At 65.3% G+C, this 56354-nt stretch carries 45 protein-coding genes, 1 other RNA gene and 7 pseudogenes (2 of these 53 cut by a window edge); 27 read left to right on the top strand and 26 right to left on the bottom strand.

The genetic code is table 11. The annotated features are described in order from the left end of the window. Together gltX and XBLMG947_RS09565 are read left to right on the top strand one after the other, a co-directional pair. Positions 1-694: the final stretch of a glutamate--tRNA ligase gene (gltX, locus tag XBLMG947_RS09570; RefSeq protein WP_065468074.1), read on the top strand. It extends 710 nt beyond the left edge of the window; 694 of the gene's 1404 nt are visible here — the last part of the coding sequence; its start codon lies beyond the left edge, outside the window; its stop codon occupies positions 692-694. Between the two features lie 13 nt (positions 695-707). Continuing rightward, positions 708-1214 (top strand): transcriptional repressor, encoded by a 507-nt coding sequence (locus tag XBLMG947_RS09565; protein WP_065468072.1) that lies wholly within the window; start codon positions 708-710, stop codon positions 1212-1214. Positions 1215-1526: 312 nt separating this feature from the next. On the opposite strand, the gene XBLMG947_RS09560 is transcribed toward XBLMG947_RS09565, so the two are convergent. Continuing rightward, positions 1527-2168, bottom strand: coding sequence for a TetR/AcrR family transcriptional regulator (locus XBLMG947_RS09560; protein ID WP_065468070.1), 642 nt, complete (start codon positions 2166-2168; stop codon positions 1527-1529). Positions 2169-2279: 111 nt separating this feature from the next. Here XBLMG947_RS09560 and XBLMG947_RS09555 point away from each other — a divergent pair, with 111 nt between their 5' ends. Both XBLMG947_RS09555 and XBLMG947_RS09550 read left to right on the top strand, forming a co-directional pair. Further along, positions 2280-3491 carry an efflux RND transporter periplasmic adaptor subunit gene (locus tag XBLMG947_RS09555; protein ID WP_083992993.1) on the top strand — a complete coding sequence of 404 codons (1212 nt, stop codon included), beginning with the start codon at positions 2280-2282 and terminating at the stop codon, positions 3489-3491. A 16-nt stretch (positions 3492-3507) separates the two neighbouring features. Next, positions 3508-5482, top strand: a pseudogene (locus XBLMG947_RS09550) (efflux RND transporter permease subunit); the annotation flags it as partial. Here XBLMG947_RS09550 and XBLMG947_RS23605 read toward each other — a convergent pair. Continuing rightward, a pseudogene (locus XBLMG947_RS23605) lies at positions 5443-5754 on the bottom strand (AraC family transcriptional regulator); the annotation flags it as partial. The pseudogenes XBLMG947_RS09550 and XBLMG947_RS23605 overlap by 40 nt on opposite strands. Positions 5755-5784: 30 nt before the next feature. Here XBLMG947_RS23605 and XBLMG947_RS09545 point away from each other — a divergent pair. Beyond that, positions 5785-5988, top strand: a complete 204-nt coding sequence (locus XBLMG947_RS09545; protein WP_065468067.1) for a hypothetical protein — start codon at positions 5785-5787, stop codon at positions 5986-5988. 324 nt (positions 5989-6312) lie between these two features. Here XBLMG947_RS09545 and XBLMG947_RS09540 read toward each other — a convergent pair. Continuing rightward, positions 6313-6546, bottom strand: a pseudogene (locus XBLMG947_RS09540) (LysR substrate-binding domain-containing protein); the annotation flags it as partial. Between XBLMG947_RS09540 and XBLMG947_RS21435 the strand changes: the two are divergent. Beyond that, a pseudogene (locus XBLMG947_RS21435) lies at positions 6543-6704 on the top strand (MFS transporter); the annotation flags it as partial. The pseudogenes XBLMG947_RS09540 and XBLMG947_RS21435 sit on opposite strands and share 4 nt — an antisense overlap. Before the next feature lie 148 nt (positions 6705-6852). Further along, a complete protein-coding gene (locus tag XBLMG947_RS09535) occupies positions 6853-7884 on the top strand; it encodes an aldo/keto reductase (protein ID WP_065468065.1) in 1032 nt (343 codons plus the stop codon). 83 nt (positions 7885-7967) lie between these two features. Here XBLMG947_RS09535 and XBLMG947_RS09530 read toward each other — a convergent pair whose 3' ends face one another. The 4 genes from XBLMG947_RS09530 to XBLMG947_RS09515 form a co-directional block, all read right to left on the bottom strand. After that, the gene (locus XBLMG947_RS09530) at positions 7968-8564 is read right to left on the bottom strand and encodes a hypothetical protein (RefSeq protein WP_065468064.1); all 597 of its coding nucleotides are present in this window, start codon (positions 8562-8564) and stop codon (positions 7968-7970) included. Between the two features lies 1 nt (position 8565). After that, on the bottom strand, positions 8566-10389 hold the full coding sequence (locus tag XBLMG947_RS09525; protein WP_065468063.1) for a S8 family serine peptidase: 1824 nt from the start codon (positions 10387-10389) through the stop codon (positions 8566-8568). Positions 10390-10987: 598 nt separating this feature from the next. Then, positions 10988-13369, bottom strand: coding sequence for a TonB-dependent receptor (locus XBLMG947_RS09520; RefSeq protein ID WP_065468062.1), 2382 nt, complete (start codon positions 13367-13369; stop codon positions 10988-10990). Between the two features lie 387 nt (positions 13370-13756). Next, positions 13757-15823: a TonB-dependent receptor gene (locus XBLMG947_RS09515; protein WP_065468061.1), complete on the bottom strand. Its 2067-nt coding sequence runs from the start codon at positions 15821-15823 to the stop codon at positions 13757-13759. A 161-nt stretch (positions 15824-15984) separates the two neighbouring features. Between XBLMG947_RS09515 and XBLMG947_RS09510 the strand changes: the two genes are divergently transcribed. Then, entirely contained in the window at positions 15985-16401 is a 417-nt protein-coding gene (locus XBLMG947_RS09510) for a MerC domain-containing protein (protein WP_065468059.1), read from the top strand. 290 nt (positions 16402-16691) lie between these two features. Then, the gene (locus XBLMG947_RS09505; RefSeq protein ID WP_065468058.1) at positions 16692-16874 is read left to right on the top strand and encodes a 30S ribosomal protein THX; all 183 of its coding nucleotides are present in this window, start codon (positions 16692-16694) and stop codon (positions 16872-16874) included. Positions 16875-17005: 131 nt separating this feature from the next. Here XBLMG947_RS09505 and XBLMG947_RS09500 read toward each other — a convergent pair whose 3' ends face one another. The 5 genes from XBLMG947_RS09500 to XBLMG947_RS09480 form a co-directional block, all read right to left on the bottom strand. Further along, entirely contained in the window at positions 17006-18046 is a 1041-nt protein-coding gene (locus XBLMG947_RS09500) for a zinc-dependent alcohol dehydrogenase family protein (protein WP_065468057.1), read from the bottom strand. Positions 18047-18118: 72 nt separating this feature from the next. Beyond that, the gene (locus XBLMG947_RS09495) at positions 18119-19510 is read right to left on the bottom strand and encodes a chloride channel protein (RefSeq protein WP_065468055.1); all 1392 of its coding nucleotides are present in this window, start codon (positions 19508-19510) and stop codon (positions 18119-18121) included. A gap of 181 nt (positions 19511-19691) precedes the next feature. Next, positions 19692-20996 (bottom strand): alkaline phosphatase family protein, encoded by a 1305-nt coding sequence (locus XBLMG947_RS09490; RefSeq protein WP_065468053.1) that lies wholly within the window; start codon positions 20994-20996, stop codon positions 19692-19694. Positions 20997-21032: 36 nt separating this feature from the next. Continuing rightward, a complete protein-coding gene (locus XBLMG947_RS09485; protein ID WP_065468052.1) occupies positions 21033-21578 on the bottom strand; it encodes a methylated-DNA--[protein]-cysteine S-methyltransferase in 546 nt (181 codons plus the stop codon). Then, the gene (locus XBLMG947_RS09480; protein ID WP_065468051.1) at positions 21575-23038 is read right to left on the bottom strand and encodes an AlkA N-terminal domain-containing protein; all 1464 of its coding nucleotides are present in this window, start codon (positions 23036-23038) and stop codon (positions 21575-21577) included. Before XBLMG947_RS09480 ends, XBLMG947_RS09485 begins: the two co-directional genes overlap by 4 nt. 147 nt (positions 23039-23185) lie before the next feature. Between XBLMG947_RS09480 and XBLMG947_RS09475 the strand changes: the two genes are divergently transcribed. The 4 genes from XBLMG947_RS09475 to XBLMG947_RS09460 all read left to right on the top strand — a co-directional run bounded on the left by XBLMG947_RS09475 (position 23186) and on the right by XBLMG947_RS09460 (position 26165). Next, on the top strand, positions 23186-24445 hold the full coding sequence (locus XBLMG947_RS09475) for a COG3904 family protein (RefSeq protein ID WP_065468163.1): 1260 nt from the start codon (positions 23186-23188) through the stop codon (positions 24443-24445). A 78-nt stretch (positions 24446-24523) separates the two neighbouring features. After that, positions 24524-24778, top strand: a complete 255-nt coding sequence (locus XBLMG947_RS09470) for a hypothetical protein (protein ID WP_065468049.1) — start codon at positions 24524-24526, stop codon at positions 24776-24778. Between the two features lie 414 nt (positions 24779-25192). Next, positions 25193-25738: a DUF4019 domain-containing protein gene (locus XBLMG947_RS09465; RefSeq protein ID WP_065468047.1), complete on the top strand. Its 546-nt coding sequence runs from the start codon at positions 25193-25195 to the stop codon at positions 25736-25738. A gap of 25 nt (positions 25739-25763) precedes the next feature. Continuing rightward, complete coding sequence (locus tag XBLMG947_RS09460) at positions 25764-26165, top strand: MAPEG family protein (RefSeq protein WP_065468045.1); 402 nt, start codon at positions 25764-25766, stop codon at positions 26163-26165. A gap of 26 nt (positions 26166-26191) precedes the next feature. Here the strand turns inward: XBLMG947_RS09460 and XBLMG947_RS09455 are convergent, their stop codons facing one another. From XBLMG947_RS09455 to XBLMG947_RS09440, 4 genes are read right to left on the bottom strand one after another with little or no spacing between them, the layout of a single operon-like run. Continuing rightward, positions 26192-26512, bottom strand: a complete 321-nt coding sequence (locus tag XBLMG947_RS09455; protein WP_065468043.1) for a hypothetical protein — start codon at positions 26510-26512, stop codon at positions 26192-26194. Then, the gene (locus XBLMG947_RS09450) at positions 26509-26751 is read right to left on the bottom strand and encodes an RNA-binding S4 domain-containing protein (RefSeq protein ID WP_065468041.1); all 243 of its coding nucleotides are present in this window, start codon (positions 26749-26751) and stop codon (positions 26509-26511) included. Before XBLMG947_RS09450 ends, XBLMG947_RS09455 begins: the two co-directional genes overlap by 4 nt. A 36-nt stretch (positions 26752-26787) precedes the next feature. Beyond that, the gene (locus XBLMG947_RS09445) at positions 26788-27435 is read right to left on the bottom strand and encodes a hypothetical protein (RefSeq protein WP_065468039.1); all 648 of its coding nucleotides are present in this window, start codon (positions 27433-27435) and stop codon (positions 26788-26790) included. Positions 27436-27464: 29 nt separating this feature from the next. Beyond that, positions 27465-27965, bottom strand: coding sequence for an RNA polymerase sigma factor (locus XBLMG947_RS09440; protein WP_065468037.1), 501 nt, complete (start codon positions 27963-27965; stop codon positions 27465-27467). A 171-nt stretch (positions 27966-28136) separates the two neighbouring features. Here XBLMG947_RS09440 and XBLMG947_RS09435 point away from each other — a divergent pair, with 171 nt between their 5' ends. The 4 genes and pseudogenes from XBLMG947_RS09435 to XBLMG947_RS09420 all read left to right on the top strand — a co-directional run. Then, positions 28137-30059 carry a DEAD/DEAH box helicase gene (locus tag XBLMG947_RS09435; protein ID WP_065468035.1) on the top strand — a complete coding sequence of 641 codons (1923 nt, stop codon included), beginning with the start codon at positions 28137-28139 and terminating at the stop codon, positions 30057-30059. 263 nt (positions 30060-30322) lie between these two features. Next, the gene (locus XBLMG947_RS09430) at positions 30323-32728 is read left to right on the top strand and encodes a putative bifunctional diguanylate cyclase/phosphodiesterase (RefSeq protein ID WP_065468033.1); all 2406 of its coding nucleotides are present in this window, start codon (positions 30323-30325) and stop codon (positions 32726-32728) included. Positions 32729-32866: 138 nt separating this feature from the next. Then, positions 32867-33589: a pseudouridine synthase gene (locus XBLMG947_RS09425; protein ID WP_065468032.1), complete on the top strand. Its 723-nt coding sequence runs from the start codon at positions 32867-32869 to the stop codon at positions 33587-33589. Positions 33590-33803: 214 nt separating this feature from the next. Continuing rightward, positions 33804-34928: pseudogene (locus tag XBLMG947_RS09420) on the top strand (GGDEF domain-containing protein); the annotation flags it as partial. A gap of 86 nt (positions 34929-35014) precedes the next feature. Here the strand turns inward: XBLMG947_RS09420 and XBLMG947_RS09415 are convergent. Then, positions 35015-35962, bottom strand: coding sequence for a DMT family transporter (locus XBLMG947_RS09415; RefSeq protein WP_065468031.1), 948 nt, complete (start codon positions 35960-35962; stop codon positions 35015-35017). A gap of 404 nt (positions 35963-36366) precedes the next feature. Then, entirely contained in the window at positions 36367-37200 is an 834-nt protein-coding gene (locus XBLMG947_RS09410) for a DUF72 domain-containing protein (protein WP_065468161.1), read from the bottom strand. A 455-nt stretch (positions 37201-37655) separates the two neighbouring features. On the opposite strand from XBLMG947_RS09410, the gene rraA reads away from it, so the two are divergent. The 5 genes from rraA (at position 37656) to XBLMG947_RS09385 (ending at position 44249) form a co-directional block, all read left to right on the top strand. Then, the gene (rraA, locus tag XBLMG947_RS09405; protein ID WP_065468029.1) at positions 37656-38168 is read left to right on the top strand and encodes a ribonuclease E activity regulator RraA; all 513 of its coding nucleotides are present in this window, start codon (positions 37656-37658) and stop codon (positions 38166-38168) included. Positions 38169-38178: 10 nt separating this feature from the next. Further along, positions 38179-39771, top strand: a complete 1593-nt coding sequence (locus XBLMG947_RS09400) for a serine hydrolase (protein ID WP_484606922.1) — start codon at positions 38179-38181, stop codon at positions 39769-39771. 196 nt (positions 39772-39967) lie between these two features. After that, positions 39968-41233 (top strand): cation:proton antiporter, encoded by a 1266-nt coding sequence (locus XBLMG947_RS09395; RefSeq protein WP_065468024.1) that lies wholly within the window; start codon positions 39968-39970, stop codon positions 41231-41233. 284 nt (positions 41234-41517) lie between these two features. Further along, a complete protein-coding gene (locus XBLMG947_RS09390; RefSeq protein ID WP_065468022.1) occupies positions 41518-42114 on the top strand; it encodes a plasmid pRiA4b ORF-3 family protein in 597 nt (198 codons plus the stop codon). 302 nt (positions 42115-42416) lie between these two features. After that, complete coding sequence (locus tag XBLMG947_RS09385) at positions 42417-44249, top strand: ABC transporter ATP-binding protein (RefSeq protein ID WP_065468020.1); 1833 nt, start codon at positions 42417-42419, stop codon at positions 44247-44249. Positions 44250-44550: 301 nt separating this feature from the next. Here XBLMG947_RS09385 and XBLMG947_RS09380 read toward each other — a convergent pair whose 3' ends face one another. Next, positions 44551-46359: a DUF885 domain-containing protein gene (locus XBLMG947_RS09380; RefSeq protein WP_065468018.1), complete on the bottom strand. Its 1809-nt coding sequence runs from the start codon at positions 46357-46359 to the stop codon at positions 44551-44553. Between the two features lie 234 nt (positions 46360-46593). On the opposite strand from XBLMG947_RS09380, the gene XBLMG947_RS21425 reads away from it, so the two are divergent. Beyond that, a complete protein-coding gene (locus XBLMG947_RS21425; RefSeq protein WP_181093188.1) occupies positions 46594-46758 on the top strand; it encodes a hypothetical protein in 165 nt (54 codons plus the stop codon). After that, entirely contained in the window at positions 46755-47561 is an 807-nt protein-coding gene (locus tag XBLMG947_RS09375) for a DUF4349 domain-containing protein (protein ID WP_065468017.1), read from the top strand. Before XBLMG947_RS21425 ends, XBLMG947_RS09375 begins: the two co-directional genes overlap by 4 nt. A 176-nt stretch (positions 47562-47737) precedes the next feature. Here the strand turns inward: XBLMG947_RS09375 and XBLMG947_RS09370 are convergent. The 4 genes and pseudogenes from XBLMG947_RS09370 to XBLMG947_RS09355 form a co-directional block, all read right to left on the bottom strand. Then, a non-coding RNA gene (locus XBLMG947_RS09370) (sX9 sRNA) lies at positions 47738-47815 on the bottom strand. Between the two features lie 188 nt (positions 47816-48003). Further along, on the bottom strand, positions 48004-48297 hold the full coding sequence (locus tag XBLMG947_RS09365; RefSeq protein WP_065468016.1) for a hypothetical protein: 294 nt from the start codon (positions 48295-48297) through the stop codon (positions 48004-48006). A gap of 81 nt (positions 48298-48378) precedes the next feature. After that, positions 48379-48723 (bottom strand): DUF2867 domain-containing protein, encoded by a 345-nt coding sequence (locus XBLMG947_RS09360; RefSeq protein ID WP_083992991.1) that lies wholly within the window; start codon positions 48721-48723, stop codon positions 48379-48381. A gap of 56 nt (positions 48724-48779) precedes the next feature. Beyond that, positions 48780-49706: pseudogene (locus tag XBLMG947_RS09355) on the bottom strand (LysR substrate-binding domain-containing protein). Between the two features lie 170 nt (positions 49707-49876). Between XBLMG947_RS09355 and XBLMG947_RS09350 the strand changes: the two are divergent. Beyond that, a pseudogene (locus XBLMG947_RS09350) lies at positions 49877-50765 on the top strand (DMT family transporter). Positions 50766-50804: 39 nt separating this feature from the next. Here XBLMG947_RS09350 and XBLMG947_RS09345 read toward each other — a convergent pair. From XBLMG947_RS09345 to trxA, 3 genes are all read right to left on the bottom strand, one after another. Beyond that, positions 50805-51719 carry a peptidylprolyl isomerase gene (locus tag XBLMG947_RS09345; RefSeq protein ID WP_083992990.1) on the bottom strand — a complete coding sequence of 305 codons (915 nt, stop codon included), beginning with the start codon at positions 51717-51719 and terminating at the stop codon, positions 50805-50807. Positions 51720-51994: 275 nt separating this feature from the next. After that, positions 51995-52444 carry a DUF4442 domain-containing protein gene (locus XBLMG947_RS09340; RefSeq protein WP_065468014.1) on the bottom strand — a complete coding sequence of 150 codons (450 nt, stop codon included), beginning with the start codon at positions 52442-52444 and terminating at the stop codon, positions 51995-51997. A gap of 262 nt (positions 52445-52706) precedes the next feature. Beyond that, positions 52707-53567 (bottom strand): thioredoxin, encoded by an 861-nt coding sequence (trxA, locus tag XBLMG947_RS09335; RefSeq protein ID WP_065468013.1) that lies wholly within the window; start codon positions 53565-53567, stop codon positions 52707-52709. Between the two features lie 205 nt (positions 53568-53772). Here trxA and XBLMG947_RS09330 point away from each other — a divergent pair, with 205 nt between their 5' ends. Then, positions 53773-54384 carry a DUF998 domain-containing protein gene (locus tag XBLMG947_RS09330; protein WP_065468011.1) on the top strand — a complete coding sequence of 204 codons (612 nt, stop codon included), beginning with the start codon at positions 53773-53775 and terminating at the stop codon, positions 54382-54384. A gap of 72 nt (positions 54385-54456) precedes the next feature. Continuing rightward, on the top strand, positions 54457-56354 hold the 5' portion of the coding sequence (gene leuS, locus XBLMG947_RS09325; RefSeq protein ID WP_065468010.1) for a leucine--tRNA ligase. The gene runs 745 nt beyond the window's last position; only the first 1898 of its 2643 coding nucleotides appear in the window; its start codon is at positions 54457-54459; its stop codon lies beyond the right edge, outside the window.

Genomic DNA, 56354 nt, shown 5'->3' with positions numbered 1-56354 from the left:
ACTGTCCAAACGCACCGGCGCGGCCGACGTCATGCAGTACAGGGATGCCGGCTACCTGCCGCACGCGCTGATCAATTATCTGGCGCGTCTGGGCTGGTCGCATGGCGACCAGGAGCTGTTCACGCCGCAGGAATTGCTGGACCTGTTCGACGTCAAGGACGTCAATTCCAAGGCCGCACGCCTGGACATGGCCAAGCTCGGCTGGGTCAACCAGCATTATCTCAAGACCGACGACCCGGCCAGCATCGCCCCGCAGCTGGAATACCAGCTCGCCAAACTCGGCGTGGATCTGGCCGCCGGCCCGGCCGCTGCCGATGTGGTGGTGGCACTGCGCGAGCGCGTGCACACCCTGAAGGAAATGGCCGAAAAGGCCGTGGTCTGGTACCAGCCGCTGGAAACCTACGACGAAGCAGCGGTGATCAAGCACCTGAAATTGGGTGCGGAAGTGCCGCTGGGCAAGGCGCGCGAGATGCTCGCTGCGCTGAACGAATGGAGCGTGGAGAGCGTGTCTGCCGCGTTGCACGATGCCGCCGCCGCGCTGGAGCTGGGCATGGGCAAGGTTGCCCAGCCACTGCGTGTGGCCATCACCGGGACGCAGGTCAGCCCGGACATTTCGCAAACGGTGTACCTGGCCGGACGCGAGGGTGCCTTGAAACGCATCGATGCGGCACTCATCAAGATTGGAGCGGCCTGACGCCGGAGCCTGTATGACCAAGCACACCCACGCACCAGACCACGCCTGCACCGCACCGCATCACCACGTCGACGACGCCAACGGTTTCGTGCGCGCGGTGGAGCGTGCCTGCAGCGAACGTGGCCTGCGCCTGACACCGATCCGCGCCAACGTGCTGCGGCTGATCGCCGACGCCGGTAAGCCGGTCAAGGCCTACGAACTGCTGGACTGGGTGCGCGAAGGCAAGGGCGTGGGCGCCGACGCCCCGCCCACGGTGTACCGCGCCCTGGATTTCCTGATGGCCAACGGGTTCGTGCACAAGCTCGAATCGGTCAATGCGTTCGTGGCCTGCCACCACCCCAATAGCGCCCAGCACTCGGTGCCGTTCCTGATCTGCGACCGCTGCCACAGCGCGGTGGAGCTGGAAGATCGCGACGTCGTGTCGCAACTCGAAGCCCGCGCCAAGGCACTCGGTTTCCAGCCGCAGGCGCAGACGCTGGAAGTGCATGGCTTGTGCGCGAAGTGCGCGGTGGTGGAGTAACCCGCCGCGCGGCCGTGCGCAGAGCGCGGCCTGCTCTCTGCGCTCGCGGCGCACTGCCCGGGTGCGCAGTACGTGTGCGGTTGCACCGTGCCGTCGCGTTGTCGCAGCGTGATCGCATCGCCGCCCGGCATGTGTCCCTACGCTGCCTGCAGAGCGCAGCAGCGCTGCGTGATTTCGCAATGCGGTTGCAGTCGCGCCAGCGGTGCGGCGACGCCGCCTTGGACGGCTGAGCGGACTGCATGCTCAGCGCCCGCATGCTGCGCACTGCCTATCGCAGGTACGCACTGCTCTGCAGCAACGCGGCACCGTGCATTACGCCGCTGTCCCTGCCTTGTCGCCATACGCCGCCATAAACATCTCCACCGCACGTCGCGTCGCATCGCGCAGGTACGCGGGCGTGGGGTCTTTGAGTGCGCCGAACAGGCAGGGCATCAGCGTTTCGGCTTCCAGCAAGGCGGCGAACTGGTCGGCGGCAAGTAGCGTGTCGTCGCAGTGGAGCAGGCCGCAGTCCACCTGTGCCTGCAGGTATTCGGCGAAGCGCTGCATGCCTTCCTGTTGGCCGGCGCTGAAGAACAGCGCGCCGACGGGTGATCTGCCTGAGACCCCGATGATGGTCTGCCAGCTGGTGATGTTGGCCGGGGCGCACAAGAACGTGAGCACGTCCTCGCCGAAGCGCTGCAATGCCTCATCGACGAGGCCGCTGCGCTGCGAAAGCGCATGCAGCAACGGGTCGAAATAGCGGTCCGACATATCTTTGGCGAAGGCCACAAACAGCTCTTCCTTGGACGGGAAGTAGCCGTACAGCGTGCGTTTGGAGCCGCCCACGCGGGCGGCGATCTGCGACATCGAGGCGCCTTCGAAGCCCAGTTCCAGGAACACCTCGCTGGCCGCCTGGACGATGGCCTCGCGCTTTTCTTCGGTTCTGACCCGCATCAGGTTTTCCCACCGATTCATAAGTATACCGACTGGGCAGAAATGCTTGACGGCCACGGTTGAGCTTATTGAGATACCGAACCGTACCGTTTAGATTTAACCGTCATTCCCTCCCGTCGGAGATTTACCCGTGTGTCCTCATGCTCGTTTCGCCTGTCGTTGCTTGTTGTCGCCATTGCCGCCACCGCGCTGCTCAGCGCCTGCGGCAGCCCGCTGGGAGGCCCACCATCGCAGGAAGGCATCCCGGAAATGGGCGTGCTGACCGTCAAGCAGCAATCGATGACGCTGACCACTGAATTGCCGGGGCGAACGGTTCCGTACCTGATCGCCGAAATTCACCCGCAAGTGGGTGGCCTGATTCAATCGCGCCAGTTCACCGAAGGTGGCGAGGTCGAGGCCGGCCAGACCCTGTACCAGATCGATCCGGCCCAATACCGCGCCAGCTATGCCAGCGCACAGGCCACCCTGGCCAAGGCCCAGGCGATGCTGCGCACCGCGCAGCTCAAGGCCGAGCGCTACACCGAGTTGGCGCAGATCAAGGCGATCAGCCAGCAGGAAGGCGACGACACCGATGCCGCGCTAGGCAAGGCCAAGGCCGACGTGGCGGCCGGCAAGGCCAGCGTGGAGACCGCGCGCATCAACCTGGCATTCGCCCGGCTGGATGCACCGATTTCCGGCCGCATCGGCCGTTCCAGCGTGACCCCGGGCGCGTTGGTGACCGCCAACCAGGCCAACGCGCTGACCACCATCCAGCAGTTGGACCCGATCTACATCGACGTCACCCAGCCCAGCAGTGCGGTGCTGCGCTTGCGGCAGGCGATGGCACGCGGCGATCTGGAACAGGCCGGCGACGGCGCGGCAAAAGTGTCGCTGCTGCTGGAGGATGGCAGTGCCTATCCGCTGCAAGGGCAGCTGGCGTTCTCCGACGTGACCGTCGACCAGAACACCGGCTCGATCACCCTGCGCGCCGTCGTCCCCAACCCGAATGCCGAGCTGTTGCCGGGCATCTACGTGCGCGCGGTGCTGCAGGAAGGCGTCAAGGAACAGGGCGTGCTGGTGCCGCAACAGGCGGTGTCGCGTAACGGCGCCGGCAAGCCCACCGCGTATGTCGTCGGTGCCGATCACAAGTTGCAGCTGCGCGTGCTGGAAACCGACCGCGCGGTGGGCAACCAGTGGCTGGTGCGCAGCGGGCTGAAGCCCGGCGAGCAGTTGGTGGTCGAAGGCGCGTCGCGCGCGCGCGATGGCCTCGTGGTGAAGACCGTGCCGTGGCAGCCCAAGGCCACGCCCGCCGCCGGCAATGCTGCCGGTCCTTCCGCCCCGACCGCACCGCGTGCGGCCAACTGAGGCGGGATCACACGTCATGGCACGTTTCTTTATCGATCGTCCGATCTTCGCCTGGGTGTTGGCCATCATCGTGATGCTGGCCGGCATCCTGTCCGTCGCCACCTTGCCGATTGCGCAATATCCCAGCATCGCACCGCCGGCTGTCGCCATCACTGCCAACTACCCGGGCGCCTCGGCGCAGACGCTGGAAGACACCGTCACCCAGGTCATCGAGCAGAAGATGAAGGGGCTGGATCACCTCAGCTACATGGCCTCCACCAGCGAATCCAGCGGTGCGGTGACCATTACCCTGACGTTCGAAAACGGCACCGACCCGGACACCGCGCAGGTGCAGGTGCAGAACAAGTTGTCGCTGGCCACGCCGTTGTTGCCGCAGGAAGTGCAGCAGCAGGGCGTCACGGTGACCAAATCGGCCACCAACTCCCTCAACGTGCTGGCCTTTACCTCCGAAGACGGCAGCATGAGCGATTCGGACCTGTCCGATTACGTGGCTGCCAACGTGCAGGAAACCATCAGGCGCGTCGAAGGCGTGGGCGACACCACCTTGTTCGGTTCGCAGTACGCGATGCGGGTGTGGATGGACCCCAACAAGCTGAGCAATTTCGGGCTCACCCCGGTGGACGTGCGCACCGCGATCCAGTTTCCGCCGGCCAGCTGGGTGCCTTGCCGGCGGTGGCCAACCAGCAGCTCAACGCCACCATCACCGCGCAGACACGGCTGAAGACCGCACAGGAATTCGAAAATATCCTGCTGCGCACGCAGGCCGATGGCTCGCAGGTGCGGCTGGGCGATGTGGCGCGGATCGAACTGGGCAGCGAAAGCTACAACACGGTGGGCCGCTACCACGGCAAGCCGGCGGCCGGTCTGGCGATCAAGCTGGCCACCGGTGCGAATGCGCTGGATACGGTACGCGCGATCGATAAAAGTCTGGACGAACAGGAAAAGTTTTCCCGCCCGGCATGAAGGTGCAAAAGCCGTACGACACCACGCCGTTCGTGCGCATCTCCATCGAGCAGGTGGCGCACACGCTGGTGGAAGCGGTAGTGCTGGTGTTCTTGGTGATGTACCTGTTCCTGCAGAACTTCCGCGCCACCTTGATCCCGACCATTGCGGTGCCGGTGGTGTTGCCGGGCACCTTCGGCGTGCTTGCGGCGTTTGGTTTCACCATCAATACCTTGACCATGTTCGCGATGGTGCTGGCGATCGGCCTGCTGGTGGACGATGCGATCGTGGTGGTGGAAAACGTCGAACGCGTGATGGGCGAGGAGCAGTTGTCGCCCAAGGACGCCACGCGTACATCGATGGACCAGATCTCCGGTGCGCTGGTCGGCGTGGCGCTGGTGCTTGCGGCGGTGTTCGTGCCGATGGCGTTCTTCAGCGGTTCCACCGGTGTGATCTACCGACAGTTCTCGATCACGATCGTCTCTGCGATGACCTTATCGGTGCTGGTGGCGATGATCCTCACCTCGGCCTTGTGCGCCACCTTGCTCAAGCCGGTGCACCAGGGCCACGATCTGGCGACCACCGGGTTCTTCGGTTGGTTCAACCGCCTGTTCGATCGCGGCAATACCGGCTACCAGGGCGTGGTTCGGCACATGCTGGGCAAGGGCTGGCGCTACATGCTCGCCTATGCTGTGCTGCTGGCGCTGGTAGTTGTGGGTTTCATGAAGTTGCCGGTGGGCTTCCTGCCGGACGAAGACCAGGGCACCTTGTTCATGCTGGTGCAGTTGCCGCCCGGTGCCACCGATGCACGGACCAGCGATGTGCTCAAACAGGTGGAGCATCACTTCCTGGTCGATCAGAAGGCGTCTGTGGCCGGCATCTTTGCCGTCACCGGCTTCAGTTTTGCCGGTAGCGGCCAGAATACCGGCATGGCATTCGTCACGTTGCGCCCGTGGGACGAGCGTACCGGCAAGGGCCAGAGCGTCACCGAGGTGGCGGCCAAGGCAAGCACGTTTTTCGCCGGCATCCGCGATGCCCGGGTGTTCGCAATCTGCGTGGCATGCATGCCCTCCCCGGGGGCATGACGCCGCAATAGCGTGCTCAACTCGGTCAGCGAAGACATGCGGAAACCCGTCGACGATGCAATGCGGCCCAGCCGCGATGGCACCGATCGTACAAGAGTGCGGGTGGTGTCGGCGGCAAGGCATGCGGCGCAGCCTGTGAGGTCGCGTCCGCTGGAAAAGCGCGCCTGCGGTTGCAGCTGGCCCTGCGCGGGCATTGCGTCGGCACTGATAGACCACTCACGTGCCGGCCGTATCATGTGTTCGGTCTCCTGCACCGTTGTCATGCCATGCCCGCAAAACGTTCCAGCGTCCCCACGCCGACCAGTCCCGCCGAATGGAAGCGGCTAGAAAACGCTGCCGCCGCAGAGCTGGACCGGCGCACCGCACAGGCGCATCTGCAGATCCTTGGCCTGCTGCGTACGCATGGGCCGCTGTTGAGCGATGCGCAGCGCCGCAGCCTGCACAAGCGCCTGCTGCGCGGCGGGCGTTGATCGACGCAAGCACTGATCAGCGCGGTTGCCCGGGAGCAGCGGGTCACACCTGCCGACGTGGTGCCGCAGCGGCGAGGCAGCTGATGCAGGGGGAGCCATGCGCGGCATCATGCCAAGAGCTGCGCGTTGTGCACTGCCATCGAATGCGCGCAGTGGGCGCGCGCCACGCAGCTTGCGCGTCGTCGATGCCGTCGTTCCGGTCGCCAGTCACAGGTCGCAGACCTCGCCGCGGGCCGTGTCGCACGACCGGCACGCGCGTTGCGCGGCTGCGCAATCGTCGCGTGAACTGCCAACCCCGGCTTGCGCAGCTCCCGCACGCGGGCGCTACGTCGGCACTTCCCACGGTGGCTGTTCGCCCAGCCGCTCCAGCAGGAACTCCACAAACGCACGCACCCGCGGCGGTTGCAGCTGGCGCGCCGGCATCACTGCGCTGATATGCGAGGTGGGTGGCGGGTAGTCGCGCATCACTTCGACCAGCCGGCCGCTGCGCAGTTCGTCGGCGATGTGCCAGTACGAATGCACCGCGATGCCCTGGCCGGCGACCACGGCGTCGCGCATGGCTGGGGGGCGTGGTGATCGCCACGCAGGCCGGCCTTGTCGCAACGCCGTGGGTGGCCGCGGTGTTGAGTGCCATCGGGCTGGGGATCGCGCTGTGGAGCGTGCACTTGCAACGCCGCCGCACTGCTGCGCCATCGGTCTGCGCGCAGATGGGGTGAGCTCATCGCGCGCTGGTCATGGCCGCGGTGGCGCCGTGCGCGCCAGGCCGATCTCGATACGCCGCATCGCTGCTGGCCAATACAGATGCGCGAGCGGTCAGCGATGACGCGGCGCATCCCTTTATCCAACATTGCAAGGAGTCATTCGATGGAAACCCGTCTACTCGGCCGTTCCGGTTTCAAGGTGCCCGTGCTCGGCCTGGGCGCCGGCACATTCGGCGGGAAAGGGCCATTATTCTCTGCCTGGGGCGACACCGATGTGGCGCAGGCGCGCCGCATGATCGCGTTATGCCTCGATGCAGGGCTCAACCTGTTCGACACCGCCGATGTGTATTCCGACGGCGCATCCGAAGACATCCTCGGCCAGGCGCTGCAAGGCCGCCGCGATCAGGTGATCATCTCGACCAAGACCGGCCTGCGCCTGGGCGATGGCCCCAACGACGCCGGCGCGTCGCGTTTCCGTTTGCTGCGTGCGGTGGACGCATCGTTGCGCCGCTTGCGCACCGACTACATCGATCTACTGCAGCTGCACGCCTTCGATGCGCTGACGCCGATGGAAGAAACCTTGTCCACGCTCGACGGGTTGGTGCGCGCGGGCAAGGTGCGCTATCTGGGCGCTTCCAATTACGCCGGATGGCAGCTGATGAAATCGCAGGCGGTGGCCGATGCGCACGGCTGGAATCGCTTTGTCGCCAACCAGACCTATTACTCGCTGGCCGGGCGCGACTACGAGTGGGAACTGATGCCGCTGGGCATTGACCAGGGCATTGGTGCGGTGGTGTGGAGCCCACTCGGTTGGGGACGGCTGACCGGCAAGCTGCGGCGCGGTCAGCCGTTGCCGCAACACAGCCGTCTGCATGCCACTGCCGCGGCCGGCCTCGCGATCGAGGATGCGCGCTTGTTCGCCATCGTCGATGCGCTCGATGCCATCGCCGCAGAGACCGGCCGCAGCGTCCCGCAGATCGCCATCAACTGGCTGTTGCAGCGGCCCACCGTGAGCACGGTGCTGATCGGCGCACGCGATGAAGTGCAGTTGCGCGAAAACCTCGGTGCGGTGGGCTGGTCGTTGACCGAAGACCAGCGTACCCGCCTGGATCAGGCCAGCGCAGTGGAGCCACCGTACCCCTATTACCCCTATTGGCGCGGTCAGTTTGCAGAGCGTAGCCCGCTGCCGGTGTAGGGCCGGCTGCGCCATCGCTGCATGCGACATCCTCACCGCAGCAGCGTGGCACGCATCCCTGCCGAGGTTTTAGTGTGGCCGCCTCACAACGGCCGCGCCGCCCGCTGAATCACTTCCGGCTTGATCGCTCCCACCCCGTTGCTGCCTTGCAGCTGTCGGCAATTGTCCAATGCCGTGCTCACCGAGTCGTAGCCGATCATCGCGCTGCCATCGATGGCAGAGGCATAGATCAACCTGCCGCCTGTGCGCGTGGCCAGTGCACGTGCGATGACGGGGGTGGTGTCGAACAATTTGATCGAAGCGCCAAGCAATGCCAGCTGGCCGCTGCGCGTTTCCAGTGCCGCAACCACGGTCGCCGGCGGTTCGCTGCCCATGGTGCGCGCGACCGAGTTCGCGGCGCGCGCGTTGTCGAGGTAGATCGCGTAACGATCGATGCGGGCAACTGGCGCATTCGCGCTGGTCTGCGTGCCTTGTAGCGATTGCAGGGTGGCAGCGCTGCGCGTGGCGTCGACTTGCCGTACCAGCGCACCTGGAATCAGCCGGAAATTGGCATGGCCTACCGCAATGGTTTGTCCGGTCGCGGCAGCACGCAGGCGTGCGCTATCGAACACCTGTGCCGATGCGGGTGCGGAAAGGCTGGCTGCAGCGACGCACAGCAGCGTGATCAGAGAGGTTTTCATGTCAGTGGCCCACCACGCGCATTTCGAATTCCTGTAGTTGTTCCTTGCCGTTGTCGGCGAGCATGTCGTCCACCTCCAATGTCCAGCGACCGGCTGCCGGCTCGTCCAGGAAAGCATTGCTTGAGGTCAGGAAGACAACGAAGCCCTCGTCACTCTGATCGAGCGTGGAAAACGGCGTCATCAGTGTGCTGCGGGTGCCGCTGGGCGAGACCAGCACTGCGCGCAGGTTGCGGGGGTCCTTGTGCGTCCCGGCGAAGTACAGCTGTACGCCTTCCACCTTGAAAGACTGCTTGATGTCGATCGCCAATCGCGCCGGAGACCCGATACCGCCAATGGTGCTGCTTTTTCCATCATAGACGGTCCATTCGGTGTCCTGCATTGCAGGCAGCGGAGTGAAATGCACAGCGCGCTCCACCGCAGCGGCGGCATCCACCAGACCGAATCCGTACCAGTTGCTGAAACGGTGACCGGCCGCATTGGTGATCCAGGCAGGCTCGATCAAGGCGTTCTTGTAGTACACCTTGGCTTGATTGGGATCGACCTGCACCGCGGTCGTGGCCAGGATGTATTTGACATCGCGCAGCGTCAGTTGCGGGTTGGCGCTCAGCATCAGCGCTGCGACGCCTGCAACCGTTGGTGAGGCCGCGGAGGTGCCATTCATCCGTGCGCTGTAGTTGCACGATGCATCAATGGTGGAGTGGCTGGTATCCAGCGCGTTCTGCGGCGCGCGTGTGCGATCGCGATTGTTGCCCGAAGCGCATCCGCTCAGATCGGTGGTGACGAGCGCCGGTGAGAAGAAGGGCTGCGGGCCTTGCGCAGCGAGCAATGCAGTCTTCGGGCTGAAGGTCTCAGGATGCGGGTCGAAGCGGCGCTGAAAGCCAAACTCCCCACCGAGTCCGGACACCCACAAGGCGGATCCTGGCGATGAGTAGCTTGCACGCACCCCATTGGCGTTCACTGCACCCACCACGATCATGGGGGTCAGGCTGTTGAGGTTGTCGACATTGGCACTGCCGCAGGCGACGCCAAGCTGCCGGGTCTGGTCGCTGCAGCGATCGATCAGCTTGCCCTGTGCATCCACATCGACCAGCGTCTTGAAATCATTGCCAGCTGCCTTGACGTAGATACCGCCCTTGCCGCCACGCTGGGCACGCATCAGTTTTTCCAGGGAACGTTGCTCGTCGACATCGCTGAATTGATAGGCCGCCGCCTGGACACCGAAGCTGTTATTGAACACATCCATCGCACGGGCCTCGGGCCCATCGCCCCAGGAGTAACGGATGTCGACGTACTGCTTGCTCCCGTCGCTCTCGGAAAGTGCGTTGAAGCCAGCCAACGTCGCCTCGGGTGCAACACCGCGTCCACCCAATCCATTCCATCCACGCGCCGCGATGATGCCGGCGACGGCAGTGCCGTGGTCGGTATCGATTGCATCCGCCGGCGGCGTCGGATCGTTGGAGCCATTTAAGAAGTTATGCGAGCCGCCGGCGACGATGTTGTCGACGAGATCCTCATGCGCGATCTCAAGCCCATCATCGACGACCGCCACCTTGACTCCGGCTCCGCGGATGCCGACCGCGTGCAGCATGTCCACATCCAGGTCGACGCCTGGCTGCGGACGTTGGTCGCCGAACACCGGCTGGCCTTGATTGAGCAGATGCCATTGGTAGCGGAACAGCGGGTCGCTGGCGTCCTTTGTGCTGGATGTCGTTTTAATCGGCGCATCAGCACCGGTTGCTGCAGCATTGGCTGCCAGCGAGGAGAGACCAAGCGCCAGCAAACAAGCGCAATGCAGCGGCATTCGTCGCAGGGTAGGCAGTGTCATGGAATGGTTTCTGTAGTGGGGCAGGGAAGATAGGAAGGGTTTGGCCATGTCGGTCGGCGCACCGCTCTGTTTGTCTCGCGAAAGCTAAAAACGCTCCATTGATGGAATGCATGCGGTCAGGTCGTGACTCGATTCCCCTGTGCATGTCGATGCAGCCGATGTTGGCGACGCGTCGACAGCGCCACTACCTAGAGTAAAGGGCGGGAAATCATTGCCTGCAAGGGCGGCAATCGGTGGTATCTGCGTGATGCGTCGCGCAATTTACGACCTGTTTGTCGAGTTGCGTCTTACACGCGAAATTTCGCGTGCAAAAATTCCCGCGAAATTTTGAAAGAGAGATGGTGTCGATCGGAATAAGCTATCGAAATGCGCAGTCCTGCATCGTATCGGGTGCCGCTTTCAAGAGCGCTAGCGCTTCAGTGCTTGCACCGCCTGGTGCGTGTGGCGAAGGCGCTCGCGTTGCCGTCAGGCAGCGTTTCGCAATGCCGGGCGACGGTCATTGCATCCGTCGGCGCGACAATGCGGTGAAGCAGCGCGCGCCGTGTGCGGGCATCCGCGCAGCAATCTCTGCTGCTGCGCGGGTCGGTGGAAGGCCGATCTACCAGCGGTAGGCCACCGACATCTGGTACTGCCGCCCGGCAATCGGCCGGCCCATGAAGACCCCGCCGGTGGCCGCGCCGGGCACGCGCACGTTGCCCTCGGTGAGGCCCAGCGTGTCGGTGACGTTGCTGCCGCTGGCGGTGATTTCCCAATGTTCGTCCACATGCAGGTTGGCGCCGATATCCAGCATGTCGTACGCGGGCAGGCGCTGGCTGTTGGCCAGATCCGCGAAGCGATCACCGATGGACGAGTAGGTGGCAAATACCTTGAGATCGCCGAACGGCAGCATCCAGTAATAACTGGGCGTGATGCGGAACTGGCGCTTGGGTTGGCGCATCACCTGGTTGCCGGTGAATTCGCGATAGTTGCGGTACTTCGCATCCAGCCACACCCCGGTACCCGCCAGTTCGAAACCACCGAATGGACGGATCGCCCCTTCCACTTCCAGACCGCGCGCGCGCGAGTCGCCCACCGCGGTGAAGTTCTGGCCATTGGCCAGAAACGCCTGAAAGGGTGAGTTCTTGAAGGTGTTGTAGAACGCGGTGAGATACACATCGTATGCATTGGTGCCGGACTTCAGGCCCAGCTCGTATTGATCCACGTCCTGTACCCGGGTTTGCCCATCGCGCAGGTTGTCGAAGCCGGGAAACTTCACCCCGGAGTTGACCCGCGCAAACAGGCTGTTGTTCTGATCGAGCGTGAAGTTCAAGCCGGCCGTCCACGAAAACGCCTCATCGTCCTGATCGATGCGCCGCGTGGTCGCCAGTGCCAGTGAGGTGGCGTTGTCGTACAGCGTGGTCGGGGTGCCATCCAGATCCACGGTGGCGGTGTCGTGCACATCGCCGGTGACGCTCTGGCGCTCGTAGCGCGCGCCCAGGTCCAGGCGCAGGCGCTCGCTCAGTTCCCACTCGTCGGCGACGAAGGCAGCGATGTTTTCGCCGTTGTACTTGGCGCGCAGGTTGAGAAAAGCAGTGCTGGTAAAACCCTGGCGCGTGGCCTGGCGGCCATCGTCCAATGCCACATCGATGCGGCGCGCGTTGTTTTGCGCGGTGAGCAGCATGGTGTTGCCCAGGTACCAGGTGTCGGCAGACGAATACTTGGCGTAATACGCGCCCACTGTCAGCGTATTGCCGGCAAACAACTCGCGGCTCATGCGCAGGTCGTTGGTGAAGGAATTCAGGCGCTTGTCCACGGACCACCAACCGGCTTCGAGCACCTGCTGATTCGGGTCTACCGCGCCGCCGCCATTGGTGTAACTGGCGCTACCGCTGCTGCCGTAACCGGCAATGAAATCGCCTAGGCGTTGCGGCGCATCGCCGGTAAACAGCGCGTAGGTCGGCGCACTGCCGCTCATCACGTTGAAGCGGTCGGCAACGGTCCAGCCGCCGCTTTCCCAGTTCCATTCGCCGCCGAACACATCGATGTTGACGCCACGTCCGTCGGCCAGATCGCGCCGCAGCGTCTGGCCGTTGGGGCCGATCAGCAGACCCACATTGCGGAAGTCGCGGCCGAGCAGGGTGCCGGTCTGGGCGTTCAAGCCGGGGAAGCTGGACAGGTCGTTGCCGTTATTGCGCGAGAGCAGCGGAATCGCGGTATAGAACGCGTTGTTGTCGTCGGTATGCCGCGCATAGAACGACAACTCGCCGCTGTCCCAGCGTTTGCTCAAGGTGGCACTGAACTGACCGCCCTTGTCGGCGGAGAACTGCGGGTCGCGTACGCCGTCGGTCTCGCGGAAGAAACCGCCAATGCTGTAATACCATCCATTGCCCATCGGCCCGCTGTTGAACAGGTCGATCCGGCGCAAGGCATTGTTGCCGCCGGTCACACGCACGCTGCCTTCGGGTTCGTCCTGGCCTTTTTTCTGGATGAAATTGACGGTAAGTCCGGGCTGGCCGTTGGAGAAGATGGGACTGGAGCCGCCGCGCAACACTTCCATGCGTTCGATCGTATCGTCGACGCGGAACAGCGTGGAATTTTCCAGGAACGACAAGCTCGGCGGCGGGAACAGCGGTGAGCCATCCAGTTGCATGGTCACGAACGGTGCATCGCCTTCGGACGGCATGCCGCGCACGAAGATATTGGCACCGGTCCCGCCACCGCTGGGCTCGGCCCACACGCCGGGTACGATCTTGAGCAGGTCTGCGGTGCTCTGTGGCACCGCTTGCTGAATCTGCTCCGGGCTGGCCGTGGTGATCGAAAAACTGGCGTCGCGCTTGGCCAGGCCCTTGAAGCGCGCGGTACCGCTGACGATGACCGCATCCAGCGTGGTGGCGTCCTGATTGCCCGAGGCAGGCGTGATGGTCTGCGTGCGGCCATCCGGTGCCAGCAGCGCGGCGGCGATGGCGAGCGAGAGGGCGTAGCGGGGTGAGGAAAAACGCATGCGCAAGGCTCCTTGTGTCAGTGCAAGAACGCAGCCGAGCCACGCAATGGTGTGCATGCATCGGCAGGCAGTGCACGCGTGCGCCCGCGCTATCGCGTCGCTTGCGCCCCCTGTCAACGCAGTGCTAATGAAGTTTTAACCCCAGATGCGCCGCAGCCTGTTGTGCAACGCAGCAGCGATGGCTGCGTTTCACCTCGTGGAGACGGCCGTGTCTGCTTGCGGTGCAGCGCCGATCACATCTTCTCTGTTGGACCGACGCGCGCAGCGACGAACGCGACTGCAGGCGTGGTGTCGCCACTACCGCATGCGCTGATGCGTCAGCAACACGCATAAAAAGGCCGCCCGAAGGCGGCCTCGCTTCCATTCAGCCGGAAAGAGAATCCGCTGTCAGAAAAACAGGCGCACGCCGAACGAGGCGCTGCGGCCGGGAAGCATCACGTCGTCCTTGAGGAAGGAGGTATGCACGCGTGCGTCCTGGTTGGTGAGGTTATTGCCATCCAGAAACACTTCCCATGCGGTGCTGCCGTGGTCCATGTGATAGGCCAGGTGAGCATCGACGAAGGTGTAGCCGTCGGTCGGGGTTTCGTTCACTGCGACCTTGTCCTGCTTCAGGGTGCGGGTGGCGCCGAGCGATGCGCGCCATTGCTCCGCATTCCAGCGCAGCTGCGTACCGAAACGGCCCGGTGCGATACGCGGCAGATTGCCGCCGTCGCTCAAGCGCGCGCGTACGGTGTCGCCGAACACGCGCAGGTCCCATGCGCCGTTGTCGTTGTTGGCCAGATGCAAGGTGGCCTCGCCCTCGAAGCCGTGGAAGATCGCATCGGCCTGCGTCCACTGGCGGATCGGCAGGAAGTCGTTGTCTTCTTCGTTGAACCACTGATTGCCGGTGTCGACGATGTAGACGAAGTCGTTGTAGCGGTTGTAGTACGCCGCCACCTTGGCATCCACCCACTCGTTCTGAAAGTTCAAACCCAACTCCGCCTGGTTGGCCTTTTCGGTCTTCAGATCCGCATTGCCGATCTCGAAGGCGAGGGTGGCGATATGCGGGCCGTTGGCGAACAGTTCTTCTTCGGCCGGCGCGCGTTCGGCGTGGTCCAGGCTGGCGGTCAGGCGCCACTGCTCGTTGAAGCGGAAACCGCCGCTGGCCGAGAAGCTGGTCGGGGTGAAATCGCGGTCCACGCCGATGTCGGTCTGGTACTTGACCTTGTCCACGCGCGCACCGACTTCGGCGGTGACGCGCTCCCAGCTGTTGCGCGCCACGGCGAATGCACCGAGCGAACGCGTATCGGTCTTGGGCACGAAGGATTCTTCACCGATCGCCTGGAAGGTGGTGTCGCTGCCCTGCAGGCCGAACGCGGTCTGCCAGCCGCCGCCGAAGGTGAACGATGCTTCCACACGGCCCTCGTTGGCGCGCTTGGTGAACACCGTGCCCACTTCGTCGCCTTCGAATTCGGTATGCGCGTAATCGGTGTGGCCGAAGCTGTAGCGCAGCGCGCTGCCTTCGCCCCACGGATCGGTCAGCCCGCCCTTGAGGTCGTAGCGGTCCTGCTGCAATTTCAGGGAGACGCCACGCTCGCCGATGGACGGGTCGCCCGGCTCGCCGGGGTTGCCGTAGTTGTCGCGAAAGCGCGAGGCCGACAGGCCGACAAAGCCCCAGTCGCCGGACAGCGAGGCGCCGATCGAGCCCACCTTGGAATCGATCCAGCTATTGAGTTGGCGGCCCCGCGGGGTGTCGTAGTCGTTCTGGTTGCGGTACACGCCATCGGCATGGATCGACAGCCCGCTGCCGTTGCCGGCATCGACGCGGAACATGTCGGTATTGCCGTCCTTGTCGCCGCCGTCGAAGCGCACTTCGGCGCGCCCGCTGAAGCCGTCCACCGGCGTTTCGGCGATGCGTCCGTCGACCACGTTGACCACGCCGCCGATGGCGCCGGAGCCGTACAGCAGGGTGGATGGACCCTTGAGCACCTCGATCTGGTTAGCCAGGAACGGCTCGATCGCCGGCGAATGATCCTGGCTGACGGTGGACACGTCCTGGGTGGACAGCCCGTCGCGCAGCACCGCCACGCGCGGGCCGTCCAGGCCGCGGATGATCGGCCGGCCCACGCCGGGGCCGAAGTTGGAGCTCTGCACGCCCGGCAGGCTGGCCACGGTTTCGCCCAGGCTGGAACTGCGCACCTCATCCAGGCGCTCGCCGGCCAGCACTTCCACCGAGCGGCTCAGCTCGCCGGCGGCATCGCGCAGCGGGCTGGCGGTGACCACGACCTTGTCCAGGTCCTTGATATGCCGTCCGCTGGAATGGGTGGCGTCGTGGCGGCTGTCCGATGCCGGCGGCGTCTGCGGGTCGGCATCGGCCGGGGCGTCTTCGGCCATGGCCAGGGCAGGGGCCAGCAGACTGGTCAGGGCCAGCGAGAGCGCGGAGCGGAGAAATGAGGGAGCGAGACTAGCGGGCATGGTGGGCGGGGCTCTGTAATTGTTACTTTGTATCAGTGGTAAGACGCAGCTTTCCCGCTGCGCCGCGGCAAGACCCGCATGGCTGCGCGATGCAGTGATGCGGGGCTGGAACAGTAAGATGTTATATTATTCCACATTGCCGCGAGCACCTGCTGGACGTTATGCCTCTACCGACCCTTCGTCATCTTCTCGATCGCTTCGGCGCAACCGGGTCGCTGCTGTGCGCCGTGCACTGTGCGGTACTGCCACTGGTGCTGGCCCTGGCGCCTTCGCTGGGCCTGTCGTTCTGGCTGGGTGAGGAGGTGGAACTGGCCATCGTGGTGTTCGTGACGCTGCTGGGTCTTTTCAGCCTGGTGCTCGGGTATCGCCGGCACAAGGCGCTACACGCGCTGGCGCTGCTGCTGCCGGGCCTGGTCCTGCTCTGGGTGGGCCTGTTGTACGACCCACTGCACCATTCGGTGGTGCCGCATGCGGTGGTGATGACGCTGGGCGGCGCCCTGGTCGGCATCGCGCACCTGGTCAATCTGCGCCTGAATCACGGACATGGGCATGTCCACGACGCCAGTTGTGTGCATTGAGAAGCGCTAACGACGCGGCTGTGGAGTCGCCAGGCCAGCGCGGCAGAGTCGATATTCTCATCCGCACGTCCGGTTTGCTTTGCGTCGCTCGCGCCCATCTGATGACTGCTCGCCACGGCACGCGCGTGTTGTAGCCGGACCAGCTCGCAGGTCGGGTCGGACGCAGCCCTGCTACGCTGGCCGGAGCCGCCGTGGTAGGCTTGTCGGCCTTGCGCGAGGGCGCCGCCGGTGAAACCTCGCCAGACCCGTGCCAGCACGGGAATTTGTATTCACATTCAGGAGTCGACGAAATGGGTAAGGGTGACCGTAAGACCGCCAAGGGCAAGCGCTACAACGCCAGCTACGGCAATTCGCGTTCGCACGCGGTGAGCAAGGTTGTCGTGGGTGCAACTGCCCCGGTTGCCAAGAAGGGCGTGGTCAAGGCCCCGGCCAAGAAGGCCGTCGCCAAGAAGACCGTCGCCAAGGCCGGCTGATCCCGGCTCGCTTCTCCACACCAGAACGCGGCGCTTGCGCCGCGTTTTTCGTTTTGCAGGCCAGTCGTTTACGCTCCCGGCCGGCCCATCAATGTGCGCCCAGGTGCGCAGGATGCCGGCGGCGATATGCGCTAGAAGCGATCAATGACGCTGATGCCGAGGTCGCGCGTAGCGTCCATGCCGGTCAGCACTGCAATGGCCTCGTCCAGGCCCACCCTTTTGCCGATGAGCCGTTGTGGTGCGATCTTCCCGGCCTGGATCATCTCCAGCATGGCATCGTACCGCCACGCCTGCATCCCGTGGCTGCCGTAGATCTCCAGTTCGTGGCCGATCACCTGCGCCATCGGGATCCTGGGCGTGGCGTGTTCGCCCAGCATCAGTCCCACCTGGACATGCCGGCCGCGCCGCCGCAGGTTGCTGATGGAGTTGAAACAGGTCGCGGGGCTGCCGAGCGCATCGATGGAAACATGCGCGCCGCCCTTGGTGATCTCGCGAATCGCCTCCACCGTGTCGGCCGCTTTCGACGCGTTGACCGTTGCGACCGCGCCGCATTCGACGGCGAATGCCAGCTTGTCGTCGAAGATGTCCACCGCAATCACCTGCGCTCCCAGTGCCGCTGCGATCATCACTGCCGAAAGCCCGACGCCGCCGCAGCCATGTACCACGACCCATTCGCCAGGGCCGGTTCTGGCCTGATCGACCACGGCCCGAAACGAGGTGGCAAACCGGCATCCCAGGCTTGCCGCCGTCGCACTGTCGATGCTTTCCGGCAGTCTGACCAGATTCGTTTCGGCAAAATCGATCGCGACATATTCGGCGAACGATCCCCATGCGGTGAAGCCGGGCTGGAACTGGTTCGAGCACACTTGCTGATCGCCGCCGTGGCACAGCGCACAGCGCCCGCACCCGGACACGAACGGCACGGTGACCCTGGTGCCGATCGCAAAGCCCGAGATGCGTTTTCCCAAGGCGACCACTTCGCCGGCGAACTCATGTCCCGGCACGTGCGGCAATGCAATGTCCGGATCGTGCCCCATCCAGCCGTGCCAATCGCTGCGGCAGATGCCGGTGGCCGCCACTTTGATCACCACGCCGTCATCGCTTGGCGTCGGGTCGGGCAGTTGCAGAATTTTCGGAACATGTTCGAAACGCTCGAAGTGCATTGCACGCATGCATAACCTCGGGAAGCAGCACGATGAAGAGGGGATCTACCGCGCTTCACCGCTGGCGAGCGGTGCGGCAGCTTATGTTCGTGGTGGGGCGTCGTCCTGGCCGCTGTTTCCGGCCAATGTCTGGAGCCGCGACGTTGACGCGCGCTCTGCAGCGGTCGCGGGCACCGGCACGGCCAACAACTGCTCGGCCAGGCCGCGATAGATCGGCGTCTTGCACACCAGCCCGGACACCGCGCGCGCAATCAGCACGGTGGCCAGGATCGGCAGCAGCATCTGGCTGGTGTCGGTGAGTTCCAGCGAGATCACCGCCGAGGTCAGCGGTGCCTGGGTCACGCCGGTCAGGTAGGCGCACATGCCCAGCAGCACGAAGGTGCGCGGGTCCACGCTGGGCATCAACACCGACAGGTTGTGGCCGATGCCGGCACCGACCGCCAATGCGGGCGAGAACAGGCCGCCCGGGATGCCGGCCAGATACGAGACCAGATTGGCGATGAGTTTCATCAGGCCGAATTCGTGGCCAACCACCGCGTGCCCCTGTACCAGGCTGCGTGCCTGCTCGTAGCCGGTGCCGAACGCGCCTTGCCCGAATACCAGCGCGAGCCCGACCAGGGCGACGCCGCACAACGCGGCCAGCAGCACCGGATGCCGTTGACGCAGCGCCCCCAACCAGCGCGGTTTACCGCTGACGCTGGCCAGCACCATCCGCGCGAACACGCCGCCAAGCAACCCGGCCACGCTGCCGCACAGCGCGATCGCCAACCACGCCTGACCCAGCGGCAGGGTCACCGCCACCTTGCCGAAATAGGTGTAGCTGCCCAACAGACCCAGCGACACCACGCCGCCGACGATCACCGCAGTGAGCAACGTGCCGGAGAAGTGATGCTCGAAGCGCCCGCTCAATTCTTCGATCGCAAACACCACGCCGGCCAGCGGCGTGTTGAAGGCCGCCGCGATACCGGCGGCGCCGCCAGCGAGCAGAAAGTGCGAGAGCTCGCGTGGATCATGAAAACCGAACCAGCGCCCGAACACATGCATCAGGCTGGCGCCCACATGCACGGTGGGTCCCTCGCGCCCGACCGATGCGCCGCCGAGCAGCGACAGCGTGGTCAATGCAAGTTTGCCCAGCGATACGCGCAGCGACAGATTGCTGTCGCGAAATGCCGGGTCCGGATGCTCCAGCGCGGCGATGACCTGCGGGATGCCGCTGCCGCGCGTGGGCCGTAGCGCACCGGAGGTGAGCCAGGCGAGCAGAGCGAAAATGCCCGGCGTCAGCAGCAATGACCACCAGATCGAGTGTGCGGTAATGCGTTGAAAAAGATGGAAGGCCGCGTCGCTGGCCTTGGCGAACACGATCGCCACCAGCGCCACCGCAATTGCGCCGCCCCACAGTGCAGCGCGACGACGCCAGCCTTCGCTGGACAACAGCGGCCGCAGGCGATGCGGCGGGGGATTGGAAGCAGACATAGCACCATTGTCGCACTCCCTGGCGGCAGACGGGTCTGCAGCCATCCACAGTCCTGCCCCGTGTGGCCGGCATCAATGCGCGTAGCAGCGAGGCGGAACAGCGTCTTTATGCGGGAGATATCAATGCTGACGCACAGGTGCGCATGCATGCTCGGCACCGTGCTGACGATGCCTGCCGCAGCTATTCGATGCCGGTGGCCGGCGGCACCCGCAAGGCCGGCAGCAAGGTGGCCGGGTTGCCATCGTTGGGCGCGGCGGGGATACCCAGCAGCCGGGTCATCAGTGGGTAGACATCCACATTGTCGAAGTCCGGCAGTGTCCTGCCCTGCGCCAGGTCCGGGCCTTGCGCCAGGAACACTGCACGCATGGACGGCAACCCCGGATCGAAGCCATGCGAGCCTTGCCGCGCACGCTTGGCGAGTTTGTCGGGCAATAGTGCATCCCAGCCTTCGTGCATCTGGCACACGATCGGCGGAATGCGCGGGTGGCTGCCGTAATGCCAGCGCGCCGGCAGCTCGGCCTTGCGCCAGCAGTCGTACTGCGGGTGTTTACCAAGCAAGCTGGCGTCGGCAGCCGTCTGTTTCCCGAGCATCGGCTCGAAACCGATCACCTGGCCGTCAGTGATGGCGGTGGCGATCTGCGGCGGTGCGATGTCTTCCACGCTGATCGCGTGCCCCGGCGCAACCTCGGCCATGCCGTGGTCGGAGACCACGATGATGTTGGTGCGTGCACGCGTGCCATCGCGTTGCATGCCGTCCAGCAGCCTGCCGATTGCAGCGTCTACCGTGTGCACGGCGTCGGCGTACTCGCGCGATTCCGGGCCGTGGTCGTGGCCGGCTTCGTCCACGTGTTCGAAGTACAGCGTGACCAGGCGATTGCGCTGAGCACCGTCAGTTTTCAACCAGTTCCGCACCGCGCCCACACGCATGTCCAGGCTCACGCCTTTTTCGTAATGGCGCCACTGCGATGGGCGCACGCCCTTGATCGCCGCTTCGCTACCGGGCCAGGACCAAGTCGCTGCATGCTGGCCGGTCTTTTCCACGCCCACCCACACGGGTTCGCCGCCCCACCAGCGTGCATCGCCCACTGCGTCGGGCTTGCTCAGCCAAAAACCGCCAAGCGTCGGGTCGCGCATGCTGTTGTGCACGATGCCGTGGTGATCCGGGCGCAGGCCGGTGACCAAGGTGTAGTGATTGGGAAACGTCAGCGACGGATATGACGGCGTCATCCAGCGCGCACGCACGCCTGCGCGTGCCAGTTGCGACAGGGTCGGCGTGATGCCGCGATCGAGCATGTCGGCGCGCAGGCCGTCGATGGAGATCAGCAGCAGGGTATGCGGTGCGTTGGCGGATGCGTTGCTCACCGAGGCGGCCGCCGCTGCCGCGGGTGGCAGCGGCGTGGGCACGCTGCGCAAGTATGGCTGGCTGCTACAGGCCGCAAGCAGCGCAAGCGCCGCTGCGGCAATTCCAAAACGTCGGTCGATCATGTCGCCAGTTTACGATGCAGCGATAACCTCGCGAAGTCAGGCATTGCGCAGTGCGGATGCAGGAGTGAACAGATCGTCGGCAGGTGCGGCGCGAGGTGGCGACCAACCTTCCAACTGCAACAGCGCCTGCTTGGTCGGCAGGCCACCGCCGAAGCCGGTCAACGCGCCATTGGCGCCGATCACGCGGTGGCAGGGCAGCACGATCGGTAGCGGATTGCGTCCGTTGGCAGCACCCACTGCGCGGCTCGCGGCGGGGCGGCCTACCGCCTGCGCGAGTTGCGCATAACTCCAGGTCTGCCCGAACGGAATCTGCGCCAGGGTGCGCCAGACGCTGAGCTGAAACGGCGTGCCGGTCGGCGCCAGCGGCAGATCGAAACTGCGTCGCCCGCCATGCAGGTAATCGAGCAGTTGTTCGCGTGCTGCGCGCACCAGCGGCGCGTCGGGGTCGTGCAGCCAGCGCGCACGGCCGATGGCGTCGTAGCGGTTTTGCGCGAACAGGATGTGGTGCACGCCGGTGTCGTCGGCGGCCACGCTGAGCGCGCCGATCGGCGAGGGGAAGGTGTCGTAGTAGAGCGTATTCATGGGCGGGTGTCCTTGCGATCGACGGCGAGATGCCACAGGTGCAACACGGCATACGCGCGCCATGGGCGCCATGCCTGCGAACGCGCTTCGGTGGCGCGTTCGCTCAAACGCGCCGGCGCGCCGAGGACCTGTTGCAGGATCAGATCGCCGGCGGGAAACGCATCCGGATGCGAGAGCGCGCGCATGGCGATGTAGTGCGCGGTCCACGGACCGATCCCGGGCAGTGCGGTGCAGGCGGCGATGAAGTCGGGCAGGCGCTGCCCGGCACCGAAGTGCAGCTGGCCTTGCACGCAGGCGGATGCCAATGCACGCAGCGTCGCGGCGCGCGCACGGGGCAGCCCGAGCTGTTCCAGCGGCGCGTCGGCCAGCTGTGCAGGCGTGGGGAAACTGCGGGCCAGGCCGGGGGGCATGTCGGCATGATGGCCGCCATGACGGTGGACCAGCCGCGCTGCCAGCGTTGCCGCGCCGGCCACGCTGATCTGCTGGCCCAGCACCGCACGCACCGCCACCTCGAAGCCGTCCCAGCCACCGGGCACGCGCAGGCCGGGTCGGCGTGCGATCGCCTCGGCCAGCAGGGGTTCCGGCGCAAGCGTGGCATGCACGGCCTGCAGGTCGGCATCCAAATCGAACAGCCTGCGTACGCGCCGCACGATCTGCAGAATCTGCCGCGGGTCGGTGGCACCGATGCGCAACAGCAGTTCCGCACGCTGCGGTGCCGCGCTGACCTCGATCACGCTGGCCTTGCCCGGCGGGCCGATCACGCGACGGTAGCCGTTCGCATCGACCTGCTCGATGCCCGGAATCGCACGGCGCTGCAAAAATGCCAGCATCGCCGGCAGATCCAGCGGCGGGCGATAGCCCAGGCGCAGGGTCAGTTCGCCGCCCGGTACTTCGCCACGCTGCTTGCGCAAGGCCGACGGCGGCATGCCGCAGCCCTGCAGAAAGGCGGCATTGAAGCGGCGCAGGCTATTGAAGCCCGCTGCCAGCGCGACCTCGGTGACCGGCAAGGCGGTTTCGGTCAGCAACTGCTTGGCCAGCAGCAACCGATGCGTGCCATGCACCTGGATCGGCGTGGCGCCCAACTGCCGCACGAATTGCCGTTGCAGTTGGCGCGCGCTCAAGCCCACCGCATCGGCCAGCGTCTGCACCGGCTGCTCCTGCAGCGCGCCGTCGGCAATCATCGCCAATGCGCGCTGCACGCTTTCTTCGCCCAGATGCTGCTGCGCTTGCGGCGACAGCTCCGGCCGGCAGCGCAGGCACGGCCGATACCCAGCCGCACTGGCCGCCGCAGCAGTGGGGTAGTAACTGACATTGGCCGGCTTCGGTGGCGGTGCCGGACACACCGGGCGGCAATAGATGCCGGTGCTGCGCACGGCGGTGAAAAACAGTCCGTCGAAGCGTGCATCGCGCGCCAGGCGGGCGCGGTCGCATTGGGTTCGGTCGGGCGTTGCGGTCTGCATGGCGCCAGTCTATGCGCTTGCCACAGCACCGGCTGGCCGTTTTCGGACAGGGTTGCGGCGGGTCTGCGCGTTCATGGCCGGGTCAACCCATGAGTCCATTCAGCCATAGACTCCTGGTGATCTCCGTCGCGGTGCGTGCCCCACATCATGGTGAAATCGGCTTGCCTGTCACTTGCCTGCTTGCTCCTGCTAGCCGCCTGCGAGCGTTCGGCGACCTCTGCCGATGCATCGGTTGCGCAGCAGAATGGTGCAGGGCAGGCGGGCGATGGCGACCATATGGTGTCGGTCGATACGCCCGACCCGATACCGCCGCCACGCCAGCGTGCGCAGATCGGCGAGCCGGGTTGGCTGCAGGCGCAACTGGAGTCGGGCCAGGCCTGGATCAGCTGCGCCACCGATTACGGCAAGGAAGCCGGCGATGGCACCTTGCTGCCGGCGCTGGACCGGGCCAGCGTGGAAGCTGCGTTGGCGCCGTGCCGCGAGACCGGGCTGGTGCGGGTGCGCTACGCGGGCAAGATCAATGCCGGCTTTGCGGCGCTGGTGTGGCGGCTTGCGGCGGTGGCCGAGCAGTTGGGGTTGCCGCATCGCATCCTGGATCTGGATTCCAGCGGCGGGCAGGTGGAGGCGGCGATCCGCGCCGGCGACACCATCGGCGAATCCAACTGGACCATCTGGGTGCGCGAAGGCTCCATCTGCCATAGCGCCTGTGTGTTCGTGCTGGCGGCTGGCGACAACCGCCTGGTCGCCGGCAAGGTCGGCATTCACCGCATGATGCGGATCAGCTCCAAGGCGACGTCGCGGGCAGAGCTCAATCGGGAATTGCGCGAGGTCTATGGCAACGTCAAGGATTACCTGGAGCGCAACGGCGTGGCCGTGGCGGTGGCCGATCTGATGATGACCGTGCCCAACCGCAGCCTGCGCCTGCTCACGATTGAAGAACTGCACGAATACGGCCTGGACGGCACCAACGCCGTGCAGGACGATCTGGAACGCATCCGCCAGATGCGCAAGTGCGGCGATGCCTTCGTGCGGCGCAAGGACGCGTTTTTGGTGACCTTCGATCAAAAGTGCAAAGGCGAGGGCGCGGATCTGGATGCGGTCAACGCCTGCGGGCTGGCCTTGAAGCAGCGCTTCGGCTTCCCCGATGCGGCCTGTCCGGAAGAAAGCCCGCTGGCCGAAACCGATGCCGCGGCCCTGCCGCCGGCCAGCCCAACGGCCGAGACCCGGACCGGTGAGGCGGATAACGGCCAGCCGCAAACCGGTCAGGCGCGCAGTGACCAAGCGCAGACCAGCGAGGCCCAGGGCGGTGCGGCAGGCGCTGCCGAGTCCACAGCTGCGCCAGATTCCACGCCGGCGCAGGATGCCGCCCAGGTCGAGCCGCGATCAGCCACGCATCCCGAAGGCTGAGAGCCGTGGCGGGCTTCACGCGTACCGCACTCCACGCTGCCTATCGTCGCTGCATCACGACTGAGCCGGGGAGGGCTTATGCGAGGCAAGACCAAAGGGGTGTTACTGGCATATTTACCGTCGGCTCTGTTGGTGCTGGTGGGCTTCGGTGTGGCTGAGTTGCTGCGTGTGGCCGCTGCCGCCATGCACGAACAGTGGCCGGCGACACTGGCGATGTGGATGAGTCTGGCGGGGGTGATTGCCGCGATTGCGCGTGCCTTCTGGGTCAGTTGGCGTCTGTGGCGACCGCGTGCTGTGGCGGCCGTGCCACCAGCTCCCGGGGGCGAAGTCTAGATCGAGTAGAAACTAGATCGAGTAGAAAACGGCGTTGCGGTCGCCAAGGGATGCGCGGCTTTGCCCGGGATGAGCGAGGGACTTCCACCACGTTGCCGCGCGATCCTCGGTATCCATTCGACGCTGCTATCCACAGCGTTTGCGACTCCAGATACAAGGATGAAAGCGCCGCTGCCAGACCTGATTGCTTCAAGCGAGTGCGCCCGTGGCCAGAGTTCCGTGCTTGCCGCTTGCGCGCTCGATGCGTGCTTCGTCCACCAGCTCCGCGCGGCCGCTTGCCATGGTCTGCCTTCTGCGCCACCCCGCAACTGCATCCGGTACTTGTGTTGTGCAGGTGGCATCCTAGACTGCGCTACGCACTGAAAGATGCCTGGTGTTTCTCCTTCCACCCGATCCGTACAAGGTCCCCGTCCCATGTTTCGTTCCTGTCTGCTTATCGCGTTGGCACTGGCTCCAGCGCTGGCGTTCGCTCAACAACCGCAGCCCGCCAGCCGCGCCGCTAAGCCGGTTGCGGCGCAGTCGGCAGCTGCAGCGTCAGGAGCGCCGGTCGGCCAGCCGGCGCTCAGCCCCGCGCAGGAGGCGCAGCTGACCAAGCAGAACACCGAGATGACCCAGGCCGCGTTGCGCGTGGCGCAGATGGTGGACGGCAACCAGGTCGCCTCGTTGTGGGATGGCGCGTCCAAGGTCGCCAAGACCGCCGTCAAGCGCGACGTCTTCGTCAGCCAGATCGGCACCGAACGCGTGCGGCTTGGCGCGGTGGTCGGTCGCGGCCAGGGCTCGGTGACGCGGGTCAAGTACGGCCCCGGCGCGCAGGTGCCCGAAGGCCTGTACGTCAACGTCAGCTTCCCGACCCGCTTCGCCAAGGCGCAGCAGCCGGTACGCGAGCTGGTGTCGTTCCGTCTGGACGAAGACAAGACCTGGCGTCTGGCCGGTTACAGCCTGCGCACGGCGGTGAAATGATGTTTCCATCGGCTGGGAGAGACGTATGCAACTGACCATCGAACTGCAAACGCTGGGCTGGGCGATGGTGCTCGGGCTTGTGCAATTGCTGGCTGCCTCGGCCAGCATGACCGCCCAGCGCGGCACCAAGTGGAACGCCAGCGCACGCGATGGCGACGCCAAGCCGCTCACCGGCGTGGCCGCACGGCTGGACCGCGCGTTCCGCAACTATCTGGAAACCTTTCCGATCTTCGCGGCTGCGGTGCTGGCGGTGAGCGTGGCCGGGCGCACCAGTGCAGAGACAGCGCTCGGCGTGCAGCTGTACCTGTGGGCGCGCGTGGCCTATGTGCCGGTGTATGCCGCGGGTATCCCCTACCTGCGTAGCGCCATCTGGGTGGTGTCGTTCTGGGGCATCGTCAAACTGGTGCGGGCACTGCTAGGCGTTTGATGCAGCATCGCCGGCAGGTGTGCGGTTCAACCCGGCGCTCGAACCTGCGCCAGGATCGCGTCGATTGCCGCCTGCGCATCATTGCTGCGCAGGGCTTGTTCCAGGATCGGAATCACCCACGCGCAGCCGGCCTTGGTCACATCTGCACGCCAGCCGCCGGGCCAGGCGTCCAGTTCGTGCAAGGCCAGCATTGTGCAGCCGCCTCGCTCGGCATGCCCGCCGCGGATGGATTGCTCCAGCCAGAACGGTTTGTCCGAATCGATGGCGATCGAAAAAACATAGACGTCATGCGTTGGATCGTCGACCGAAGGCGCGTTGTTGCGCTGGCCGATTTCTACCACCTTCATGCGTCGGGGTCCGCATCCGGGTCCAGTGCCAGCACGCGAATTTCCACCTCCTCCAACTGCACCAGCTGACCGGGGCGGATCTTGGCGGTCTTGCGCAGCTCCTGCACGCCGTCGACGCTGACCGCGCCGCTGGCCACAATCGCCTTGCCCTGGCCGCCGCTGTCGGCAATGCCGGCCAGCTTGAGCAACTGGTTGAGTTCGATGTGGTCGCCGTCCAGGTCGAATTCCAGATATTGCATGGTGTGCTCGGTCGCAGGGAGACGGCGATTATCCGCCTACTCGCGCTGGAAACGCGCGATCTGTTCCAGCAGGATTTCGGTACGGGCGACGCTGCGGCCGGCATGTGCGTTGTCGATGCGTTCCAGCCAGGGTTGGCCGCTGTGCTGCAGCCGCCGATAGCCCAGCCAGGTGCCGATGCCGCCGAGCAGCCCGACCAGCACGTTGCACAGCAGCCAGACATTTGGCAGCGACACCCCGGTGAGGGCGCGCCATGCAGCGTCCGCCACTGCCACCCACAACACCCAGAACGCCACGCCCAGCCATGGTGTCACCCGCGTGCGCCAGCGCCGCAGCTGCGCAAGCGCCCGCTGCGTCTGCAGCAGTGGCCTGGCGAAATCCAGCTGCGACAACAGCCACAGTTGACGCGCTGCCGAGGCTGCCAGCGCAACACACCACATCTGCAGCAGCACTCCACCAATGACCGCTGCCGCCTGATCGGCAAACGGGAGCCAGCTATGGGCGATGACGCCGCTCAGCGCGATGGCGCACAGCAGCTGCGCCGATTGGCTCAGCCACAACGGACGCAGTTGCGCACGTACTGCGTGGCTGCGCATAGCGCCCAGCAGGTGGCCGGTGAGTGCGGTCTGTTGGTCCAGCCGCTGTTCCAGTGAACGCCAGGCGCGGGCGATGTCGTCCAGTTCCATGTCTTGCTCCGGTTGCGGATCGGGGTGGGTCAAAGTTCGGCGCGAATGCGGGTTTTCAGGCGGCTGAGTTTTGTGGCGACATTGGTTTCGCTGATGCCGAGCACTTCGCCGATCTCGCGGTAGCTGTGTTCGTCCAGATAGAGCAACAGCAGCGCGCGTTCCAGCGGCGGTTGTTGCGCAATGAAGGCGTATAGCGCGGCGACCTGCTGCTCGTGCACTGGGGCGTGCGCCAGTGGATCGGCGATGCGCTCGACGACTGCGTCGAGCGCGATCGGCTCGACGGGCGTGCGGCGGCGGCCGCGCAGATCGCTGATCGCCACATTCAAGGCGATGCGGTACATCCAGGTGGAAAAGCGCCGGCTCGGATCGTAGCTGGGAAATGCCCGCCACAATTGCGTGGCGATTTCCTGCGCCAGTTCGTCGCGGTCGTCGCGGTCGTGGCAATAACTTGCCGCCACTTTCAGCACGATGCCGCGGTGTTGCTGCAGCAGGGTGCTGAAGCGGGCTTGCAGGTCTGTGTCCAGGGGCATGGCTCCAATCGGGTGGGAGGGAGGGTTTGCACGCCAGGATGATTCGCGCGAACGTGCAATTCCTCACAACCTGAATGGCCTGTCACGAACATTTCGACAGCAGGGGGGCTGAAGAGGCACACTATGCTGCTTTGCGCCTGCCGGCTCCGTGCGGCGCCTCCGGAGTTACCCATGACCCAAGAATCCCCCGCGCCGCTGCTGTTTGCAGACCTCGGCCTCTCGGACGCTGTGATGAAGGCCGTTGCCAATGTTGGCTACGAGTCGCCGTCGCCGATCCAGGCCGCCACCATTCCCGCGTTGCTCGCCGGCCGCGACGTGCTCGGCCAGGCGCAGACCGGTACCGGCAAGACCGCCGCGTTCGCGCTGCCGGTACTGTCCAACGCCGATCTGAACCAGCTCAAGCCGCAGGCGCTGGTGCTGGCCCCGACCCGCGAACTGGCTATCCAGGTCGCCGAAGCCTTCCAGAAATATGCCGAAGCCATCCCCGGCTTCCGCGTGCTGCCGGTGTACGGTGGCCAGCCCTACGCCCAGCAGCTGAGCGCGCTCAAGCGCGGTGTGCATGTGGTGGTCGGTACCCCGGGCCGGGTGATCGATCACCTGGACCGCGGCACGCTGGATCTGTCCCAGCTCAAGACGCTGGTGCTGGACGAAGCCGACGAAATGCTGCGCATGGGTTTCATCGACGACGTCGAAGCGGTGCTGAAGAAGTTGCCGGAAAAGCGCCAGGTGGCGTTGTTCTCGGCCACCATGCCGCCGGCCATCCGCCGCATCGCGCAGACCTATCTGAAGGACCCGGCCGAAGTCACCATCGCGGCCAAGACCACCACCTCGGCCAATATCCGCCAGCGCTACTGGTGGGTGAGCGGCCTGCACAAGCTGGATGCGCTGACCCGCATTCTTGAGGTCGAGCCGTTCGACGGCATGATCATCTTCGCGCGCACCAAGGCCGGTACCGAAGAGCTGGCGCAGAAGCTGCAGGCGCGCGGTCTGGCGGCGGCGGCCATCAACGGCGACATGCAGCAGGCCGCACGCGAGAAGACCATCGCCCAGCTCAAGGACGGCAAGCTGGACATCCTGGTCGCTACAGACGTGGCCGCACGCGGCCTGGACGTGGAACGCATCAGCCACGTGCTGAACTACGACATTCCGTACGACACCGAAAGCTACGTGCACCGGATCGGCCGCACTGGCCGCGCCGGGCGCACCGGCGACGCGATCCTGTTCGTCACCCCGCGCGAAAAGGGCATGCTGCGCTCGATCGAACGCGCCACCCGTCAGCCGATCGAAGAGATGCAGCTGCCGAGCGTGGATGCGGTCAACGACACCCGCGTTGCACGTTTCATGACCCGCATCACCGAGACGCTGGCCGGTGGCCAGATCGACATGTACCGCGATCTGCTGCAGCGCTACGAGGCCGAAAACAACGTGCCGGCGATCGATATCGCCGCCGCCATGGCCAAGCTGCTGCAGGGTGACGCGCCATTCCTGCTGACCCCGCCGGTGCGTGGCGCACGCGAAGAGTTCGCCCCGCGCGAGCGCAACGAGCGTGCCGACCGCGGCGACCGTAATGACCGTGGTGAGCGTCCGCGTTTTGAACCCAAGTTCGAACGTGGCCCACGTGCCGACGGCGAGCGCGCTGCACGTCCGCCGCGCGGCGACGATGCCGGTGGCGAGCGTCCGCGTCGCGACCCGGCTGCCCCGCGTGGCGAGCCGGAGTTCGGCATGGAGAGCTACCGCATCGAAGTGGGCCACACCCACGGCGTGAAGCCGGCCAATATCGTCGGCGCGATCGCCAACGAAGCAGGTCTGGAAAGCCGCTATATCGGCCGGATCGACATCCAGGACGATTATTCGATCCTGGATCTGCCGGCCGACATGCCGCGCGAACTGCTCACCCACCTGAAGAAGGTCTGGGTGTCCGGTCAGCAGCTCAACATGCGCAAGCTGGAAGAGGGCGAAGCGGCCACGTCGCTGTCCAAGCCGCGCTTCCCGCGTGGCGGCAAGCCGTCCGGGCGCCCGAATGGTCCGAACCGTCCGATGGACCGCGCTGGCGCACCGCACCGCAAGGGTCCGCCGAAGCCGCGCGGCGAGTAAGCATGGCCGGCGCTGCCTGCAGCGCGACGCCGTAGGCGGTACGGCTGCCTAGTATCGCTATGCATGAATGTGCATACAAAAGCGGCGAGGCGTTCCGGCGCTCCACTGCGCTGGCGATCAGGCTGATCTAGTCAGCGTCGCTAACCTGACCTGCAGTACGCCGAGCGGGTTTTGCCATACAGACCCGGCCGTTGCGGCCGCTACTGCCTTCAGGCGCCCAGTGGGCGCCTGAATCGCACTGGGGCGGCGAAGGACGGACGGCGATGGCGCAGGCAGCACGCAGCAAGGGCGGTGGACAGACCATGTACCTGGTGCGTGGTTGGCTGACGCTTCCTCTGGCGCTCTTGATCGGTGTCGCCGTCTGCATGGCGGTGGTGTCGGCGCTGGTGATCGAAATCCAGTCCGGCGCCACCGCCTGGATCGTCGGGCAAAGCCATTGGGCCAACGCCCAGCAGGAATCGGTGTACTGGATGGAGCGCTACCTGGGCAGCGGCGAGACGGCCGATCTGCAGGCCGCTTGCCGCGCACTGGACGTACCGCTGGGCGACCGCGCGGCGCGCGTGGCCATCGAACAACCGGTCATCGATTGGGACGTGGTCTACGCCGGCCTGGGCGCTGGCCGCAATGCGCGTGAGGACATGCCGCAAATGGTGCGGCTGTATCGCTATGGGCACCAGTTTCCGTATCTCGGCGACGCCATTGCGCTGTGGAAGCGCACCGACGTCGGCATCCTGCAACTGAGCGCCTTGGCCGACCGTGCCGCCTCGGTGCAGGCCGCCGCCCGGCCGGATCCGCGCGCGCTGCAGGCATTGCGCGATGAGCTGAATCTGCTGGACGGCCGCATGCGCCGCGACGCTTCCGAATTCCTGGGGTACCTGACCCGCTGCGCGCGGCTGTTGCACGATGTGATGGTGGTCTGCAGCCTGGCGACCTTGCTGCTGGTGCTGATCACCTGCGTGCTGGCAATGCGGCGCATCGGCGATTACCTGCTGTCGCACGAAGGCCGCTTCCGCACCGCGTTCCAGCAGGCGGCGTTGGGCATGGTCAAGTTCGATCTGCGCGGCAACGTGCTCGATGCGAACGCGTCGATGGCCAGCGTGCTGCTCTACCGGCCGGAAGAGCTGCAGGCCTGCACGCTGGCCGAGGTGATGCATCCGGAAGACATCAAGCTGGACAGTCGCGGCATGCTCGATTGGCCCAAGCTGCTGCAATCCGGCGAACTGCGCTTTATACGTGCCGATGGCGGAGTGATGTGGGGCCGCTGGAGCGCCTCGCTGGTGGAGCCGGGCCCGCAGGAACCCACGCTGGTGCTCGCAGTGATCGAAGATGTCTCGCACGCGCACGAGCTGGCCGACGAAGTGGCCTTCCATGCACGCCACGATGGGCTGACGGGGCTGATCAATCGGCATGAAATCGAACGCCGGCTGCAGCGTTTGATCGAGCCGCCGCAATCGCCGCAGCTGTGCCACGCGCTGTGTTTCGTCGACCTGGATCATTTCAAGCTGGTCAACGACACCTTCGGGCATGCCGTCGGCGACAAGTTCCTGTGCCACTTCGCCGATGTGATCACCATGCAGCTGCGTCCCGGCGACTGGCTGGGGCGTCTAGGCGGCGATGAATTCGCCATCCTGTTGGCCAATACCGACCTGGTGCAGGCGCGTGCCTTGCTGGAGCGCATGCACGGCGTGCTCGGGCAACCGTGGAGCCACCAGGGCGGGCGGCCGCTGACGCCGAGCTGCAGTTTTGGCGTCGTGGAGATCCTCCAGGGCGCCAGCGACGTGAATACCTTGATGACCGCCGCCGATCTGGCCTGTCATGCGGCCAAGGCAGAAGGGCGTAACCGCATTCGCTGCTTCAACGAAAACGATCTGGCTCTGGCGCAGCGCCGCCACGACGGTGGCTGGATCAGTGCGGTGCAATTGGCGATCGCCGAAGAACGCCTGCTGTTGTACGCGCAGAAGATTCAGGTGCTGAGCGACCCGGGGCGGCTGCAGTACGAGGTGCTGGTGCGCATGCGCGCCAGCGACGGGCGGGTGCTGAGCCCGGGTGAATTCCTGCCGGCGGTGGAGCGTTACGGGTTGGGGCGCATGGTCGATACCTACGTGCTGGAATCGTTGTGCGCACAGTTGTCGGCCAATCCGATGCATGTGGCGGCGCTGGATCTGTGTCACGTCAATTTGTCTGCGCAATCGATCGCGCAACCGGATTTCCTCGACTTCGTCTGCGCCTTGTTCGAGCGCTACCCGGCGCTTGTGCCGAAGCTATGCATGGAGATCACCGAGACTGCGGTCATCGGCGACCTGGAACATGCGCAGCGTTTCGTGCAGAGCGTGCGTGCGCGTGGCTGCCACGTGGCGCTGGACGATTTCGGCAGCGGCCTGGCCTCGTTCGGCTATCTCAAGCAATTCACCGTGGACGTGCTGAAGATCGACTGCGGCTTTGTCCGCAACTACGCGCACGATGCGGTGGATCGCGCAGCGGTGCATTCGATCGCCCAGGTCGGGCTGGCGCTGGGCATCGAAGTGGTCGCCGAGGGCGTGGAATCGGAGTCCGATATCCCCGGGCTGCGCGAAGCCGGCGTGGGCCAGGTGCAGGGCTTCAGCCTGCATCGTCCGTGCCCGCTGGAAGAGCTGCTGCACACGCCGCAGCTGGTGGCCGTGTCTGGCTAAGGGCGCCTGAGCAAACGACTCCGCGCAGCATTAGACCGGCGCTGCGTGCACGCGTATCTAGCGACTGCCTGCTGCCGATTGCTGGTCTGGGCAGACGGCATGGCGCACGGCCTGCTCTAAATCGCCGATAATTGTCCGATGACCACTCGACTCAATAAATACATCGCCGAAACCGGCTTCTGCTCACGCCGCGAGGCCGATCGCCTGATCGGCGAACGGCGGGTGACCGTCAATGGCGTGCCTGCCGGCACCGGCGCGGTGGTGGGCGAGGAAGACACCGTGCTGGTGGACGGCCAGCCGCTGCGCGTGCGCGAGGCCAAGAAGCTCGGCGGCCGCAAACACGTGTACATCGCGCTCAACAAACCGGTGGGCATCACCTGCACCACCGAGAGTTCGGTCAAGGGCAATATCGTCGAATTCGTTGGCCACGAGCAGCGCATTTTCCCGATCGGCCGGCTCGACAAGGAGTCCGAAGGGCTGATCCTGATGACCAGCAACGGCAACATCGTCAACGAGATTCTGCGCGCGGAAAATCGTCATCAGAAAGAATATCTGGTGGCGGTCAACAAGCCGGTCACCGACGAATTCCTGCGTGGCATGGCGCGCGGCGTGCGCATCCACAACGAAACCACGCTGCCGTGCCGCACCGCGCGTATCGCCAAATTCGGCTTCCGCATCGTGCTGGAGCAGGGCTTGAATCGGCAGATTCGCCTGATGGCCGCCGAGTTCGGCTATCGGGTCACGCAACTACGCCGGGTGCGCATCGACAACATCAAGCTGGCCGCGCTCAAGCCGGGACAGTGGCGCAACCTCAGCGATGCGGAACTGCGCGGCCTGCTGCCGCAACGCACCGACTGGTAAGCGCCTCTGCTGGGCCGACTGCAGTGTTGTGAGGCGAGCGCAGCCGGTGTTCGGCAGCATGCGCATCAGTCGCACACTGCAGTTCTCTGTGGCCTGGGTGCCTTATCTGGAGACTGCTCGCCAGCTGCTGGATGCCAGGGGTGTGGCCGCGCCGACACGGCCGACGTCGGCCTGAACGGTACGCGTGGGGGCTTGCGGCGTGGGGCGCTTCCCGATGGTCGCGCTTCCTGGGCTCCTGCATACTTTCGACGATAACAGCCAGCGGGGGGCGGCAGTGATCAAACCGGAATTGCCGAGCAACGAGGCCGAGCGGCTGGCCGCGCTGCGCCAATACGACGTGCTGGATTCGCCGGCCGAACGTGCGTTCGACGACCTGACCATGATCGCCTCCACGCTGTGCGAGACGCAGATGGCAGCCGTGGTGTTGGTGGACGAAGATCGCCAGTGGTTCAAGTCTGCGTACGGTGCACCGCGCAGCGAAGCGCCACGCGATATTTCGTTCTGTGCGCACGCGATCCTGCGTCCGGACGAAGTGCTGATGGTGGACGACACCTTGTTGGACCCGCGCTTCCACGACAACCCGATGGTGATCGGCAGCGGCGGGGTGCGCTTCTACGCCGGCGCCCGCTGGTGAGCAGCCAGGGCATGGCGTTGGGGTCGCTGTGCGTGTTCGATCAGACCCCGGCGCATCTGCGCGAGGATCAGCGCCAGGCGCTGCAGGCATTATCGCGGCAGGCCTAGCACTTGTTTGAGCTGCGCCTGGCAGGCAAGCAGCTGCGCCAGCAATTGCACGAGCGCGATTGGTACGAGCAGCAGATGGCCGGCTATTACGCGGCGATGGATGCGTTGAACGCCGACCTGGTCGAACAGACCCGCACCGACCCGCTGACCGGTCTGCCCAATCGACGTGCGTTTGCGGCGGCCTTGGCGGCGGCCACCGAGCAGACCCGCGCTGCGCGCCAGCCGCTGTCGGTGGCGCTGCTGGACGTGGACCAGTTCAAGACCGTCAACGATGTGCATGGGCACGATCAGGGCGATGTGGTGCTGCGCGAGCTCTCCACGTTGTTGCGCGCGCATGTCGGCGGTACCGGCACCATCGCCCGCTATGGCGGCGAAGAGTTCGTGTTGCTGCTGTCCAATGCGGATCTGCTGCGCGCGCGTGCAGTGCGAATACCTGCGCCAAAGCGTGGCAGCGATGACGATCGCGCTACCGGTGACCGTGAGCATCGGCGTGGCTGCCTTGCACCCGCATGAAGCCGTGGAGGCGGTGATCAAGCGCGCCGACCAGGCCTTGTATGCGGCCAAGCGTGGCGGGCGCGATCAGGTGGTGGTGTTGGAGTCGGTTCGCGTATTGCCTGCGTTTGGACGCTTGCCGATGACGCCGACCTGGCAACCGCGCGACCTGCCGCAGTTGCGCTGCGCAACTCAGTCGACAATATTCTTCGCCTCGGCGGTGCCCAGCAGTTCCGGGTGGACCACCTTGCGCCGACGCTCCAATACGGGATGCAGGAAGACCGCGCCGAGAATGATCGCCACGCCGAGATAGAACTGCAGGGTGAGTTCGCGTTGTTCGCCCAGCAGCGCGATCGCCAGCACGATGGCGTAGACCGGTTCGAGATTGGTCACCAATTGCACCGAATAGGCGCTGAGATGGCGCAGCGCCACCAGCGCCAGCGCAAACGGCAGTAGGGTGCAGGCCAGCGATAACGCCAGCAGCAACACGCCGTCGTGCAGGCTGGGCACGACCAGTAGATCGCCATGCAAGGCCGGCAATAGCAGCGGCAGCGCCGGTGCGAGCAGCGTCAAGGTGAGCGTGCCGGCGCCCAGTTCCAGCGCGGTGACGGTGAGTGGGTCGGCATGCGCCACCATGCGTTTGTTGAGCGAGCCGAATAACCCGACGAAGACCGCCGAAATCGCGCCCACCACCACGCCGGCGCGCATGCCGTCCGGCACCCCGCCGACCACGAGCGCCACGCCGGGTAACACGGCCAGCCCGAACAGCAGTTCGCGCGGACGGAACGGGCGTTGCGTTACCCACGGCTCGATCACCGCCGTGAACACCGGCGCCAGTGCGATACAGGTCGCCGCCACCGATGCATTGGCCAGCTTGATCGCGCCGTAGAAGGTGAGCCAGTGCAAGGCAACCAGCGCGCCGATGCCGCAATAGCCGAGCAACACACGTCCGGATACGCCGCGCAGCCCGCGCCACACGCGCGGCCACAAGGCCAGCGCCACCACCACGATCAACATGCGCCACCACACCAGCGGCAACGCCTGCAGCGTGATCAGCTTGCCCAGGATCGCGGTGATGCCCCAAAGCAGCACGCAGAAATGGATTTGCAGTTGCGCCTTGCGCAGGTCGGTCGTGGGCATGCGACATTGTCGCCGAAAACTGCCTGATCGGCGCTGCGAAGGAAGCGAAGTTGGGGCGTAGAGGCAGGTTAAAGGCATGGCCAACGTGACAGCTGAGCAGTCATCGCGCGACCGGTCGCCAGCCATCGGTCAACCCGCATCACGGCAAGATATTCGACGAGCGGCTCAGCACATCACGCCGCGATCGATCGCCTCACCTCGGCGATCAACGCTGCCCCCAAACATTGCCGCATCACTCATCGCGGATTGCACATCATGCGCGGACCAAGAGCGGCCACCAACCCTGGCGAGCAGTCATCAGGTGGGTGTGGATGTCGCACCCAGCACCGGCGTGTGCGAGCGGTACGTGCCGCGCCGAGCGCCGGCCACGCCGTCTGCACTGCGTAATCGGTTTGCTAGCCGCGCTAACGCGCCGACAGGTCTTTCAACAACGCCATCGCCGCCGCCGGATTGCGCTCTTTCGCCGCACTGATGAAAAACACGAAGACCTCGCGTGGCTGACGTGCCGGCGCTGTCGACGCATCCACATGCGGCAGATCGGCCGGGTCGTCGCCGCGTCTCCAGGCCTGGATGCGCTCAGCCCAGTGCGCCAATGCCGGTGCCGGATACCCCGCGTGCAGGCGCGCCTGGCTACGCATCAGGCGCGCGTAGACAAAATCGGTGGACAGATCCGCAAACGAAGGATGCTCGTCCGAGTCGGTGAACACCGTGGCCACGCCATGGCGACGCACCAGGGTCAGTAGCGACGCATCTACCGCATCGTGGTCGCGGATTTCCAGCACATGGCGCAGCGCACGCGTGCCTGCACGTTTGGGCAGCAACGAGAGAAACGCGTCCAGGTCGTCGGTCTGCAACCGGTGCCCTTGTTCGAACTGCCATACCAGTGGCCCCAGGGTGTCGCCGAGCTCGACAATGCCGCCGATGAAGTCCTCCACCTGCGCCTTGGTGCCGCCCAGCTTGCGCGACTGGGTGATGCGGCGCGGAGCCTTGGCCGAAAACACGAATCCGGGCGGCACCTCATCGCGCCACTTTGCGTAGGTCGTCGGCTTTTGCGTGCCGTAGTAGGTGCCATTGATCTCGATGGCGGTGACATGGCGGCTTGCATATTCCAGCTCGCGCCGCTGCACCAGCCCTTCCGGATAGAACATGCCTGCACGCCACGGTGCATAGACCCAGCCACCGATGCCGATATGGATGCCGTCGAGGGCGGGTGGGGCAGATGCGAACAGATCGGTCATTGCGCGGATACTCGCTGGCGGGGGCGCGCGCCATTGCGGATGCTTCAGCAGGGACAACACGCGCCGGCCGATCATAGCCGTGGCGCGCGCAGTGCGATGAGAAGGTTGTACTGCGATGCACTGCCGATTGCGTCTTCAATGGCAGAGCCTGCCTGTTTGCGCACGTTGCGTGGTGGCTTCGCCGAGGTTGTGCCGTGGCGCCTTGCGTTGGCTGTCTTGGGATTTTCTCGGCTGGCGCCTTGCGCGCTTCTGGCGCAAGCGCGCGTCAAAACGGCCAGCACACCGTAAGCACTGCATGGCGAACGCTCCGCATCGGCAACAACCCCAAAACGGCAGCAGAGCGAGGTGCTGCGTACCTTCGCTCCCCCCTGCATGCCCGTGTCGCGCGTCACCGGTCGCCCGCACGTTGCCGCAGCCGGCTACCATGCCAGCTCTGCCGCGCGAGAACGCCCCCGATGACCTGGACCACGCCCGATCTGTGTGACCGCTACCCCGAAGTGACGATCGCCGAACCGTTGTTTCGCCACTTCGGCGGGCAGACGGCATTCGCCGGGCCGATAGCCACCGTGCGCTGTGTCGAAGACAACTCGCGGGTGCGCGAGCTGGCCGCCACGTCGGGCGATGGCCGCGTGCTGGTGGTGGATGGGCAGGGCTCGCTGAAGCACGCGCTACTGGGCGACCAGATTGCGGCCAATGCAGTGGCGAACGGCTGGGCCGGTGTGCTGATCCATGGCTGCGTGCGCGATGTCGAGATCCTGGCCACACTGCCGCTGGGCGTGCTGGCGCTGGCCGCCTGCCCGCGCCGCACCGAACGACGCAATCTGGGCGATGTGGAGGTGCCGGTGAATTTTGCCGGCGTGGCTTTCGTGCCGGGTCATTGGCTGTATGCCGATGCCAATGGCGTGCTGGTCGCGCCGCAGCCGTTGTCGCTGGACAGCGCCGACGGATCGATCCGACCAAACATCTGAGGCTGATGCAGTGACCTTGAACCGATGGCTGAGTGGGGGCGTGCTGATGGTGGCAAGCTTGGTGACGACAACGCACGCGGCCGACCTTCCCGCCGGCATGCAGCAGTTCGATGCGCAGATGGAACGCGTGCGCAAACAGTTCGATGTGCCCGGCATTGCGGTGGCCATCGTCAAGGATGGCCAGATCGTGCTGGAGCGCGGCTACGGCGTGCGCGAGACCGGCAAGCCCGCGCCGGTGCAGGCCGACACGTTATTTGCGATTGCGTCCAATACCAAGGCCTTCACTGCGGCATCGCTGTCGATGCTGGCCGACGAAGGCAAGCTCTCGCTCGACGACAAGGTCATCGACCATTTGCCGTGGTTTCGCATGTCCGACCCGTATGTGAGCGGTGAGATGCGCGTGCGCGATTTGCTGGCGCACCGCAGCGGCCTGAGTCTGGGCGCGGGCGATCTGTTGTTCTGGCCCAGCACCAGCTACACCACCGAAGAAGTCGTGCAGCGCCTGGCCAAGGTGCCGCTGAAGGGTGGTTTCCGCGACCGCTATGCGTACGACAACATTCTCTATGCGGTCGCCCAGAAGGTGATCGAGCAAGTGTCCGGACAGAGCTACGCGGCGTTTCTGCAGCAACGCATCTTCGGCCCGGTGGGCATGCGCGGCACGCGTTTCAATGCCGACCACCTGCAACCCGGCGATAACGCTGCGGTGGGACATGCCAAGTACGACTTCACCGACTTGCGCACGGTCGCGCCACTGACCTGGTCCAACAACTCCGGTGCCGGCGGCATCTATTCCAGCGTGCACGACATGGCGCGATGGATGAATGTGCAACTGGCCGGCGGCGTCCTGCCCGATGGCAAACCCTTGTTTAGCGCCAAGCGGCAGCAGGAAATGTGGTCGATGATCACCCCGATCCCGATCGGCGAGGTGCAAGTGCCCGAGCTTGCCGCGGCGCGGCCGAACTTCGCCGGTTATGGTGAGGGCTGGAGCCTGAGCGATTACCGTGGCCATCGCATGGTCTGGCACACCGGCGGCTGGCCCGGCATGGTGTCGCGGCTGACGTTGTTGCCGGATCAGAAACTGGGCGTGGTGGTGTTGACCAATCAGGAAGTGGGCGCCGCGTTCAACGCAGTGACCTTCCAGGTGCTGGATGCGTTCTTGCAGGTGCCGCCGACCGATTGGACCGCCGCCTACGCCAAGCTGGTGGGCAAGGCCGACAGCGACGCGGACGCCAGCTGGAAGAAGCATCAGGACGCGCGCGCCGCACGCTCGACGCCCTCGCTGCCGCTGCGCAGTTATGCGGCCACCTATCGCGACCCGTGGTACGGCGATGTGGTGATTCGCCAGGACGGCGATCGGCTGCGCCTGCAGTTTGCCAAGACCGCACAACTGATCGGCACGCTGGAGCACTGGCAGCACGACAGCTTCATCGTGCGCTGGGACGACCGCTCCTTGAATGCCGATGCCTTCGTCAATTTCTCGCTGACGCCCGATGGCGCAGTGCGCGAGATGCGGATGGAGCCGATCTCGCCACTGACCGATTTCAGTTTCGATTTCCAGGATCTGCTGTTGACGCCGGTGCCGGCGGCATCTCCTTCGCAATGACACGCGTCTGACGGCGGCGCCAGCGCATCTGCTGCGCTGCGCGCTTCCCGGAAATCAATGAGAAGTGCCGTGTCGATCCAGAACGGCTGAATTGGCCTGCCGATGCTGCAACAGCCGCGCATGGCGGCAAAGCGGCTACCTTCCGACGGCGCGGGCCGCTATGATCCGCGCACTTCTCAGGAATGTCCCCGCACACATGACCACTGCGCAGATGTCGGTGTATTTTTTTCTGCAGGCCGCAGCGATCCTGCTGGTCTGTAGATTGGTCGGCATGCTGGCCAAGCGCCTTGGGCAACCGCAGGTGGTGGGCGAAATGATTGCCGGCGTGATGTTGGGACCATCGTTGTTCGGCTTGCTGGCCCCGGGCGCGCAGGCGGCGGTGTTCCCCAAGCAGACCATGGACGTGCTGTACGTGTTCGCGCAGTTCGGGGTGGGCATGTACATGTTCCTGGTCGGTACCGATTTTCGCAGCGACCACTTTCGCGCGCGCTATCGCAGCGCGATGAGCGTGTCGCTGGCCGGTATCGCGGTGCCGTTCGCACTGGCGTTCGCCATGTGCCCATGGTTGATCAACGTGGAAGGCCTGTTCTCGCAAAAAGCCAAGCTGATGGAAGCCTCGCTATTCCTGGGCGCGGCGATTGCGATCACCGCCTTCCCGATGCTGGCGCGCATCATCCACGAGCGTGGCCTGACCAATAGCCCATTGGGCACATTGGCGCTGACCGCTGGTGCGTTCGACGATGCCGCGGCGTGGTGCATCCTGGCCGTGGTCTTGGCCAGTTTCGGTGGCAGTTGGGGCAGTGCTTACCTGTCCATTGGCGGCGGCGTTGGCTATGCAGTCTTCATGATTTTCGTTGGTCGGCATCTGCTCAAACGCCTGGCCGATCACGTGGTGCCGGGCCAGCCGCTCAGCAACAGCGTGCTGGCGGTGGTGCTGATGTTGTTCTGCCTCAGTGCCTGGGCAATGGATGCGATCGGTATCCATGCGGTGTTCGGCGGTTTCCTGCTCGGTGTCTGCCTGCCCCGAGGCGCATTGACCGAAAAGCTGCGCGAAATGATGCAGCCGTTTGTGGTGGTGTTGCTGCTGCCGTTGTTCTTCACCTATTCGGGCTTGAAAACCCAGCTCAGCGTATTGCTGCAGCCGCAGATCATGCTGTCCGGCGTGGCCATCCTGGCCGCATCGTTCATCGGCAAGGGCGTGGCCTGCTGGGCCGCAGCGCGTGCCACCGGCGAGAACAACCGCGACGCGATGGCGATCGGCGCGCTGATGAATGCACGCGGGTTGATGGAGCTCATCATCATCAACATCGGCTTGCAGGCCGAGGTGATCGAACAAGGCCTGTTCTCGGTGTTGGTGCTGATGGCGATCCTGTCCACGCTGATGGCCACGCCGCTGTTCAACTGGATCATGCGTCGCCACGCCAACGTGGGCGATGCGGTGCCGAGCCTGCAACAGCGCTGAACGCTTGTCGCTGCTTGCGATGGCACAGCAGCGGCGTCGCTGGCGAGAATGCATTCCTGCCTGTTGATTATCGATCGGCAGCGATGAGGCCTGAAGGCTGCGCATTGGCAGCTGCAGGTTGGCGTGGGACTGTGCAGCGCCGCGCGCTCTACGCTGCGGATGAACGCACCTGGCTGGCGAAACGATGTCCGCGCCGCGTCCTGCACGCAGTCGCGGTGCAGACGCATTGAGGCGAGCGTGCTGCCGACGCCATACTGGCGCCCGATATCCGTCATCGAGTCGTCATGACCAAGGCAAAAAAGAAAGCCGCCCAGCAGGCGGTGCAGGTCCTGGTGCCGATCTATCAGTTGCAGATCGCATTGGCGGGCAGTGCGCCGCTGGTGTGGCGACGCGTGCTGGTGGCCGGCGCAGTACGGCTGGCCACCTTGCATCGCGTGCTGCAGCCGGTAATGGGCTGGAGCGGCGCGCATCCGTATGAATTCGACTTCGGCGGCGGGCGCTATGGCGAGGCCGGGCTGGATGTGCCGGAGCGTTCGCGGCTTAAGCATGCCGCGCGGGTCGCGCTGGAAAGCGCGGTGGGCGAGCTCGGCGAATTTGGGTATTTCTATGGGGCTGGCGCTGGCTGGGAGCACACGCTGCAGGTCGAAGCCATCCTGCCGCCGGATGCCGGCCTGCGCGTCGCGCGTTGCATCGATGGTGCCAACGCCTGCCCGCCGGAGAGCCGCAGCGGGATCGACGACTACCAGGCGTTTCTGCACATCATCGCCGACCCGGACCACCCGCAGCATGTGCAAGAGCTGGCCACGCTCGGCGGGCGTTTCGATCCGGCCCACTTCGATCTGGTCGAGGTCAACCGGCTGCTTGCGCGTATTCGCGAATAAGCGCGACCAACAACGGGGACGCGCGCGTTTGGCAGGGTGGGGGCGGCCCCGGAGTCGGCAGTTGGCGCGCAGACACTGCGGTGTGTCCGCCCTGTCTACAGCCCCTGCCACCGCGCGACGTGTTGTCAGCCGCTCTATATGCAGCTGCTGAACGCAAGGCGCGGTGGACTGCGGGCGGCGCAACATGCGCGCCTGACGGCTTGATTCCTACACCGCGACTCGCGCCCAGGTACGGGTTAACGCACTGCGGCTTGACGCGCGATCGGCTAGCCTGAGTGCCCGGTTTTTCCAAAGTCTGCGCAATGTTCCGCTGGTTCGAGTCCCTGATCGATATCTTCCCGCCCGTCGAGCGGGAGATGCCGCCCCGCAGCGTGTGGCGCTTTTATCTGCATTATCTGCGGCCGTTATGGCCGATTCTGCTGGCCACCTTGATCGCCGGGCTGCTGCTGGCGTTGGTGGAAGTGGCGATGTTCGACTTCCTCGGCCGCATCGTCGACATGCTGGCCGACAAGCCGGGGCCGGACTTCTTCCGTCGCCATGCAGGCGAGCTGATCTGGATGGCGGCGATCACGCTGGTGGCGCGGCCCCTGTTCACCGGGTTGCATAACCTGCTGGTCAATCAGGCGATCGTGCCGGGGCTGAGCAACCGCTCGCGCTGGCTGATGCACAACTACGTGGTGCGCCAGAGCCTGGGCTTTTTCAACAACGATTTTGCCGGGCGCATCGCCAACCGCGTGATGCAAACGGGCACCTCGTTGCGCGAATCGGCGGTGCAGATGGTCGATGCGCTCTGGTACATCGTGGTCTACACCGGCAGCGCCTTGTGGCTGTTTGCGCAGGCCGACCCGTGGCTGATGGCGCCGCTGCTGCTGTGGCTGGTGGTGTATGTCGCGTTGATGGCGTTCTTCGTACCGCGCATGAAGGCGCGTGCCTGGGTCGCATCGGACGCGCGTTCCAAGGCTACCGGACGCATCGTCGATGGCTACACCAATATTTCCACGCTCAAATTGTTCGCCCATGCCGGCCGCGAAGAGGCGTATGTACGCGATGCCATCGACGAGCTGGCAGTGAAGCATCGCGGACAGACGCGCGTGACCACCGCGATGGATACCGCCATCGCGGTGGCGAACGGCTTTTTGATCGTTGGCACTTGCGCGCTGTCGCTGTGGTTGTGGAGCCGCGGCCAGATCAGTGTGGGCGCGATCACCTTGGCCACCGGCTTGGTGATTCGCATCCACAACATGTCCGGCTGGATTATGTGGACGGTCAACGGCATCTTCGAAGACATCGGCACCGTGCAGGACGGCATGCAGACCATTTCGCAACCGGTGCAGGTGCAGGACGCACCGCATGCGGTGTCGCTGCAGGTGAGGCAAGGCCAGGTGCAGTTCGAGCACATCCACTTCCATTACGGCAAGCGCGGCGGGGTGATCGCCGGGCTGGATCTGCAGGTACGCGCGGGCGAAAAGATTGGCCTGGTGGGCCCTTCCGGTGCGGGTAAATCGACGTTGGTCAACGTGCTGCTGCGGTTGTACGACCTGGAGCAGGGCCGCATCCTGATCGACGGGCAGGACATCGCGCAGGTCACCCAGGAAAGCCTGCGCGGGCAGATCGGCCTGGTGACGCAGGACACCTCGCTGCTGCATCGCTCGATCCGCGACAACCTGCTGTACGGCCGGCCGCAGGCCAGCGACGCGCAGATTCTCGACGCCGTGCGCAAGGCACGTGCCGACAGTTTCATCGACACGCTGATCGATGGCGAAGGCCGCAGCGGTTTCGATGCGCATGTGGGCGAGCGCGGGGTCAAACTCTCCGGCGGTCAGCGCCAGCGCATCGCCATTGCGCGCGTGCTGTTGAAGGACGCGCCGATCCTGATTCTGGATGAAGCCACCTCGGCGCTGGATTCGGAAGTGGAAGCGGCGATCCAGGACAGCCTGGATGCATTGATGGGCAACAAGACCGTCATCGCGATTGCGCACCGGCTGTCCACCATCGCGCGCATGGACCGGCTGGTGGTGATGGACGGCGGACGCATCGTCGAAACCGGCACGCATGCGGAACTGATTGCACACGGCGGGTTGTATGCGCGGCTGTGGGCGCGGCAGACGGGTGGGTTTGTTGCGGCGGACGCGTGACGGGACGCTGTGTGCGAGAGCCGCGTGACAGGGAAATGCGCGTTCACCGCTTGCAAACGACGTAAGCAAGGATGCAAGCCCCTCTCCCGGCGGGAGAGGGGTTGGGGTGAGGGTACGGGGCGAAGCCACTTGAGGTGTCATTTCTGAAGGCGTATAGCGACGCGTTCGACCTCCCAGGCAGTGACAACTTCGCGAGGCGCCCCTCATCCGCCCCTGCGGGGCGCCTTCTCCCGCGCGCGGGAGAAGGGACACGTATCAAAAGCTGCAGTAGCCGCTCTCCCGCGCACCAGAGAAGGATCAATCACTCGATCGGCTGATCCAGCATCAACTCGCGTGCAAAGCGCACCGGCGGGGCGCCATAGGACAGCATCTTGTCGTGGTAGGCCTTCAGGTTGAAGTCCTTGCCCAGCTTCTCTTGCACCGCCTTGCGCGTATCCAGATGTTCCTGCACGCCGACGAAGTAAGTGGGCAGCTGTGCCGACGACAGCTGCGCACGCACCCACTTGCCCGAGGCTTCGCTTTCCTGCTGGAAGGTGTCGTGCGTCATCAGGTGCATCGCCTTGTCGCGGTCCCAGCCGTCCACATGCACGCCTTGGTCGAGGATGGCGTTGGCAATGGTGCGCAGGTAGAACTTGAGTTGCACCAGGTGGAACAGCGGGTCGTTATCCAGATAGCCCTGTTCCTGCATCATGCGTTCGGTATACACCGCCCAGCCCTCGGCGAACATGCCCGAGCGCAGCACCGCACGCAGCGTGGAGGGGAACTTGGCCGAGTGCCAGCCTTCCAGGTAATGGCCGGGCGTGCCCTCGTGGATGCTGAGCAGATGGATCATGCGGGTGTTGTATTCGCGCAGGAACGAATCGACCTGTTGGTCGCTCCAATGGTCGGGAATCGGCGACACCGCATAGAAGGTCTTGAGATTCTTGTCGAGCGGGCCGGGCGAATCGCAATACGCCACCGCCACGCCACGCTGGAACTCCGGCATCAGGATGATGTCCACCGGCGAATCCGGCAGCGTCATCAAATCCTTTTGACGCACGAATTCGGTGGACTGCGCCAGCGCCGCCTTGGCTGCGTCCACCACTTTGTCGCGTGCGGGTTTGTCGGCATAGGCCAGCTCCAGCGCGGCTTCGATTGCCGCCTGCTGCTGCTCGTCGCTGGGCGAGGCGGGCAGCTTCGGTGCGCCCGGCTTGTCCTTGAGCACGGTGCGCGCAATGCCGTACATCTCGCTGCGCACTCGCTTGAGTTCGGACTCCGCACGCTGCTTGATGTCCGCGCGCGACAGCGACGACGACAGCGCGAATTTCAGCTTCTGGTCGTACTTTTCCGCACCGACGCGAACGTCGCCCTCGGCATTGGGCACCAGCACGGTGTCCAGCCAGGTCTGCTGTTCGGTCACGGCCTTGCGCAGGTTGTCGATGGCCGCCTGCGCACGCGCCGCTTCGATCGGCCCGAGCTGGCTGATGTTGGGCGCGATGAAGGTGTCGACGATGCTCAGGATGCCTTTGTTCTGCTTGGCCACCGTCTCGGCGTGGATCTTGGGCACGCGCGCCGGGTCCAGGTTCTCGCGCGCTTGCGCAAAGATGCTGGGAATCTTTTCCATGCGTTGGGTGGCCGACGCCAGGCGCTCGGACAGCGGCGCGAACTCGCGCGCCATCAGGCCGTACAACGCGCTGCCGGCCAGCCCGTTATAGACCTGCGGGTCCCAGGCCCAGCTCTGCAGGACCTCGGTGTTCCAGATTTCCGATTGCAGTTGGTTACGCAGGATCGCCGCATCGACCTGGTTCTCGCGCGACAGCTTGGCGACGTCGATCGCCTCCAGCTCGGTCAGCAACTGCTTGCCGGCATCCAGGCTGCGCTGGCGCCCGACGGTGCTGAGATCGTCGATCTGCGTATCGAACCGGTGATCGCCGGTCTGGGTAGCGGTGACCGGCGACAGCTGCATCCAGGTGTCCAGGGCGTGCTTGGACAGCGCGGCGAAACGCGCATCCGGGGTCTGCGCATCTTGCGCACCGGCCGGTGCGGTGGTGCCGGCGCGCGGCGATTCGGGCTGCTGCTGGCAGGCGCTCAGGCCGGCGATCAGGGCGAGGACAAGCAGGCGTTGACGCATGGTGGGTCCTGGTGGAGGCAATCGCCCAGCATAGGCAACTGTGCGGTGGTCCGCATCCGCCATTGGTTTAGAGTGGCGATCGACTCGGTGCGTCGCGCGCCAAGCCGGTGCGGCCGTTATGCTGAATCGGCCGGTCTCGGGCAGACCCTTGGCTGGTGTCTGGCCCGTAGTCGTGTCGCCACCGTTTGCCTGTTGCACGCCACACCGAGGTGGTGCATTCCAAGGAGGAACACCATGTTGATCGAGCATCATCATTGCCCGCAGTGCGACATTGCGCCCGTTAGAGAGGCGGCCAACCCAAAGACCTGCGAAAGCAGCGTCGCGGTCAACGTACGCTGTCTGCCCCCGCTGGATCTGACCAGCTTGAGCGTGCAACTGGTCGACGGAGCCAGCCGATGAGGCGGGGCATGCGCTGGCCTGGCATCGCGCTGCTGGTAGGCTGGGCCCTGTGCGGATGTGCGCGGCCGCAGGGAGAGATGGCTGCCGACGGCGGTGCTCCCGCGCCACCAGCGCCGCCAGCCGCACAAGGCGATGCGCTTGCCTACGAGCACGATGTGCGGATCGAGTTGCCAGCCGATCAGATCGGCCAGCGCATCGCCGCGGTGCGTGCTGCCTGCCAGAGCGCGCAGTTCGGCACCTGCGCGCTGTTGGCGGTGGAACAGGATGGCGGACGCGAGCCCAGCGGCAGCGTTCGTGTGCGCACCGTGCCCGATGGCGTCGAACCATTGGTGCAACTGGCCGGCCAACATGGCGAGGTGGCGGCACGCAGCACGCGTGCCGAGGATCTGGCCCAGCAGATTGCCGATACCGGGCTGGCGCAGGCGCGTCTTCAAAAGGAACACGCGCGCCTGCTGGAGTTGCAGCAGCGCCGCGATCTGGCGGTGAGCGATCTGCTTGCATTGTCCAAGCGCCTGGCCGAGATCGAGGCCGAAGCGCAGCAGACCCAGCAGGAATCGGCGCAGCAGCAACGCCGCATCCGCACCCAGTTATTGACGCTCAACTTCCGCAGTACGGGCGGGGAACAGGGCAGAAGCGAGATCGCGCAGGCCTCTGCCGAGTTCGGGCAGGTGTTTTCGTCCAGCGTGGCGTTCGTGATCCGTGCGGTCGCGGCACTGCTGCCAGTGGCACTGCTGGCGGCGATTGCCGGCTGGCTGCTGTTGCAGGCGTGGCGCTGGCGCGCGCGGCGGCGCCGGATGTCCTGACCTGCGCGCGGCTGGGCAACACTACCATCCCAGCCGCGTGCAGGGGCCGTCATCGGGCTTCATTGAGCACAGTGCCGCTTGAGTCCCGCCGGTGTATGCAATCCTGCACGCACACGGATATCGCTGGTCTGCATAGGCTCTATCGACCAGCGTCGCTTCCTGCGTGCCTTAAGAGCGGCCAGCAAAACGTCGCGAGCGATCGTCAGGAGCGTGCGGTCGGCGCGCTCGGAGCTGGAGTGTACGGAGTGGTACATGCCGATTCCGAGCACCGACTGCGCCCGCCTGGCGGCCGCGCAGCGGTTTTGTCAGCTGCTCCAAGCCTGCGGTGTGAGCCTCGCCTGCCGACGCAAGGCGCCAGCTTGGCGCAGGCTTCGTGGGAGGAAAGGGCAGGCCGACTGCAGACATCAAGCGATGCAATGCGGTAGTCGCACCCAGCGCAGACTCAGCCTTCGTCGAACTCGTATTCGACAAACACGTCCAGCTGCAACGCCAGTTCCTGCACTGCGTCGCGCACCTTCTGCGCTGTGGCCTGGTTGCCGGCTTCCACTTCGAATTCGTGGCTACCCGGACCTTCGTCGTCGGACAGGCCGGCCGAGCTGGAATCGTCGTCGTCCAGATGCGGCATCAGATCATCCACTTCTTCGACGTGCTCGATGCCGTCGATGCTTTGCAGCAGGTTGGCGATGGCACGTGCGTCGTCGTCGGTGCCGGTGATACGCATGCGAAGGGTCGGCATGGGAGTGCTTCCTTGGATTGGGGACCCAAAGCCTAGGCAGCCATCAGGCAAGATCGGGTGATGGCTGCATGCGCCCGCGGCTTACGCGCGCCGCGCCGATACCGGTGTCGTGGCGGCGTCCAGGATCGGCACCAGCAGCGCCTGGGCGGCAGTGCGCAGCAGTGCCGGCGCGATGTAGCGATGATGCACGCCGTCCACCAAGGCCATGTACACGCGGCCAAAGCGGTTGCGGCAGGCCACCCGCGTCTCCAGGCTCAGCTCCACGCTGCCATCGTCCAACACCTCCACGCCGACGCTGCTACGAAACACCAGGTGGCGGTCGTCGGCACCCAGCAATACCTGCACGCGTGGATCCAGCGGCGCGGTGTCTTGCGCAAGTACCGGGAATCGCCCTGCGAACAGACAGTCGCGCTGCGCCGACAGCAACGAAGACTTCCGACCACCGCGCGCGACCTTCTGTCAGCCGCTCTAAACCAAGAGCATCAGGCCGCCGGCAGTGTCACCAGTTCTGCAGGCAAAGCAGGCATCGGCGTGCGTTCGTCCAGGGCTTCGCGCTTGAGCCAGTCGATGAACAACGCCGCTGCAGGGCTGGGCTCGCGGTGGCTGGGGTGTAATACACGTAACGGGCCTTGAGCGTGGGGCCTGGCAGGCGCACCAGTTCGTAGCGTTGCAGGTAGGGTTGTGCGCCGTGCTTGCGTGCCAGCACGGCGCCCAGGCCGTACACCGCCGCGCGCATCGCATCGGTGCTGTCGCTGAAGGTATGCATCGGCGGCAGGGTGGTGCCGCGCACCTGGGCGGCGCGAAACCAATCGCGCCAGCCCTGCGGCGACATGTCGCTCAGCAGCGGCAACTGGGCAATCTGCGCCGGTGTGCGCAGCCGCCACTTCCGGCAACGACGGCGACGCCACCGGGAACAGTTCGTCGTCCATCAAATGGTGCGAGGTCAGCCCCGGCCACGCGCCTTGCCCATACCGAATGCCCAGTTCGGGACCGCCTTCTTCGAAACGCGAGAACGCCGGGTCCGATTGCAGATCCAGGCGGATATGCGGATGGGCGCGACAAAGGCGCGGCAGGCGCGGCAACAGCCAGCAATACGACAGCGAGCGCAGCGTGGTGACCCGTAGCGGGATGGCGTCTTCGCGCGGCTGCAGGTTGCCGGCCACTGCGGCGATCTCGGCCAGTGCGGCGGTGGCGGCATCGGCCAACTGACGGCCTTCGGCGGTGAGCTTGACGCCGCGCGGCAACCGCTGAAACAAGATCACGCCCAGCAGCGCTTCGAGCTTGCGTACATGGTGGTTGACCGCGCTGGCGGTGAGATGCAGTTCTTCGGCCGCATGCGCGAAATTCTGGTGGCGCGCAGCGGCGGCGAACACGCCCAGCGCGGGCAACAGGATGGGGCGCAGGTTCATCGAGGCATGAGTGATATTTGTGGCTCGCCCCGATACTACGCGCTTGTCGCGCCTGCGGTGGCAGGCGATGCTGCATCATCCCGTTGCGATGATCGTGCCATGTCCCTCTGTCTGCCCACCGCTGTCTGCTGCCGTTTCGTGACCGCACGGCACGCGTCGGGAGCACGGCCGTGAGCGCGCAATCGTCGGTGCAGCCCGAACGTGCAGCACGCGAATGGCGCACACCGCTTGAGCTTGGTTTTCTGGGCCTCGTCTGGGGCTGCTCGTTCCTGTTCATGCGTGTGGCCGCGCCCAGGTTCGGCACCGCGGTGCTGGTGGAAATTCGCCTGGTGCTGGGTGCGGTGGTGCTGCTGCCATTCCTGTGGCTGGCACGCGACCGTTTCCCGCTGCATCGCTGGCCGATGTTGGCGGCAATCGGTGTGATCAACTCGGCGTTGCCGTTCCTGCTGTTCGCCTGGGGCGCGCAGCATGCGCCGGCCGCCATTGGCGCGATCTGCAACGCGATGACGGTGTTGTTCACTGCGCTGATCGCGTTCCTTTTTTTTCGGCGAATGCATCGGCACGCGCCGCGCACTGGCGTTGCTGGTGGGCTTTATCGGCGTGCTGGTACTGGCCACCGGCAAATCCGCCGGCTTGAGCGTGGGCCCGGCGGCGCTCGCCGGCGCAACTGCCTCGCTGTTGTATGGCATTGGCTACAACCTGGTGAAGCGCCACATGGGCGATCTGCCGCCCGCGGCATCGGCGGCGTCCACGCTGGGCTGCAGTGCGTTGTTGCTGGCGCCGCTGGCTTGGTGGCAGTGGCCGACCACGCCGGTACCGGCGGTGGCGTGGGCCTGCGCTACTGCGCTGGGCGTGGTGTGCACCGGGCTGGCGTTTTTGATGTATTACCGGCTGATCCAGCGCATCGGCCCGGCGCGCGCGTCCACGGTGACGTATCTGGTGCTGGTGTTCGGCGCGTTGTTGGCATGGTCGCTGCTGGGCGAGCCGCTCACCTGGACGATGCTGGTCGCTGCCGTGTTGATCCTCGGCAGCGTGGCCTTCAGCCAGCGCGCCCGCTGACTGAAAGCGCTTGATGCGTTCCCATTCCCGATTCCCGATTCAGCTCGTCGGCACCGCCGGTGGCGCACGCACCGGCAGCGGCACGTTACACAGGTCGATGTGCCCGGCGGGGCGCTTGTAGAAATCGTCCTTGCGATTGCGGCGCGCTTCGACCACATCGCGGAACGTCTGGCTGTCGGTACGCAGCAACTGCAGCGGTGTGCGTTCGGGCGCAGGCACTTCGCTGGCCAGCCGAATGGCACGGATCGGTGCGCGTTGCGCGGGGTCTTCGTAAAAGCCCATCGGGGAGGGTCCGCGCGGCGTCACGCTGAGCAATTCCATACCTTTGACGACGCGGCCGACCACGGTGATGTTGCGATCCAATTGGCGTGGCGATTGCCCGGTGACCACATACAACTCGGCGCCGATGCTGCTGTCTTCATCGTTGTTGCGGCCGGCGCCCAGGGTGCCGTAGCAATGCGCCAGCCAGATCTTGCCGTGGGCGGTGTCGCGACCGACCGGGAAGCCGTCGACAAAGCCCACTTGCGGCGCCCAGCCGTCGCTATCGGGCAGACGCTGGAAGTCCAGCCCCTGCGATGCGCGCTCGAATTCGGCCGGCAGATGCGTCTTGGCAGAGCCCAACGATTTCGCTTTGCCGGGCGTCTCGCCATCCGGGTCGCCGAACTGCACCACGAAATTATCCTGCGAGCGATAGATGCTCAGCCCGTCCCAGAAACGCTCGTGCGCCAGCGTGCGAATGTTGCCGACGTGCTCCGGCGCGAATTGCGGCGCCAGTTCGATGATGACCCGCCCGGCATCCAGCTCCAGGTACAGCGCGCGGTCCGGGTCGAGCACGCGCCACGCGCTGTCCGGCGCGCTGTCCAGAATCTGTTGCGGGCTACGGTAGGCCGCATTGGCGGCTGCGGGTAACAGCAGAGCGAGCAGGCAGGCGGAAGCGACAGTGCGCAGGTGCATGAAGGCAGCCAGCAGGGAGGTGTCTGCGATTCTTGCCGACCACGCGCCCGGACGCAAAGCATGCGTGCTCGGCGCATGACGCCGACGTCATGCGCCTGCGGCATGTCGGAATGCCAAGACATGTGGTTGGCAGGCCGCAGCCTTCGAACGCAGCGCGCACTATCTGGTCAGCGTTGTCGCTGCGATGCAGACACTGCGCTTACATTACGCGGACGCGCGCTCAACCGATTCTGCGGCCGCAGAATCGGTAAGCCAACGCAGCGACGATATCGCCATCAACGCGCAGGTTTGCGCTTGACGTAAAGCTGCTTGCGCACGCGTGCAACCACCTCGCCGTCTCGGTTGTGCACGTCGTTCTCGAACCAGCGCAGATGTTTCTCGCCGTCTGCCGTGGCCTCGCGCAATTGCGCCAGCACGCTGTCGTCGATGACGAAATCCGCCGTCACCGTGCCGCGCCCGGGTTTGACAAACTCGATGCTGCCGGCCTTGTCCCACACATAATAATCCCGGCCGAGGTTGTGCATGGTCAGCAGCATCCAGAACGGGTCGGTCATCGCGAACAGACTGCCGCCGAAATGGGTGCCGACGTAGTTGCGATTCCACGGACGCTGCCGCAGTTCCACCCGCGCGAAGCGGTAGTCGGCCGATAGCACGGTGACGTGGATGCCGGCGAACAGAAACGGCGGCCACAGATTGAGGCCTAACTTGAACAGCGATGCGCGCATACGGGCCTGTTTCCTTGGCGGGGAGGCAGCTCAGCATAACAGTCGCATGCGTACGGATAAGCGCCACGCCGGCCATGTTTGAGAGAGCGTTAGTCGTTGCTCTTCACTGCGGATCGGCGTCGCCGATATCGGTCATCCGCGTGCCGAAGCCTCGCATGCCCCAACACAACGCGCCGGGCAGAGACCCGGCGCGTTGTGTTCGATGCGCATTGCGATCGCATGAGCGCCCGATGTAGCCTGGTTCAGGCGTCTACGCTGGCGCTTAAAACACCAGCGCCGACATCTTGCGGCGGTAGCGACCAACCAGGTCTTCGTCTTCGATGACGCGAAACGCGTCGATCAGGCTGCGGCGCGGCAGGTTCTCGTCGAAGGCGCGATCCTGGCGCAGCATTTCCAGGAACTGTTCCAACGCCGCTTCGTCGTTACCGTCGAGCAGATGGCGCACGCCCAGCAAGTGGCGCGCGCGCAGATCGGCGCCGTTGGCGTCCACGCTGGCCTGCAATGCGTTCGCATCCGGGGCGTCCTTGAGCACATTGGCAAAGCTGAGGCGGGCCTTGGCGCGCACCGCACGGTCGTCGGTGGCCAGATTGGCGGGCAGGGCATCGATCAGTTGCTCGGCTTCGGCGGTGTCGCCGGTCTTGAGCAGGGCCAGCGCCAGATCCAGCTTGAGCTCGTCCTTGTCCGGCTCGGCGGCGATGGCTTCGCGCAGCGCGGCGGCCTGGGCCTGCGGGTCCAGTGGCGCCTCGGGCGGCAGCTCTTCGGCCACTTGCGGCTCGGCCGGCAACACGCCGTGCTGGGTCAGGAATTCGCGCACCTTGCCTTCCGGCATCGCGCCGGGGAAGCCATCGACGATCTCGCCGCCCTTGACCAGGAACACCGTCGGCACCGAGCGGATCTGGAAGGCCGCGGCGATCTGCTGTTCCTTGTCCACATCGACCTTGGCCAGCTCGAAGGCGCCGTGGTACTCGCCTGCCAGCTTTTCCAGGATCGGCGTCAACGATTTGCACGGCCCGCACCAGGTGGCCCAGAAGTCCACCAGCACCGGTGTCGTCAACGATTTCTGCAGGACCTCGGTCTCGAAGGTGTCGGTGGTGACATCGAATACATGCGGCTTGTCGGACATGGGCTTCCTGATGGGGTGACGGCAAGAGTGAAACGTAATGGTGGCAAACCCGGCTGACACAAGCCTAGCCGCAATGACGCGTTCCGGCGCCCGGCGTGGCCGTGTGCAGCACTGCTCTGGCAGCGGCAGGGGTTCACGCCACGCCCGCCGCGCCCGACAATGCCGCGTTCTGGCGGCGCACGGCGCCCCGTGTTGGAGGAAGGCAATGGCAACCACCGACGGCGCGCAGCGCTACCTGGGGCTGATCGCGGCAACCGTGTTCGTGCTGGCGGTGGCGGGGTTCGGCGCCATGCTGCCGGGCTATCTGCAGGCTGGCCACCCGGTCGCGCTGCTGGGCGCGCAAGGCGTGCCGCACGCGCTTGGCTTCAACCTGCTGGCGTTTGTGCTGGTCGGTGCGCTGGGCATGCTCACCGGCGTCAGCCTGCTGGCCCGCATGCCACCCAAGGCCGGCTGGAGCCTGCGCGTGGGCGGTCAACTGATCGTGCTGGCCGGACTGGCCTTCGTCGGCATGGGCATGCTGCCGCTGGACCCCACCGATCTGGACGGCCGCGCCAGCCAGGCCCATGCCACGGCCTGGTTGCTGTGGGCGGTGGCGTTTGTGCCGGGCATGCTGTTGATTGCCGCGGCGCTGCTCAATGCCCCCGAGACCCGCGCGCTGGCCTGGCTGAGCCTGGCCGCTGGCCTGCTGGTGGCGGTGCTGGCATTCGGCCCGCCCGGCCTGTTGCGGCAGGCCATCGCGCAGCGCCTGGCGTTTCTGGCCTGGGTCGGCTGGCTGGCGGTGGCCGCCTGGCGCTGGCCGGCCAGAGCGCCCGGCTGAGCCTGCGGTTTGGAGCGCCTGCCGCACTGCGGTACCCTGTGCCGCTTTGCACCGCCCGAGCATCCGCTCCCAATGTCCACCGTCGAACCGAACGCCTACGACCCGCAGCAGGTCGAATCCTCCGCCCAGCAGTTTTGGGACGCCACCCGCGCCTTCCAGGTCGACGAAACGTCGGACAAGCCGAAGTTCTATTGCCTGTCGATGCTGCCGTACCCGTCCGGTGCGCTGCACATGGGCCATGTGCGCAACTACACCATCTCCGATGTGGTCAGCCGCTACAAGCGGATGACCGGCCACAACGTGATGCAGCCGATGGGCTGGGATGCGTTCGGGTTGCCGGCGGAAAACGCCGCGATCAAGAACAAGACCGCGCCGGCCAAGTGGACTTACGCCAATATCGAGCACATGCGCGGCCAGCTGAAATCGCTGGGCTACGCCATCGATTGGTCGCGCGAGTTCGCCACCTGCACGCCCGAGTACTACGTGCACGAGCAGCGCATGTTCACCCGGCTGATGCGCAAGGGCCTGGCCTACCGCCGCAACGCGGTGGTGAACTGGGACCCGATCGATCAGACCGTGCTGGCCAACGAGCAGGTCATCGATGGCCGCGGCTGGCGCTCCGGTGCGCTGGTGGAAAAACGCGAGATTCCGCAGTGGTTCCTGCGCATCACCGATTACGCGCAGGAACTGCTGGACGGCCTGGACCAACTGGACGGCTGGCCGGATTCGGTCAAGACCATGCAGCGCAACTGGATCGGCCGCTCGGAAGGCCTGGAAATCCAGTTCGACGTGCGCGATACCGACGGCGCCGCACTGGACCCGCTGCGCGTGTTCACCACCCGCCCGGACACGCTGATGGGCGTGACCTTCGTGTCGATTGCCGCCGAGCATCCGCTGGCACTGCACGCGGCCAAATCCAACCCGGAACTGGCCACGCTGCTGGAAACGCTCAAGCACGGCGGCGTGTCCGAAGCCGAGCTGGAAACCCAGGAGAAGCGCGGCATGGCGACCGGCCTGACCGCGGTGCACCCGATCAGCGGCGAGCAGGTGCCGGTGTGGGTGGCCAACTTCGTGCTGATGGGCTATGGCACCGGCGCGGTGATGGCGGTGCCCGGCCACGACCAGCGCGATTTCGAGTTCGCCAACAAATACAACCTGCCGATCGTGCAGGTGGTCAAGCTGCGCGAGCCGCGCAACGACGAAGAGCAGACCTGGGACGCCACCCAGTGGCGCGACTGGTACACCGACAAGAGCCGCGCGCTGGAGCTGATCAATTCGGCCGAGTTCGATGGCCTGGATGTTGGTGGCGCCTTCGAAGCCTTGGCCGAGCGCTTCGAGCGCAAGAGCCAGGGCCAGCGCCGCATCAATTACCGCCTGCGCGACTGGGGCGTGAGCCGCCAGCGGTACTGGGGCTGCCCGATCCCGGTGATCTACTGCGCCAAGTGCGGCGCGGTGCCGGTGCCGGAAGACCAACTGCCGGTGGTGCTGCCGGAAAACGTGGAATTTGCCGGCACCGGTTCGCCGATCAAGACCGACCCGACCTGGCGCCAGACCAACTGCCCGGAGTGCGGCGGCCCGGCCGAGCGCGAAACCGACACCTTCGACACCTTCATGGAATCGAGCTGGTATGTGGCGCGCTACACCAGCCCGAACGCACGCGACATGGTCGACCGCCGCGCCAATTACTGGATGCCGGCCGACCTGTACGTGGGCGGCATCGAGCACGCGATCCTGCACCTGATGTACTTCCGCTTCTATCACAAGCTCATGCGCGACGCGCGGCTGGTGGACAGCGACGAGCCGGTGACCAATCTGCTCACCCAGGGCATGGTCATCGCCGACACCTTCTATCGCGACGCCGACAACGGCGGTAAGGACTGGATCAATCCGGCCGATGTCGAAATCCAGCGCGATGAGCGTGGCCGCGTCACCGGTGCGGTGCTGATCGCCGACGGCCAGCCGGTACACAT

Source organism: Xanthomonas bromi, assembly GCF_900092025.1.
Classification (GTDB): domain Bacteria; phylum Pseudomonadota; class Gammaproteobacteria; order Xanthomonadales; family Xanthomonadaceae; genus Xanthomonas; species Xanthomonas bromi.
The sequence above is the reverse complement of the archived record's forward strand: the minus strand, read 5'-3'. Positions and strand labels throughout refer to the sequence as shown.

What these genes read in the sequence shown, in the direction of transcription:
- XBLMG947_RS09565 (WP_065468072.1), top strand. Translation starts at nt 708, where the DNA reads ATGACCAAGCACACCCACGCACCAGACCACGCCTGCACCGCACCGCAT.
- XBLMG947_RS09560 (WP_065468070.1), bottom strand. Translation starts at nt 2,168, where the DNA reads ATGAATCGGTGGGAAAACCTGATGCGGGTCAGAACCGAAGAAAAGCGC.
- XBLMG947_RS09545 (WP_065468067.1), top strand. Translation starts at nt 5,785, where the DNA reads ATGCCCGCAAAACGTTCCAGCGTCCCCACGCCGACCAGTCCCGCCGAA.
- XBLMG947_RS09535 (WP_065468065.1), top strand. Translation starts at nt 6,853, where the DNA reads ATGGAAACCCGTCTACTCGGCCGTTCCGGTTTCAAGGTGCCCGTGCTC.
- XBLMG947_RS09530 (WP_065468064.1), bottom strand. Translation starts at nt 8,564, where the DNA reads ATGAAAACCTCTCTGATCACGCTGCTGTGCGTCGCTGCAGCCAGCCTT.
- XBLMG947_RS09525 (WP_065468063.1), bottom strand. Translation starts at nt 10,389, where the DNA reads ATGACACTGCCTACCCTGCGACGAATGCCGCTGCATTGCGCTTGTTTG.
- XBLMG947_RS09520 (WP_065468062.1), bottom strand. Translation starts at nt 13,369, where the DNA reads ATGCGTTTTTCCTCACCCCGCTACGCCCTCTCGCTCGCCATCGCCGCC.
- XBLMG947_RS09515 (WP_065468061.1), bottom strand. Translation starts at nt 15,823, where the DNA reads ATGCCCGCTAGTCTCGCTCCCTCATTTCTCCGCTCCGCGCTCTCGCTG.
- XBLMG947_RS09510 (WP_065468059.1), top strand. Translation starts at nt 15,985, where the DNA reads ATGCCTCTACCGACCCTTCGTCATCTTCTCGATCGCTTCGGCGCAACC.
- XBLMG947_RS09505 (WP_065468058.1), top strand. Translation starts at nt 16,692, where the DNA reads ATGGGTAAGGGTGACCGTAAGACCGCCAAGGGCAAGCGCTACAACGCC.
- XBLMG947_RS09500 (WP_065468057.1), bottom strand. Translation starts at nt 18,046, where the DNA reads ATGCGTGCAATGCACTTCGAGCGTTTCGAACATGTTCCGAAAATTCTG.
- XBLMG947_RS09495 (WP_065468055.1), bottom strand. Translation starts at nt 19,510, where the DNA reads ATGTCTGCTTCCAATCCCCCGCCGCATCGCCTGCGGCCGCTGTTGTCC.
- XBLMG947_RS09490 (WP_065468053.1), bottom strand. Translation starts at nt 20,996, where the DNA reads ATGATCGACCGACGTTTTGGAATTGCCGCAGCGGCGCTTGCGCTGCTT.
- XBLMG947_RS09485 (WP_065468052.1), bottom strand. Translation starts at nt 21,578, where the DNA reads ATGAATACGCTCTACTACGACACCTTCCCCTCGCCGATCGGCGCGCTC.
- XBLMG947_RS09480 (WP_065468051.1), bottom strand. Translation starts at nt 23,038, where the DNA reads ATGCAGACCGCAACGCCCGACCGAACCCAATGCGACCGCGCCCGCCTG.
- XBLMG947_RS09475 (WP_065468163.1), top strand. Translation starts at nt 23,186, where the DNA reads ATGGTGAAATCGGCTTGCCTGTCACTTGCCTGCTTGCTCCTGCTAGCC.
- XBLMG947_RS09470 (WP_065468049.1), top strand. Translation starts at nt 24,524, where the DNA reads ATGCGAGGCAAGACCAAAGGGGTGTTACTGGCATATTTACCGTCGGCT.
- XBLMG947_RS09465 (WP_065468047.1), top strand. Translation starts at nt 25,193, where the DNA reads ATGTTTCGTTCCTGTCTGCTTATCGCGTTGGCACTGGCTCCAGCGCTG.
- XBLMG947_RS09460 (WP_065468045.1), top strand. Translation starts at nt 25,764, where the DNA reads ATGCAACTGACCATCGAACTGCAAACGCTGGGCTGGGCGATGGTGCTC.
- XBLMG947_RS09455 (WP_065468043.1), bottom strand. Translation starts at nt 26,512, where the DNA reads ATGAAGGTGGTAGAAATCGGCCAGCGCAACAACGCGCCTTCGGTCGAC.
- XBLMG947_RS09450 (WP_065468041.1), bottom strand. Translation starts at nt 26,751, where the DNA reads ATGCAATATCTGGAATTCGACCTGGACGGCGACCACATCGAACTCAAC.
- XBLMG947_RS09445 (WP_065468039.1), bottom strand. Translation starts at nt 27,435, where the DNA reads ATGGAACTGGACGACATCGCCCGCGCCTGGCGTTCACTGGAACAGCGG.
- XBLMG947_RS09440 (WP_065468037.1), bottom strand. Translation starts at nt 27,965, where the DNA reads ATGCCCCTGGACACAGACCTGCAAGCCCGCTTCAGCACCCTGCTGCAG.
- XBLMG947_RS09435 (WP_065468035.1), top strand. Translation starts at nt 28,137, where the DNA reads ATGACCCAAGAATCCCCCGCGCCGCTGCTGTTTGCAGACCTCGGCCTC.
- XBLMG947_RS09430 (WP_065468033.1), top strand. Translation starts at nt 30,323, where the DNA reads ATGGCGCAGGCAGCACGCAGCAAGGGCGGTGGACAGACCATGTACCTG.
- XBLMG947_RS09425 (WP_065468032.1), top strand. Translation starts at nt 32,867, where the DNA reads ATGACCACTCGACTCAATAAATACATCGCCGAAACCGGCTTCTGCTCA.
- XBLMG947_RS09415 (WP_065468031.1), bottom strand. Translation starts at nt 35,962, where the DNA reads ATGCCCACGACCGACCTGCGCAAGGCGCAACTGCAAATCCATTTCTGC.
- XBLMG947_RS09410 (WP_065468161.1), bottom strand. Translation starts at nt 37,200, where the DNA reads ATGACCGATCTGTTCGCATCTGCCCCACCCGCCCTCGACGGCATCCAT.
- rraA (WP_065468029.1), top strand. Translation starts at nt 37,656, where the DNA reads ATGACCTGGACCACGCCCGATCTGTGTGACCGCTACCCCGAAGTGACG.
- XBLMG947_RS09395 (WP_065468024.1), top strand. Translation starts at nt 39,968, where the DNA reads ATGACCACTGCGCAGATGTCGGTGTATTTTTTTCTGCAGGCCGCAGCG.
- XBLMG947_RS09390 (WP_065468022.1), top strand. Translation starts at nt 41,518, where the DNA reads ATGACCAAGGCAAAAAAGAAAGCCGCCCAGCAGGCGGTGCAGGTCCTG.
- XBLMG947_RS09385 (WP_065468020.1), top strand. Translation starts at nt 42,417, where the DNA reads ATGTTCCGCTGGTTCGAGTCCCTGATCGATATCTTCCCGCCCGTCGAG.
- XBLMG947_RS09380 (WP_065468018.1), bottom strand. Translation starts at nt 46,359, where the DNA reads ATGCGTCAACGCCTGCTTGTCCTCGCCCTGATCGCCGGCCTGAGCGCC.
- XBLMG947_RS21425 (WP_181093188.1), top strand. Translation starts at nt 46,594, where the DNA reads ATGTTGATCGAGCATCATCATTGCCCGCAGTGCGACATTGCGCCCGTT.
- XBLMG947_RS09375 (WP_065468017.1), top strand. Translation starts at nt 46,755, where the DNA reads ATGAGGCGGGGCATGCGCTGGCCTGGCATCGCGCTGCTGGTAGGCTGG.
- XBLMG947_RS09365 (WP_065468016.1), bottom strand. Translation starts at nt 48,297, where the DNA reads ATGCCGACCCTTCGCATGCGTATCACCGGCACCGACGACGACGCACGT.
- XBLMG947_RS09345 (WP_083992990.1), bottom strand. Translation starts at nt 51,719, where the DNA reads ATGCACCTGCGCACTGTCGCTTCCGCCTGCCTGCTCGCTCTGCTGTTA.
- XBLMG947_RS09340 (WP_065468014.1), bottom strand. Translation starts at nt 52,444, where the DNA reads ATGCGCGCATCGCTGTTCAAGTTAGGCCTCAATCTGTGGCCGCCGTTT.
- trxA (WP_065468013.1), bottom strand. Translation starts at nt 53,567, where the DNA reads ATGTCCGACAAGCCGCATGTATTCGATGTCACCACCGACACCTTCGAG.
- XBLMG947_RS09330 (WP_065468011.1), top strand. Translation starts at nt 53,773, where the DNA reads ATGGCAACCACCGACGGCGCGCAGCGCTACCTGGGGCTGATCGCGGCA.